This window comes from Bacillus sp. FDAARGOS_235, assembly GCF_002073415.2.
Classification (GTDB): Bacteria; Bacillota; Bacilli; order Bacillales; family Bacillaceae_G; genus Bacillus_A; species Bacillus_A toyonensis.
The window spans coordinates 4,989,459-5,047,129 of the sequence record NZ_CP020437.2 but is presented as its reverse complement, the minus strand read 5'-3'; the positions used below and the strand labels follow the sequence as shown (position 1 = coordinate 5,047,129).

Annotated in this window: 58 protein-coding genes, 3 pseudogenes, 1 riboswitch and 1 other annotated feature (1 of these 63 only partly in view); of the genes and pseudogenes, 23 read left to right on the top strand and 38 right to left on the bottom strand. The window is 34.8% G+C overall.

From position 1 onward, the window contains the following. Window positions 1-107: 107 nt before the first annotated feature. Window positions 108-701, top strand: coding sequence for a hypothetical protein (locus tag A6J74_RS28440; protein WP_000914493.1), 594 nt, complete (start codon window positions 108-110; stop codon window positions 699-701). Between the two features lie 253 nt (window positions 702-954). On the opposite strand, the gene A6J74_RS28435 is transcribed toward A6J74_RS28440, so the two are convergent. After that, window positions 955-1,335, bottom strand: coding sequence for a winged helix-turn-helix transcriptional regulator (locus A6J74_RS28435; RefSeq protein ID WP_000340651.1), 381 nt, complete (start codon window positions 1,333-1,335; stop codon window positions 955-957). A gap of 110 nt (window positions 1,336-1,445) precedes the next feature. On the opposite strand from A6J74_RS28435, the gene A6J74_RS28430 reads away from it, so the two are divergent. Both A6J74_RS28430 and A6J74_RS28425 read left to right on the top strand, forming a co-directional pair. Beyond that, window positions 1,446-2,144: an NAD(P)H-dependent oxidoreductase gene (locus A6J74_RS28430; protein ID WP_073990651.1), complete on the top strand. Its 699-nt coding sequence runs from the start codon at window positions 1,446-1,448 to the stop codon at window positions 2,142-2,144. A 157-nt stretch (window positions 2,145-2,301) separates the two neighbouring features. Continuing rightward, entirely contained in the window at window positions 2,302-2,586 is a 285-nt protein-coding gene (locus tag A6J74_RS28425; RefSeq protein WP_002039126.1) for a DUF1292 domain-containing protein, read from the top strand. Window positions 2,587-2,659: 73 nt separating this feature from the next. Here the strand turns inward: A6J74_RS28425 and A6J74_RS28420 are convergent, their stop codons facing one another. Beyond that, window positions 2,660-3,712: a pyruvate kinase gene (locus tag A6J74_RS28420; RefSeq protein ID WP_098155443.1), complete on the bottom strand. Its 1,053-nt coding sequence runs from the start codon at window positions 3,710-3,712 to the stop codon at window positions 2,660-2,662. A gap of 507 nt (window positions 3,713-4,219) precedes the next feature. Between A6J74_RS28420 and A6J74_RS28410 the strand changes: the two genes are divergently transcribed. Together A6J74_RS28410 and A6J74_RS28405 are read left to right on the top strand one after the other, a co-directional pair. Further along, complete coding sequence (locus A6J74_RS28410; RefSeq protein ID WP_001056341.1) at window positions 4,220-4,696, top strand: hypothetical protein; 477 nt, start codon at window positions 4,220-4,222, stop codon at window positions 4,694-4,696. A gap of 71 nt (window positions 4,697-4,767) precedes the next feature. Beyond that, a complete protein-coding gene (locus A6J74_RS28405; RefSeq protein WP_000790516.1) occupies window positions 4,768-5,703 on the top strand; it encodes a hypothetical protein in 936 nt (311 codons plus the stop codon). 67 nt (window positions 5,704-5,770) lie between these two features. Here the strand turns inward: A6J74_RS28405 and A6J74_RS28400 are convergent, their stop codons facing one another. From A6J74_RS28400 to A6J74_RS28375, 5 genes are all read right to left on the bottom strand, one after another. Then, window positions 5,771-6,472: a hypothetical protein gene (locus tag A6J74_RS28400; RefSeq protein WP_000782529.1), complete on the bottom strand. Its 702-nt coding sequence runs from the start codon at window positions 6,470-6,472 to the stop codon at window positions 5,771-5,773. A 337-nt stretch (window positions 6,473-6,809) separates the two neighbouring features. Then, a complete protein-coding gene (locus tag A6J74_RS28390; protein WP_000716978.1) occupies window positions 6,810-7,568 on the bottom strand; it encodes an SDR family oxidoreductase in 759 nt (252 codons plus the stop codon). Window positions 7,569-7,624: 56 nt separating this feature from the next. After that, window positions 7,625-9,283 carry a putative ABC transporter permease subunit gene (locus A6J74_RS28385; protein ID WP_000036865.1) on the bottom strand — a complete coding sequence of 553 codons (1,659 nt, stop codon included), beginning with the start codon at window positions 9,281-9,283 and terminating at the stop codon, window positions 7,625-7,627. After that, complete coding sequence (locus A6J74_RS28380; RefSeq protein WP_000570205.1) at window positions 9,276-10,001, bottom strand: ABC transporter ATP-binding protein; 726 nt, start codon at window positions 9,999-10,001, stop codon at window positions 9,276-9,278. Before A6J74_RS28380 ends, A6J74_RS28385 begins: the two co-directional genes overlap by 8 nt. 88 nt (window positions 10,002-10,089) lie before the next feature. Beyond that, window positions 10,090-10,284 (bottom strand): hypothetical protein, encoded by a 195-nt coding sequence (locus tag A6J74_RS28375; protein ID WP_000958861.1) that lies wholly within the window; start codon window positions 10,282-10,284, stop codon window positions 10,090-10,092. Between the two features lie 180 nt (window positions 10,285-10,464). On the opposite strand from A6J74_RS28375, the gene A6J74_RS28370 reads away from it, so the two are divergent. After that, complete coding sequence (locus A6J74_RS28370; protein ID WP_000859216.1) at window positions 10,465-10,824, top strand: DUF3796 domain-containing protein; 360 nt, start codon at window positions 10,465-10,467, stop codon at window positions 10,822-10,824. Beyond that, window positions 10,812-11,012, top strand: coding sequence for a helix-turn-helix transcriptional regulator (locus tag A6J74_RS28365; protein WP_000896311.1), 201 nt, complete (start codon window positions 10,812-10,814; stop codon window positions 11,010-11,012). Before A6J74_RS28370 ends, A6J74_RS28365 begins: the two co-directional genes overlap by 13 nt. 79 nt (window positions 11,013-11,091) lie before the next feature. On the opposite strand, the gene A6J74_RS28360 is transcribed toward A6J74_RS28365, so the two are convergent. From A6J74_RS28360 to A6J74_RS28340, 5 genes are all read right to left on the bottom strand, one after another. After that, window positions 11,092-12,054 (bottom strand): tubby C-terminal domain-like protein, encoded by a 963-nt coding sequence (locus A6J74_RS28360; RefSeq protein WP_000955129.1) that lies wholly within the window; start codon window positions 12,052-12,054, stop codon window positions 11,092-11,094. A 328-nt stretch (window positions 12,055-12,382) separates the two neighbouring features. Continuing rightward, on the bottom strand, window positions 12,383-13,093 hold the full coding sequence (locus tag A6J74_RS28355) for a YjjG family noncanonical pyrimidine nucleotidase (protein WP_000876835.1): 711 nt from the start codon (window positions 13,091-13,093) through the stop codon (window positions 12,383-12,385). A gap of 48 nt (window positions 13,094-13,141) precedes the next feature. After that, the gene (locus A6J74_RS28350; RefSeq protein ID WP_000831898.1) at window positions 13,142-14,086 is read right to left on the bottom strand and encodes a phosphotransferase family protein; all 945 of its coding nucleotides are present in this window, start codon (window positions 14,084-14,086) and stop codon (window positions 13,142-13,144) included. Between the two features lie 90 nt (window positions 14,087-14,176). Beyond that, a complete protein-coding gene (locus A6J74_RS28345) occupies window positions 14,177-15,199 on the bottom strand; it encodes a tyrosine-protein phosphatase (RefSeq protein ID WP_000437654.1) in 1,023 nt (340 codons plus the stop codon). A gap of 179 nt (window positions 15,200-15,378) precedes the next feature. After that, entirely contained in the window at window positions 15,379-16,101 is a 723-nt protein-coding gene (locus A6J74_RS28340; protein WP_000207397.1) for a hypothetical protein, read from the bottom strand. Between the two features lie 123 nt (window positions 16,102-16,224). Here A6J74_RS28340 and A6J74_RS28335 point away from each other — a divergent pair, with 123 nt between their 5' ends. Further along, window positions 16,225-17,064: a DUF2785 domain-containing protein gene (locus A6J74_RS28335; RefSeq protein WP_000355436.1), complete on the top strand. Its 840-nt coding sequence runs from the start codon at window positions 16,225-16,227 to the stop codon at window positions 17,062-17,064. Between the two features lie 17 nt (window positions 17,065-17,081). Next, a complete protein-coding gene (locus A6J74_RS28330) occupies window positions 17,082-17,531 on the top strand; it encodes an NUDIX hydrolase (protein WP_000540494.1) in 450 nt (149 codons plus the stop codon). A 132-nt stretch (window positions 17,532-17,663) separates the two neighbouring features. Here A6J74_RS28330 and A6J74_RS28325 read toward each other — a convergent pair whose 3' ends face one another. The 6 genes and pseudogenes from A6J74_RS28325 to A6J74_RS28300 form a co-directional block, all read right to left on the bottom strand. Further along, window positions 17,664-17,918 carry a YbeF family protein gene (locus A6J74_RS28325; RefSeq protein WP_000004285.1) on the bottom strand — a complete coding sequence of 85 codons (255 nt, stop codon included), beginning with the start codon at window positions 17,916-17,918 and terminating at the stop codon, window positions 17,664-17,666. 99 nt (window positions 17,919-18,017) lie between these two features. After that, window positions 18,018-18,398 carry a VOC family protein gene (locus tag A6J74_RS28320; protein WP_001217527.1) on the bottom strand — a complete coding sequence of 127 codons (381 nt, stop codon included), beginning with the start codon at window positions 18,396-18,398 and terminating at the stop codon, window positions 18,018-18,020. A 46-nt stretch (window positions 18,399-18,444) separates the two neighbouring features. Further along, window positions 18,445-19,485 carry an ROK family transcriptional regulator gene (locus A6J74_RS28315; protein WP_000003042.1) on the bottom strand — a complete coding sequence of 347 codons (1,041 nt, stop codon included), beginning with the start codon at window positions 19,483-19,485 and terminating at the stop codon, window positions 18,445-18,447. 122 nt (window positions 19,486-19,607) lie between these two features. Beyond that, window positions 19,608-20,800: pseudogene (locus tag A6J74_RS28310) on the bottom strand (MFS transporter). Between the two features lie 69 nt (window positions 20,801-20,869). After that, window positions 20,870-21,433: a maltose O-acetyltransferase gene (locus A6J74_RS28305; protein WP_000845607.1), complete on the bottom strand. Its 564-nt coding sequence runs from the start codon at window positions 21,431-21,433 to the stop codon at window positions 20,870-20,872. Window positions 21,434-21,654: 221 nt separating this feature from the next. Further along, window positions 21,655-22,653 carry a tryptophan--tRNA ligase gene (locus tag A6J74_RS28300; protein WP_001290873.1) on the bottom strand — a complete coding sequence of 333 codons (999 nt, stop codon included), beginning with the start codon at window positions 22,651-22,653 and terminating at the stop codon, window positions 21,655-21,657. A gap of 50 nt (window positions 22,654-22,703) precedes the next feature. Next, window positions 22,704-22,911: a binding site (T-box leader), on the bottom strand. Between the two features lie 135 nt (window positions 22,912-23,046). Here A6J74_RS28300 and A6J74_RS28295 point away from each other — a divergent pair. Beyond that, on the top strand, window positions 23,047-24,204 hold the full coding sequence (locus tag A6J74_RS28295; protein ID WP_000241778.1) for a 1-deoxy-D-xylulose-5-phosphate reductoisomerase: 1,158 nt from the start codon (window positions 23,047-23,049) through the stop codon (window positions 24,202-24,204). 28 nt (window positions 24,205-24,232) lie between these two features. Here A6J74_RS28295 and A6J74_RS28290 read toward each other — a convergent pair whose 3' ends face one another. Beyond that, window positions 24,233-25,354, bottom strand: a complete 1,122-nt coding sequence (locus tag A6J74_RS28290) for an AI-2E family transporter (protein ID WP_000416922.1) — start codon at window positions 25,352-25,354, stop codon at window positions 24,233-24,235. Between the two features lie 63 nt (window positions 25,355-25,417). Beyond that, on the bottom strand, window positions 25,418-25,666 hold the full coding sequence (locus A6J74_RS28285) for a GlsB/YeaQ/YmgE family stress response membrane protein (RefSeq protein WP_000539733.1): 249 nt from the start codon (window positions 25,664-25,666) through the stop codon (window positions 25,418-25,420). A gap of 231 nt (window positions 25,667-25,897) precedes the next feature. Here A6J74_RS28285 and A6J74_RS28280 point away from each other — a divergent pair, with 231 nt between their 5' ends. Both A6J74_RS28280 and A6J74_RS30160 read left to right on the top strand, forming a co-directional pair. Continuing rightward, entirely contained in the window at window positions 25,898-26,353 is a 456-nt protein-coding gene (locus tag A6J74_RS28280) for a GNAT family N-acetyltransferase (protein ID WP_000604100.1), read from the top strand. A 43-nt stretch (window positions 26,354-26,396) separates the two neighbouring features. After that, a riboswitch (cyclic di-AMP (ydaO/yuaA leader) is annotated at window positions 26,397-26,539 on the top strand. Window positions 26,540-26,638: 99 nt separating this feature from the next. Next, window positions 26,639-26,782, top strand: coding sequence for a hypothetical protein (locus A6J74_RS30160; RefSeq protein WP_000945246.1), 144 nt, complete (start codon window positions 26,639-26,641; stop codon window positions 26,780-26,782). Window positions 26,783-26,956: 174 nt separating this feature from the next. On the opposite strand, the gene A6J74_RS28270 is transcribed toward A6J74_RS30160, so the two are convergent. Next, complete coding sequence (locus tag A6J74_RS28270; RefSeq protein WP_002109373.1) at window positions 26,957-27,499, bottom strand: CGNR zinc finger domain-containing protein; 543 nt, start codon at window positions 27,497-27,499, stop codon at window positions 26,957-26,959. A gap of 112 nt (window positions 27,500-27,611) precedes the next feature. Between A6J74_RS28270 and A6J74_RS28265 the strand changes: the two genes are divergently transcribed. Continuing rightward, complete coding sequence (locus tag A6J74_RS28265; RefSeq protein ID WP_000834837.1) at window positions 27,612-28,808, top strand: MDR family MFS transporter; 1,197 nt, start codon at window positions 27,612-27,614, stop codon at window positions 28,806-28,808. 82 nt (window positions 28,809-28,890) lie between these two features. Here A6J74_RS28265 and A6J74_RS28260 read toward each other — a convergent pair. After that, window positions 28,891-29,805: pseudogene (locus A6J74_RS28260) on the bottom strand (tetratricopeptide repeat protein). A gap of 372 nt (window positions 29,806-30,177) precedes the next feature. On the opposite strand from A6J74_RS28260, the gene A6J74_RS28255 reads away from it, so the two are divergent. After that, window positions 30,178-30,558: a hypothetical protein gene (locus A6J74_RS28255; protein ID WP_000727885.1), complete on the top strand. Its 381-nt coding sequence runs from the start codon at window positions 30,178-30,180 to the stop codon at window positions 30,556-30,558. Window positions 30,559-30,634: 76 nt separating this feature from the next. Next, window positions 30,635-30,874, top strand: a complete 240-nt coding sequence (locus A6J74_RS28250) for a DUF3923 family protein (protein ID WP_000747675.1) — start codon at window positions 30,635-30,637, stop codon at window positions 30,872-30,874. A 112-nt stretch (window positions 30,875-30,986) separates the two neighbouring features. On the opposite strand, the gene A6J74_RS28245 is transcribed toward A6J74_RS28250, so the two are convergent. The 4 genes from A6J74_RS28245 to A6J74_RS28230 all read right to left on the bottom strand — a co-directional run bounded on the left by A6J74_RS28245 (window position 30,987) and on the right by A6J74_RS28230 (window position 34,039). Beyond that, window positions 30,987-31,538 carry a DUF2179 domain-containing protein gene (locus tag A6J74_RS28245; protein ID WP_000938448.1) on the bottom strand — a complete coding sequence of 184 codons (552 nt, stop codon included), beginning with the start codon at window positions 31,536-31,538 and terminating at the stop codon, window positions 30,987-30,989. Window positions 31,539-31,738: 200 nt separating this feature from the next. Beyond that, window positions 31,739-32,152, bottom strand: a complete 414-nt coding sequence (locus A6J74_RS28240; RefSeq protein WP_000613866.1) for an ATP synthase subunit I — start codon at window positions 32,150-32,152, stop codon at window positions 31,739-31,741. Window positions 32,153-32,204: 52 nt separating this feature from the next. After that, entirely contained in the window at window positions 32,205-33,539 is a 1,335-nt protein-coding gene (locus tag A6J74_RS28235) for a hemolysin family protein (RefSeq protein ID WP_000402263.1), read from the bottom strand. Window positions 33,540-33,658: 119 nt separating this feature from the next. Further along, complete coding sequence (locus A6J74_RS28230; RefSeq protein WP_002039109.1) at window positions 33,659-34,039, bottom strand: MerR family transcriptional regulator; 381 nt, start codon at window positions 34,037-34,039, stop codon at window positions 33,659-33,661. A gap of 343 nt (window positions 34,040-34,382) precedes the next feature. On the opposite strand from A6J74_RS28230, the gene A6J74_RS28225 reads away from it, so the two are divergent. From A6J74_RS28225 to A6J74_RS28205, 5 genes are all read left to right on the top strand, one after another. Further along, on the top strand, window positions 34,383-35,096 hold the full coding sequence (locus tag A6J74_RS28225) for a hypothetical protein (RefSeq protein WP_000546527.1): 714 nt from the start codon (window positions 34,383-34,385) through the stop codon (window positions 35,094-35,096). A gap of 115 nt (window positions 35,097-35,211) precedes the next feature. Continuing rightward, window positions 35,212-35,979, top strand: coding sequence for a glucose-1-phosphate cytidylyltransferase (rfbF, locus tag A6J74_RS28220; protein ID WP_000648794.1), 768 nt, complete (start codon window positions 35,212-35,214; stop codon window positions 35,977-35,979). Between the two features lies 1 nt (window position 35,980). Beyond that, a complete protein-coding gene (gene rfbG, locus A6J74_RS28215) occupies window positions 35,981-37,036 on the top strand; it encodes a CDP-glucose 4,6-dehydratase (protein ID WP_000204569.1) in 1,056 nt (351 codons plus the stop codon). Window positions 37,037-37,048: 12 nt separating this feature from the next. Beyond that, window positions 37,049-38,272, top strand: a complete 1,224-nt coding sequence (locus A6J74_RS28210; protein ID WP_000435756.1) for a class I SAM-dependent methyltransferase — start codon at window positions 37,049-37,051, stop codon at window positions 38,270-38,272. Continuing rightward, entirely contained in the window at window positions 38,269-39,192 is a 924-nt protein-coding gene (locus A6J74_RS28205; protein WP_000723097.1) for an NAD-dependent epimerase/dehydratase family protein, read from the top strand. Before A6J74_RS28210 ends, A6J74_RS28205 begins: the two co-directional genes overlap by 4 nt. Here the strand turns inward: A6J74_RS28205 and A6J74_RS28200 are convergent. Further along, on the bottom strand, window positions 39,161-39,949 hold the full coding sequence (locus tag A6J74_RS28200; RefSeq protein ID WP_000570312.1) for a glycosyltransferase family 2 protein: 789 nt from the start codon (window positions 39,947-39,949) through the stop codon (window positions 39,161-39,163). The two genes, A6J74_RS28205 and A6J74_RS28200, sit on opposite strands and share 32 nt — an antisense overlap. 348 nt (window positions 39,950-40,297) lie before the next feature. On the opposite strand from A6J74_RS28200, the gene A6J74_RS28195 reads away from it, so the two are divergent. Then, a complete protein-coding gene (locus tag A6J74_RS28195; RefSeq protein ID WP_000814754.1) occupies window positions 40,298-41,182 on the top strand; it encodes a DMT family transporter in 885 nt (294 codons plus the stop codon). 50 nt (window positions 41,183-41,232) lie between these two features. On the opposite strand, the gene A6J74_RS28190 is transcribed toward A6J74_RS28195, so the two are convergent. Continuing rightward, on the bottom strand, window positions 41,233-42,054 hold the full coding sequence (locus tag A6J74_RS28190; protein WP_000181437.1) for a pentapeptide repeat-containing protein: 822 nt from the start codon (window positions 42,052-42,054) through the stop codon (window positions 41,233-41,235). A gap of 195 nt (window positions 42,055-42,249) precedes the next feature. Here A6J74_RS28190 and A6J74_RS28185 point away from each other — a divergent pair, with 195 nt between their 5' ends. After that, on the top strand, window positions 42,250-42,426 hold the full coding sequence (locus A6J74_RS28185; RefSeq protein WP_001162784.1) for a DUF1272 domain-containing protein: 177 nt from the start codon (window positions 42,250-42,252) through the stop codon (window positions 42,424-42,426). An 85-nt stretch (window positions 42,427-42,511) separates the two neighbouring features. Here A6J74_RS28185 and A6J74_RS28180 read toward each other — a convergent pair whose 3' ends face one another. From A6J74_RS28180 to A6J74_RS28140, 8 genes and pseudogenes are all read right to left on the bottom strand, one after another. Next, window positions 42,512-43,579 (bottom strand): lactonase family protein, encoded by a 1,068-nt coding sequence (locus A6J74_RS28180; protein WP_000782234.1) that lies wholly within the window; start codon window positions 43,577-43,579, stop codon window positions 42,512-42,514. A 120-nt stretch (window positions 43,580-43,699) separates the two neighbouring features. Further along, window positions 43,700-45,240 (bottom strand): annotated as a pseudogene (gene gntK / locus A6J74_RS28175) (gluconokinase). Window positions 45,241-45,349: 109 nt separating this feature from the next. Beyond that, window positions 45,350-46,675 (bottom strand): gluconate permease GntP, encoded by a 1,326-nt coding sequence (gntP, locus tag A6J74_RS28170; RefSeq protein ID WP_080609747.1) that lies wholly within the window; start codon window positions 46,673-46,675, stop codon window positions 45,350-45,352. A 361-nt stretch (window positions 46,676-47,036) separates the two neighbouring features. Beyond that, complete coding sequence (gene fsa / locus A6J74_RS28165; protein ID WP_000667695.1) at window positions 47,037-47,705, bottom strand: fructose-6-phosphate aldolase; 669 nt, start codon at window positions 47,703-47,705, stop codon at window positions 47,037-47,039. 189 nt (window positions 47,706-47,894) lie between these two features. Further along, window positions 47,895-48,788, bottom strand: a complete 894-nt coding sequence (gene gnd / locus A6J74_RS28155; protein WP_001263675.1) for a phosphogluconate dehydrogenase (NAD(+)-dependent, decarboxylating) — start codon at window positions 48,786-48,788, stop codon at window positions 47,895-47,897. Between the two features lie 112 nt (window positions 48,789-48,900). Next, window positions 48,901-50,895 carry a transketolase gene (gene tkt / locus A6J74_RS28150; protein WP_000193006.1) on the bottom strand — a complete coding sequence of 665 codons (1,995 nt, stop codon included), beginning with the start codon at window positions 50,893-50,895 and terminating at the stop codon, window positions 48,901-48,903. Window positions 50,896-50,934: 39 nt separating this feature from the next. Then, on the bottom strand, window positions 50,935-52,419 hold the full coding sequence (zwf, locus tag A6J74_RS28145) for a glucose-6-phosphate dehydrogenase (RefSeq protein WP_000445326.1): 1,485 nt from the start codon (window positions 52,417-52,419) through the stop codon (window positions 50,935-50,937). A gap of 349 nt (window positions 52,420-52,768) precedes the next feature. Beyond that, entirely contained in the window at window positions 52,769-53,260 is a 492-nt protein-coding gene (locus tag A6J74_RS28140) for a glucose-6-phosphate dehydrogenase (protein WP_073990656.1), read from the bottom strand. Between the two features lie 358 nt (window positions 53,261-53,618). Between A6J74_RS28140 and A6J74_RS28135 the strand changes: the two genes are divergently transcribed. Continuing rightward, the gene (locus tag A6J74_RS28135; RefSeq protein ID WP_080609744.1) at window positions 53,619-54,614 is read left to right on the top strand and encodes a zinc-dependent alcohol dehydrogenase family protein; all 996 of its coding nucleotides are present in this window, start codon (window positions 53,619-53,621) and stop codon (window positions 54,612-54,614) included. 183 nt (window positions 54,615-54,797) lie between these two features. Here the strand turns inward: A6J74_RS28135 and A6J74_RS28130 are convergent, their stop codons facing one another. Continuing rightward, window positions 54,798-56,495, bottom strand: coding sequence for a M4 family metallopeptidase (locus tag A6J74_RS28130; RefSeq protein ID WP_001058945.1), 1,698 nt, complete (start codon window positions 56,493-56,495; stop codon window positions 54,798-54,800). A 149-nt stretch (window positions 56,496-56,644) separates the two neighbouring features. Continuing rightward, window positions 56,645-57,671, bottom strand: partial view of a putative mucin/carbohydrate-binding domain-containing protein gene (locus A6J74_RS28125; protein ID WP_000826218.1) — the 3' portion only. Its footprint extends 1,202 nt past the window's final position; 1,027 of the gene's 2,229 nt are visible here — the last part of the coding sequence; its start codon lies beyond the right edge, outside the window; it ends in the stop codon at window positions 56,645-56,647.

The window sequence follows — 57,671 nt, the reverse complement described above, 5'->3', positions numbered from 1 at the left end:
AAGAATATTCCGATTTATTTTTATAAAATTCTAAATATTTACAATAAACTCAAATTAACATACATTTTAGTTACACAAAAAAATCTAAGTTTAAAGGAGATGAATTCATGCTTAAAAAGTTGGTAGTAGGTGCAATGTTAGCTGCTTCATCATTAACTGTAGGATTGGGATCAGTATTAGCTAGTACCGAAAAGGATTATACGATTGCCTCTTTCGAATATGTAACTGTGGATGAAAAGGCTGTAGATTCGTTTCACAAATTGGGTGCTCCATCAAAGGAAGACGTAAAAATAACTTTAGTTCTACCGAAACAAAATCAAAATGGAGACTGGTTATCTTATGGATTTTCGAACAAAGAAAGTTTAGAGTCTTTTATTGAAAAAGATAAACAAAGGTTGAATCATACAATCACTCCCCTTGGTGTTGGAGGGAGCGGACCTGGTAGTACAGACTTCTATAAACGTACAGGTAGCGAGTATTTTTCTCTAAGTAGCGGTTATAAAAACTTGTCTCCTAGTTGGCAAAATCAAATTGTTTCTGTACGTACAGCAGCTCCTACTGCTAGCTATTCAACAACGCTATGGGAACGTACTTCAACTGAAGGATATGGAAAAGGTGTTGTTTTTAGACACGCTGATTGGTATGGTAAAACTGCAAACTTGAGTGACTTTTTAACTTCAGCAGTTGAAGTTAAAAAGTAAAAAAGTAAAAAACATAGAAATAAAGTGAAACTTTAATCAGTGGGGGGGTTGTTGATCCCCCACTGATTATTAGCCTTCACCAATCGGGCTTTTACGGGCAGCCCGATCCCCACCTAACTTCTTTGCTTCCACTGAATTTTGAGGTGGGGGGTCTTACTGCCCGTTAATGCGGGATAAAAGGTGTTTCCACATATGGAAACACCTTTTATTTCTACAACTATTTCACATATCTCTCCTATATCCATTTCAACTCTTAACTTTTATTTTGTGTATTTCTACTTTCCAAAACTTTCTCCATATTATGAGTTGCCCATTCCATCATTAATAGAATCATTGGACGAAGTGATTCACCAAGATCAGTTAACGAATATTCTACTTTTGGAGGTACTTCGCGGTACACTTCGCGATGTATGATGCCATCTGCTTCAAGTTCTCTAAGCTGCAGTGTTAACATTCTTTGTGTGATATTAGGTTTTAATCTTTTTAATTCATTAAACCTCTTTGTACCATCTAATAAATGATACAAAATAACCCCTTTCCATTTCCCTCCAATGACCTCAACCATCGCTTCCACTGGACAAGAATATTTATTTAAAAATGGGTAATTTATATTATTTTCGTTTGAACAATCCATAATAAATCCCTTCCCTTAACATTAGTATCTTTTTTGATACTATACCACATAAATGTGCGTACTTGTTTCTATGTTACTTTAAAAATATAATTTGGTTACAAAATAAATTAATGAAAAGAGGAACTTTTATGACAAATATAAAAGAAATTACAAAAGAAAAAATTATGGAGGCTTTTCATTTCAGACATGCATGTAAAGCGTTCGATCCTATGCAAAAAATTTCAGAAGAGGATTTTAATTTCATTTTAGAAACAGGCAGATTATCTCCTTCTTCTTTTGGATATGAACCTTGGAAATTTGTTATCGTACAAAATAAAGAAGTAAGAGAAAAACTACAACCATATTCATGGGGTGCTGGTGGGCAACTTGCAACAGCTAGTCACTTTGTTATTGTTCTTTCAAGAAACATTAAAGATATGCATTATGATGCAGATTATATTAAATATATGATGAACGATATTATTGGATTGCCTGAAGACACTCAAAAAATTAGATATGAATTCTTCAAAAAGTTCCAGGAATCAGATTTTAACTTATTACAATCCGACCGTGCTGTATTTGATTGGGCATCAAAACAATCTTATATCGCTTTAGGTAATATGATGACGAGTGCAGCTCAAATTGGTATTGACTCTTGTCCAATAGAAGGATTTGATAAAGAGAAAGTAGATTCTTTACTTCGTCAAGAAGGCATTGTAAAAGACGATAATTTTGAAGTATCTGTTATGGTTGCCTTTGGTTACCGTAAAGAAGAGCCAAAGCGTGATAAAACAAGACAGACTACGGATATAATTGTTGAATGGATTTAGTAACATAGCACGCAAAAAATAATGCTCCTTATAGCTGTATACTCATACTAAAGAAGAATCAGTTGTTTTCTTACGTATGAATTTGTTTTTTCATGGAAAGATATGTTAGTATGTATACAGTTTGAGTACTCTATTTTTAGAGTCGAACAGGAGGAGAATGAATATGTCTGATATTGAAGTTGGCGAAGTGTTTACTCTTAGTGATGAGAATAATGAGGATCAGGAAGTAGAAGTACTTGGAGCGATGGATGTCGAAGGTGCAGAATATATTGCAGTTGCCTTCGTAGAAGACATTCAAACAGAAACTGAGGAAGACATTGATATCTTCTTTTTAAAAGTAGAAGAAGATAATGAGTTTTCATACATCGAAAATGACGAAGAGTTTGACAAAGTATCGGCTGCTTTTGATAAGATTTTGGATGAGCAAGAAGAGCAAGAGTAATATTCGTTAAAAACTCGAGGGGGATGCATATCCGCCCTCTTTTTTTTATTCATCACTTACCAAGCTACATGTATTAAAGAGACTTATGCAGCCATTCCAGTACATCTTTCATCGCAAAAAGACCATCTTTTTTAACTTGCTCCGCAAATTCCGAAACGAGACGTAGTGTTCTCACACTTTCGATTGGATGCTCTCCTGATGCACTTTCAGCAGAAAGCATCACTGCATTCGTCCCGTCTAGTACAGCTTGAAAAACATCGGTGACCTCTGCCCTTGTAGGAATAGAATGATCTACCATAGATTGAAGCATTTGTGTTGCTGTAATAACATATATATTCGTTCGATTACATTCACGAATCATCATTTTTTGTAAAAGCGGAATAATTTGATACGGCAATTCCACTCCTAAATCCCCCCTTGCAATCATAATTCCATCTGCTTCTTTACATATATCTTGAAAATTCTCGATTGCTTCCATCGTTTCTATTTTTGCAATTAAACTTGGGGACGTTTCTTTATGCTCTTGTATAAAATTTCGTATTTCCTTTATATGACTAGGTTTTCGTACGAAAGAACACGCAATAAAATTAACATCCTCTTCTAAAAGAAATTGAATGTCTTTTTTATCTTTCTCTGTAATAGCCGGTAAACTAACTGTCGCACCCGGTAAATTCACCCCCTTATGAGATGAGATATTACCACCTGTTTTGATCTTTGTTTCTATTTTTTCCTTACTTACCTTTTCAACAATTAATTCAACCTCTCCATCATTAATCAAAATTCTACTGTCTACTTTCACATCATTCGCAATACCTACATAATCCACACTTGCTTCTGTATTACTCCCTATGACTGGTTGCGTATGTAAAAGAAAAGAATCCCCGGCCTTAAGTGTAATTTGATCTTCCTTCATTTCACCTAATCTTATTTTAGGACCTTGCACATCACCTAAAATTTTAATAGAATCATCTAAAGATTTCACTAAACGAATGATGTCTTTATGACTTTCATGCGTGCCATGTGATAAATTTAGCCGAACAATTTTCATACCATTCTTTATTAACTGCACTAACGTTTCTTTATTATTACTTGCTGGTCCTATTGTACATACTCGATCAATTGTCATTCTTGCCACCATCCTTTTTCAGATAGGTTTCCCACAAAAATTTAAAAATAACATAGGGAATACAATAACAGCTTTAAACTTTACAAACGAAGTAATCCTACATACAAACGTAGAATTGCTTCGTACATGATTGATTTATACCGTGTTTCGTTTTTACCGTTAATACTCTCCTTTACTATCTTTTCTTTTTCCGCCGCTACAATTAATGAATACATAATCCGATTGTTTTGTATTACATTCTTCTAACTCTCTTTCATTACCACCCTACTTTTCATTCATGTGCTCTTCTATAAGTGTAAATCTACATTTACATGAATTTCATATTGGTAACCCTATTTCCATGTTCGCTAAGCAGTTAAAGCTATATTCAAATTATTAAAATGAAGATATGTTAAATCAAAAGTAAAAGAAAAGTTAAGTATCGGATAGGTTGTTGAGAGTTTCGAATTTTTCGTATATTGTATGAGTTGAGTTCGAACTCAAAAATTAAAAAAGGTGGGAAAATTAGTGAATATGAAAAAATCTTTAGCGGTGACAACTTTAGGGTTAGCGGTTTTAGGTTTTGGTTTTACTAATAACGCAAGTGCCTCAGAGGTGGGTGCTGCAGACAAGCAGCCTGTTTTAGTTGACTTTGATACAATTCAATCAGCAAAAACATCCAATGTTTCTAGTTTGACTGTTGCAGCTGCACCTAAGAATGATTCTAACATTAGCGTCTATACTCCCTTTTTTGGTAACCCATATGCAGTTGCTAAATCGAAATCAACTACGACCGAAGACTATATTTATGCAAAAGCAAGGACTTTCAATGGCGATGGCTCATTAGTGAATACGAAAAGTAATAATGCAAAAAAATCATCTTATGTAAGTGCTACAGCGACCAACACAAGCGTTTATTATGGAGATGATTACGCTATTGGTAATCATACCTATAAATTAAATGGTTATAATGATGTGAATCACGAAACAAAAGCTTCCTGGTAAGAAAGAGAAAAAAGATATGCATCTTGCATATCTTTTTTCTCTTATATTTTAAATATATTGAGGTGTTATTTATGAAAAATATATATATCATTATCGGTTTTTTACTTATTTCTTTCTTTACAATGTATGTTTTGTTCCATGCTTCAATTATACAACCTTATACACCTTCCAAAGAAAATAAGAGAGAGAAACAAACCAATACTATTTCATACGGCTTGAAGGATAATCAAGGCCAACATATTAACAACGGTAGTGAAATTACTAGTGAGAATAATACAATTAACGTATCGTTATCCTTTATACATAATATTGACGAAGACCGAAAGTATGGATTAATTGTTCTAGAAGATTACGTACAAAAACCTTTCAAAATAGAAAATACTGTAAATGAACTATCACACTACTCTTTCGATATGAAACCAAATAGTTCGATTACTACGAAAATCTCTTTACACACTTCTCCTAACGCAAGCGAATTAGCCTTTTTAATTATTAAAAAACCTGAATATAAGTTAAAAGATAATGACTTACATAAAGCGTCTATACTAGAAGAGATTTTAAGTATGCGATATTCAATACATCATCCTCATAAAGAAAGTGAAACATTAAAGTTTACCCCTATACAGCCACATACTATTTTAAAAGATGGTCTTTATGAGCCATTATTTGTTACGAGCAATGAAGAGAAATTACAAACGGTATTTTCTGAAAAGGAAGGTGAAACATTAACTTTATCGAACGGAAATGAAACAAAAGATGAAATAGCTTATGCAATCGTGGCCTTTAAAGATTGGGAACAAGTTGAATTATTCCATAATAAAAACGTCGCTTATACTACAGTGGCACCAGAAACGAGACAAACTTTTACTTTCACACTACCTACAGTGGAACAGGAAAGTAATTTTCAACTAGTCGCATTCCCATTTCCTTATAAAGTTAGTGAAGATCATTATGTCAGTCAACAAGCATACGGTTCATTTCGTATCGTAATTGAAAATAAAAAATAAATATGTTCCCACTTTATACAATTACAACAACGTAAAAAGCCTACTCACACAAGTAGGCTTTTTCATACTACGATAACTTCGTCAATAACTGATTTAAATCTTTTTTCGTTTTCGACGTTAACGACTTCATTTTCGTAATATCGATCTTTTCTTTTTCCGCGCCTACAATTAACGGATACATACTTTGACCGATTGTTTTAGAATCCGTCGGATGTGATGCTTCCAACTCTTTTTCAATGACATCCCACTTCTCATTAATTTGTTTTCCAAGTTTATTTACTGTTTCTAATTTAGGGTTAGCAGCTAATTGCTTGTCTAAGCTTTCAATTAATGCCACAACTTCTTTTACATTTGTTTTCACAGCTACACTTTTCTTCGGATCTTTAGTAGTCTTTCCACTTGTCGTTTGGTCTGTCGTTTTCCCGCTAGTAGTTTGATCGGTTGCTTTGCCACTTGTAGTTTGCTCATTCGTTTTTCCTGTCGTTTCTTTTTCTTTTGTCGTTTTGCCGTTATTTTCTGTTCCAGATGATTCTTTTGTATTTTTTGCATCCTTATCTGTTTTTTCATTTGAAGAAGTATTTGTTTCTTTTTCAGTATCTTTCGTTGTTTTTGACGCTTCATCTGTACTTGTCGTTTTTGTTTCTCCTTCATTTTGTGCTGTTACTTGCTCTTTCTTTTCTGCCTCTTTATCTGCTGATGGACTACAAGCTGCCATAGTAAGCATTGTACCAATTGTTATCGATGCGATAGCGACCTTTTTCATTTTCATATAAATCCCCCTATGTTTACTTAATTTATCCTCCCCTTTACGATTCTATTTCCCCTTAAAAAATCCCTTTTCATACGAATCACCATCTTTCCGACAGTAATCTTCATAATAATACGTACAAAAACTGATAAACCGATTTGAATATTCGAGTTTCTTCTACTTCATTTTTCCTCTCTGCTGTAAAAGAAAAAGAGTATATTGTCACATCAAGAATTACTATCCTCATATGACGATATACTCTCCTATCAAATTTTTCTCTTTCTTGACATTTTATTTATACAAAAAAATATAAATATCTTAATTTTTTTGTTTCTCAACTATTGTTAACATAATATTTTTATGAGAAACCACCATTCGAATGAATGACTTGCCCAGTAATCCACTTCGCTTCTTCACTTACTAAAAAAGATATTAGGCGCGCAGCATCCAATGATTCTCCAACTCTACCTTGCGGGAATTTCCATACTAAATAATGTTCTAATTCCTCTGTAATCCACCCCGTATTCGTCGGTCCTGGATCAACGGCATTAACGGTAATCCCCTTCTCCATCGCAACTGGTGCTACTGATTTTGTAAATGCTTCAATTGCCCCCTTCGTTGCCACATATGCTAGTTCATCTGGCATTGGATCTAATGACTGCCCTGAAGTAAGATTAATAATACTTCCACTCTTCTTGTATGCATAATGTTTTATAAATAATGAACTTAATAACATAGTTGCCCGAACATTCACTGTATAATGTTTATCTAACTGTTCTACATTTAATTCCTCAATTCTCGTATGAGTAGCATACGCTGCATTATTAATTAAAATAGATGGATCACCTAATCGTTCTGATACCATATAAAACAAACGATTTGGTGAATAAGACTGTGATAAATTGATTTCTGCCATTTCACATCGAACACCGTAACTTTCAATCTCCTTCTTCAACAAAAAGGGCTCTTGATCATTCATTCCCCATGGCATCGCTTTATCATACTGAGACCAGTATGTGAAAAAAATGTCTATCCCTTTTTGAGCAAGCACCTTGCATACAGCTGCACCAATTCCATTCAGACGAGTTGCCCCTGTTACAATTGCTATTTTCTTCACCTTTTCTCCTCCATCTATGGATAAATCCCCTGCACGAATACAGAGGATCTACCTTCTTAATTAATATTTGACAATATACGTTCTGCACCTAATTTTAAAATTTTAATAAAGATATAATTTACAATCGTAAACATTGCAAATAAAACGATAAACATAACCCAAAGTCCGACTTGAAGGAAGAAGTATAATACACTTACTCCGGCTACAATAATTAAAGCTATTAAAATATTAGCTAAAAAATTCCACAAAGTTGTATATCGACTTTTAAATAATTTCTGCTCTGTATCCCAATGAATATCTGCAGTTTGTGCGTCCCAGCGTGTTCCAATTAAATTAATTAATAACAACCCGTTCGCACTTAGTAAAAACCACAGTATCATGAAGACTGGAGAAATTCCAGCTACAACTGCCATCGTAATACCAAATACTGCTAAAATAATCACATTAATTAACCAAGCAGTGATCGCTTTCGCAAAAAAGATATCCGAAGCTTTTACTGGTAAATATCGATTCACAAACCATGAGTTTCCATCACGTGAAAATGACGTCGTTGCAATGACGTTACTACCCATCAAAAATAACGATGCACAAAGACCAACACCGATTGCAAACCCCGTTGTCTCTGGATTGTTAATATACTCTGTAATAAACTTTAAATTCCCATCTTGTACAAATAAAATAAAGAACAACATAATCGGCATAACGAAAGTTTGTACGATACAATTTAAGAAAAATTGTGGTGTACGGAATAACGTTTTAAATTCTTTTTTCACATACGCTTTCAAATGTGAACTTTGTACGGTTGATTTCTGTAAACCTTCTGCTGAAATGACCTCTTTTTTTGCTGTACTCGTTGAAAGTCCAATAACCCCTTTTAAATATGTACGCTCTGCAATGTAATAAAACAACACAAAGAAGACAAATGAAATAAGGGCAAAGATCATTACATATAAAGGTCCCTTCCAATTTGCACTTTCTACTAATGCCACTGCTCCAAAATATGTAGTTGGAAAATAATTTGTCATTTGTACTATAAGAGAAGATTGATTATTTACAAGATATTCCGCAGCCCCATCTCCAGAAAACGCACTTTTATTTCTCCACTGCATAAATACGTTAATTCCTACAATAAATAGTATACTTACGATTCCAATAAATATATTTCCTCGATCTTTATTTTTTGCTATATTTGTATACCTCATGATTACTGTCATCAGTAACGAAGCTAATACTAACGGAACGATCGGGAAAAGTAAATAAATAAAAATCATATATATGTAATATGTAATAAATGCGCCACTTTTTAAACCGTACGTAATGAAGATTGGTAATAAAATGAATGAACTCATTACGTATTGTGTAATTAATACCGTTAAAAATTTTGCCGAAATAATTTGCGCTGGTTTTAATGGTAACGGCAGTAACATTTCAATATCATTGCTGTAGTAAAATACAGTTAAAATGTTCGTAATACTCATTAAAAATACCCATATACTCGCAATCGCAAGTCCCATTGCGATAATCATTCCTGGGTCTTGCCCTAATTGTTTCATACCTTCATACATTCCGTGCGTCATCGAACCAAATATTAAAAAACCAACAAATAAAATAGCTGCAAATGAAAATACATATGCCCATCGCTTCTTCTTATCTGTTATGAAATCTGCATAATTTAATTTCAATAATACTTTCGTTAACGTCCAAATTTTACTCATTGCCCGTCATCTCCAAGAACATTTTTTCAAGTGATTCATTGGATTTAAAATGATCTCTCATTTCATTTAAATTTCCTTTAAACTGCAAATTCCCCTTATTAATAATAGCAACCCGGTCACATATTTTTTCCGCGACTTCTAATACGTGTGTAGAGAAAAATACAATCTTTCCTTTATCCGCATGCTCTCTCATCATTTCTTTTAAAATATAGGCAGATTTCGGATCAAGCCCTGTTAACGGTTCATCTAAAATCCATACATCTGGCTCATGCACGAGCACACCAATAATAACAATCTTTTGTCTCATACCGTGTGAATAACTTTGAATTTGATCAGATAAAGCATTATAAAGGTCAAATTTCTTCGCTAAAGACTCTATTCGTTCTTGGCGTACTTCTTTCGGCACTTCATACATATCTGCCATAAAATTTAAATATTCAATTCCCTTTAATCGTAAAAACATATCTGGGCTATCTGGAACATAACCAAACGTCTTCTTCGCTTCCATCGGCTCTTCCATAATATTTTTGCCGTTAATCGTAATAGTCCCTTTGTCCACCCCATGAATACCAGTAATCATCTTAATTGTCGTTGATTTACCAGCACCATTCGGTCCTAAAAACCCAAAGATTTCTCCGCTAGGCACAGATAAACTTAAATCTTTTACTGCATAGGTAGACCCATTATAACTTTTTGACACATTCGTAATTTCAATCATTACATCCAATCCTTTCCTTAATTACCAAATAACTATATTGATATTATAGCATACTTCTATTTTAAGATTTTTACATTTTTCAGTTTATTTAACCTTTAAAATAAATGTACACCCCTAATCCAACAATTAAAACGACGGCTAATATAATATAAATCATCGTAAGACGTTTAATATTTCCTTTTGTCGCTTTACTATAATTCGCATCACCATTTCTCCCGATTAACACCGTCGCAATTACAGTAATCACTACAAGTAATACAACAATCATGATCCAAGTTAGCATTCCTTCCTCCCCCTCCTTACAATCATTTTACAATATTATCCTCTTTATTACGCAGTATATTTCCTCTTTTTACTATTATTATGAAAAGAATTGGAAAACTATTATAACCATACATCTCTACACGTGATATATTTATAATATAATGTGATTTATTTCTAACATAATAAGGAGGATGTATTTATGAAAACAACTTGGATTAAATATTTAGGATTCCTCGGTTTCTTCGGTTTTCTCGGATTTTTTTATGAAAAAGGATTGTTTACTATGTTCTGTTTCTTCTCCTTCTTCACATCGTATAGAACGGTTCAACACGATGAACTGTTTGAACAAATTGTCAATAAGTCGTGCCGCAATGCATTTATCGTTACATTACTAACTACCGCTATCATTATGTTTATTGAAATGTTATTTCCAAACCCTGCTTTACAAGAGATTGATATTGCTGTTATTTTCGCTACACTCATTCTTACGTTCGGTTTCTCTATGTTCTTTTACGATAAACCAGTTGATGAAATGGAAGATGCACCATGGCGTTCGTAACGAAAATAAAAGAATACCGCGCCAAATCGAATATGACACAAGAAGATTTAGCAAAGAGCGTTGGTGTACGCCGTGAAACAATTAGCCATCTTGAAAAAGGAAAGTACAACCCTTCCTTACAACTTGCTCACGATATAGCGAAGGCACTACATAGTACGATTGATGAGATTTTTATTTTTGAGGATTGATTAAAGGCATCCTGTCACCAGAATCACATAAAAAAATACCATCATTCTTTCCAAAAAGAATGACGGTATTTCTCATTGATTATCCATATAAAACTGCATGAAATACGCCTAACAGTAAGTATTGATCCTCTTTATAATCATCATCATACACATTCATCTCGATGTAATACATATCTTCCTCAAGACGAATATTCCAATCTGCGATTACATAGCCCTTTCGTAATAACTTTCCAAGCCCAATTGAAGTTTTGTGAACAACATATTCTTCTCTCTTATATGTAAAGGTAAATAAGAAATTTGCGTCTAATAACTTTCCGTCACATACAAGTATTTCATGCTCTGCATCATTATTATCTTTGTACGTTACTAAAATCTTTCTTTGGCGCTGCCTACTTACATCCTTTGCAATGACGCGAATATTATCCTTACTATCCTTTATTTCATAAATGATATTACTACCGATTTTTGGAATGAAGTCTAGTACTCTCATCAACGTATTTTTATAGTAGCCCCGTACTACGCCTACTTGTTTGCTTTCATTATAAACTTCTATTGATATTGTATCCGCTTTACTATCACACGGTCGTTTGTAAGAAAGCTGCATCATTCGCTCTCCTCTTAAGTACTGATCAAACGTCACAGGATATTCTATCGCACGCAGTTCCTTATTTAGCTCATATAAACAACGCCCAACGCTCTCTATTAATGCTGTAGTAGATATACGTTCCTGAAGTTCAAATTGTTGCCAACTGGAATAAATTCTCCACTGATTTTCCTCTTCATAGGAAAAACCAAGAATTATCTCATCACGGTCAGCCGTTTCATAATTCATATGTACGTTCTGCCCGTATTGAACTTGTTCCATCCACTGTCCTAAATAAATGCCGAGCTCTGCAACCTTCATGCATGACTTTTGAAAAAGTACTCTTTCACTCGCGCAAATCGTTACATCTCCTTCGATAAAGCCCTTTGAATAAGCATCATACCGTGACTCATCCTTCTGCGGGAGACTTTTGTCTAACTCAAATAAAAACGTTAACATCCTTTATTCACCTCTAGTTGTTACACTAATCATACATGACATCGCATTACTCTGAGAAACTATTTATATACGTATATTTAATTCACGCATTATAACACGTGAATGACCTTGTATAGTAGCGCTATTTTTTATTCTATATCTTAGTATATGAACTTATATGAGCGATTTTTCTAATATATCTATCGTAACTTACAATATATCAACGATTTTTTCAATATATCTATCGCAACTTACAATATATCAACGATTTTTCTAATATATCTATCACAACTTACAATATATCAACGATTTTTTCAATATATCGATTTTTCGACAAATATCAGCACAATTAAAATGAAGCTACCTTTTCTTCCGCCACTTCCCCAATTTCTAAAATTTGTAGCAGACTCTCCACTTCATAAGTCGGCTTAACACCCGTCATATTTTCTTTCAAACTCGGATTATACCAACACGTATCAATGCCGTAATCTTCTCCGCCTTTCATATCAGAAGTTAGCGAATCTCCAACCATTAGTACACTTGATTTATCCGTAATCCCAAACTTTTCAAACGCATAATCAAAAATCTCACGTGCTGGTTTTTGATGCCCCACTTCTTCAGAAATAATAATATGTTCAAAGAAGTTACGTAAAGGCGAATTTCCAATTCTCGATTGTTGCACCTTCGTATATCCATTCGTAATAATACCTAGCTTGCAATCTTGTAGATTTTCACATAATTGCACTGCACCTTCAATAAGATGTATTTCTTTCCCTAAGTTTTCAAGGTATACATCACTAAATTGCTGCGCATCTACTTCTATATGATGAAGTGCAAATAATTGTCTAAATCGATCTACCGCTAATTCACTTAGCGTAATCATTTTATTCTCTAAATCTCTCCATAACCCATTACTAATCTCTTTATAACTTGCAAGATAATCATTATACCCTGTAGGCATGCCGAACTGTACAAACGCGTTATGTAATGCGTTTCTTTCCGTTTCAGGGAAATCTAATAATGTATCGTCTACGTCGAATAATATAACGTTGTATTTCATGATGTTCTCCTCAATTCCTATTTTCAAAACTTCATTTTCATAGCTTCATTATAAACTTTTATATATTTCATTATAAAGTGCTTTGACTCGCTCTTTATAGAATACACCTTTATCCTTTATTTTCAAATGTGCTATAAATAAGTTTGCTAGCATGACCGCTGTATCTAGTCTATAAAATAAATTAACAATATGAGGGGTAGCATTAAAGATACTATCATTCTTATATCCATCTTTAAATTCATCCCAACTAACCTCATTTGTTTCAGCTATTCTCATAAGCTCCAATAACGGATGACCAATTAAAGCGTTATCCCAATCAACTATTGCTTTAACTTCTCCATTATACCCAATTAAATTGGCTGGTCGAATGTCCATATGTAATAAACACTTTACATGATTAGCTGTACTAAGAATATGTTCAATTGTTTGTGCATCTGGAAGTTTAATACCACAATTCGTAATTGTATTAAAACCTTCTACTCGTTTCACAATGCGTTCCGCTATATACTTACTAATTGGCTCTTTAATATTCTGCTCGTAATGTAAACCTTCAATTGGCATACTATGAAGCTTGCTGACTAACTTCCCTATTTCGTATGCCGAAATTGGCATATGATCCGTAGCCACATAATCCGATATTAAAAAATCAAGTTCGGTAGAAAGATGCAATCTGTGTATACTTGGTACTGGAATACTTTTTGAATGACAATACTTAGAAAGCTCTGCTTCCTTTTGCAACGAAATCCGACTATTAAATAAATCTTCATTTATATTTTCTACTTCTCTTTCCCACGGCACTCGAAATGCTAAAGGTCCCTTTCCTGAATCTCCGCGAAAAACAATATTTTGCACTCCCGTTCCAATCACCTTTAAATCCTGCACAGCTAATTCCTTATATTCTTGACTTAATATTGTTGTTAAACTTTCCCTTAACTCCTCTGCTTTTAAACGTGTATGGATCATTTTATCCCCCGATTCGTAAGTTCTTTTCATCCATTTTCTCCTCGGTGCACAACATCCTCATAAACAAAATTATAGCAATAATAATAAAAGGAGGCTAATCCAAATCAGCCTCCCTTCTTCTTATTTTTCTTCTAACAATAACATTTTCATTTCCTCTAACGACTCTTTCGTAAAGCCAAGAGCTTTTTCAGCGTATGCTTCAACTGATCCGTATTGCTTATGGATTCCATCAATCGCAGCTTGTAAATATTCGGCGCGTGCTTCAAACATTGCACCTAATATCGCTCTACTCTCATCGTTTTGTAGTTTTGCACCTAAAAAGGCCATCATTTTTTCATTTAATTTTTCACGGAAACCGTTACTTAGTAAATAATCTTCCATTACTGTTTTTTCTGGCACACCTAATAGAAGTAGTAATAATGCTGATCCAAATCCAGTACGGTCTTTTCCAGCTGTACAGTGGTTTACTAATGGTAAGTTTTCCGGATTTTGTGCAAGTTGTAAGAAGCTCACGAACGCCTCGTTACCACTTACGAAATCTTGGTTCATTTTCACAAGATATTCACCTGGTTTCCCCAACAGAGAAAGGTCACCAACTTGGAAAAACTCATTTATATTTAAGTCTTTCGCCAAGTCTTGCATAACTGGTAAGCACACTTGACGAGCACCTGTAATCTCTGGATTTGGCTTATGCTTCACTTCAAAGTCTGTACGATAATCACAGATTAACTTTAATCCAGACTTCTGTAAATACGCAATATCCCACTCTGTTAGTCCCGCTAATTCTTCAGAACGGTACAATTTGCCCCATTTTACTTTACGGCCTTCTGTCGTTTCATATCCTCCCATATCACGGAAGTTAAACGCTCCTTGTAGTGGCAATCTACGCTCAGCTACTGTCACTGCTTGTCCATTATTTCCTACTAGTCTAAAATATGGGCGTTCATTTTCACTCGGGTTTTCAATAGTGCATGATGATTCCCCGTTTACAGTTACAAGTAATTCTCCATTTTCTTCAATATAATCTGGTGAAGTACTCCAATAAATGCGTACTTCTTCTATATTATTTTCCCACTTTATATGTAACATATTATCTTCATTTCGTTCTACAGTTGCTTGTAGCCAATTTTCTTGCTGCTCCATTCTTTCACCAACGCTTTCTCTTATAATCGAATCTTTCTCTATTGTATTATAGGAATATCTACTTTGTCGTTCTCATTTTTCTTTTTATCTTACAAACAGGCAAAAAGTTCTTTTACTTGTTCATAATTTGTACACGGATTGCCTCGAAATGAGTTCGAGAGAGTACATCATTCATCCTCCTAAAACTTCCTCACATATCGCTCAGTAGAACTAAGCAGCTGACATCCATTCTTCCCAAAAACATCCTTCATCCACTCATTTTGTACATTTGTCTCGCCAATATAATAAGATGCACCTATTTCCTTTAAGACAAACATTGCACCTGTAAAGAATGCTGCTTCGTACCCTTTATTTCGCATATTTGGAGCCATTACGAAATACATAAGTTTCCCTTCTTCTAACGTACCTTTCTCAATATGCGGGATTACAATTCCTATTGGCTCTTCGCTTGCAACTGCTGTTAAACAATGTTCTTTCCATTGCTCACCAATTTCTTGTTTCATCATATGTACAAATTGATTATAGTCGACTTGTTCTTTCGTCATTTCGTTCCAAAAAGAATAAAAAGTATCCTCTCCTACTTCTTCAATCAGCTTAAAATCAATTTCACTTTCTACATCTTCTACTTCATATATATCCTTAAATACAATCATGTTTTCAGTAACATATTCAAATGAATACGTTTCAAAACATTTCTTATACACATCATAATTTGGACTTTTTGAAGAGATCTCAAAATGTAATTTTTCTACCCCCTCTTTTTCAGCCTCAGCAACGCAATATTGCATGATCTCTTTTAATTGCTCTTCTGTAAAAGCCTCTGCATTATTTTCTTTTATCATGATAGAAGAAGCACTTCTTCTTATTTTAAAATGTTTTTCTAACTGTTCTATTGTCGTCATATTCTTCCCTCATCTATGTCATACTCGAATTTCTAATGGTTCTCCTTGCATGAGCAGGATTGTCCTTGAATATATAGAATACTAGAAAAGATCGCATCTTTAAAGTGCGGAGGAGGTTCTCCATTGGATATTACAGCATTGCAACAACAGTTAGAGCTTATACAACAAAATGACTATACGCAACTGCATCATATAAATGTAAATGAGTTAACTTTGAACATGCTTCAGTACATCGGAACGACTGATAGTTACGTTCGTTACCAACTTATATATAAATGTTTTGCGCATTTCATTCATCATGAATTCCTTATGGACGATCAGCTGAAATTACTGTTACAAACATGTTTAAGTGATGAGTATTTATATTGTGACATTTACTCCCCACATACAGATGGGGTTTTCACACGTTCTTACACTGTTTCTTTAATTGCGTTAATACTTCAATTCGCTAACTCTCACTACTTTTTTACAGAAGAGGATATTGAAGAGATAAAAAATAAACTCATTACATATACAAACTTAGAAATGGACTTTCGAGGATATATCGAAAATAAAGGATGGGCTCATTGTATCGCCCACGTATCTGATGCTTTCACTGAAATTGTTCATAATTCACATACGACTTTTGAGTGGTATGAAGAGCTCATTCATTGTTTATTAAATAAAATCTTCATTCCATCTGATATTTTTCATAATAACGAAGATGAGCGTATTGTTACGCCATTAATATCCATGCTGTATCATGACTTCCAGCAAGATGAGTTAATTTCAATTATTTATAAAAAAATAAAAAGGCTTCCTCAAATTAGAAAACGCCTTTCGCTTAATGAGTATTGTATTTTATGTGCCAACATTAAAACCTTTTTACGTACATTATTTTTTAGAACAAAAGATGATCATAACTTAGCCTATACAGCACGTAAAACAGAAAAAATGTTAAAAGAACTTCCAAACTATTATTAAATACAAGGAGAAAAATTATGGGTTATATTGAAGACGTAAGAAATCTAGTAGGAAATCATCCACTTATATTAATAGGCTCACACGCCATTATATTAAATGAGAAAAATGAAGTATTACTACAGCTCCGAACAGACTTTAACCGTTGGGGTATTATTGGTGGTGCCTTAGAATATAACGAGACGTTAGAAGATGCTTTAAAACGAGAAGTATTTGAAGAAACTGGGCTTATCATTAAAAATCCAGAACTGTTCCGTACATACTCAGGACCAGATTTTTTTCAAATCTATCCAAACGGCGATCAAGTACACGGTGTACTCGTTATTTATATTTGCCGAGAATTCCACGGTGAACTTATATGTGATCAAGCTGAGTCAAAAGAATTACGCTTTTTTCCGCTTGATAGGTTGCCTATTACTCTTCATCCAGTCATTGAGCGGATTATTAAAGAGTTTCAGCACTCTAATTAAAAAACATTACAAAATAAGTACCTTATATTTTATATAAAAATATAACAACCTCATTTCTCGTCATTACAACGTGAAATGAGGTTGTTATCGTTCACCGTAAATCCCTATTTCCCCAAAAAATAATTAGATGATTTAACGTTCTTTTTCTACAGCTTTATATCCCTTTACAAATAAAATAGTTATATAAGAAATAATGAATGAAAAAACAGTATACATGCCCACCCAAAAGAAAAATGATGGATCGTACAATGTAACATTGAACATAAGAAAAATAAGAAATGTTACCATTGGCATCGCGTAAAATGTACCTATTTTATATGTCACAGCTATTGAAAACATACAAATAAGCAATGGATATATACAGAAAATAAAAATTGACTCACTCAATGTTATGTCCCCCTTTCTGAAGAAATAATAGCTTTCTCTTAAACATTTTGGGGAACAACAAAGTTTTATATTTTTTATTCGTTATTAGTAAATAAAATGTTAGATTGTTATCTCGATCTGATTTCCTTCAGGATCACTTACTACACTTTCATAATAACCATCTCCTGTAGTGCGTGGGCCATTTAACAGAGGATATCCTGCTTCTCTTAACCTATCCGTTAATTGGTCTACTTTTTCTTTGCTACCTACAGAAAATGCCATATGGGCATATCCTACTGTTTGTTTTTTTATTACATCGTCTATCCCTACCTGTCTCATAAGTTCTAGACGCGCACCACCTTCAAAAGTTATAAAGTAAGATTCAAACTTTTTTTTCGGATTGTGATACAATACATTCGCTTCACCATTGAAGTACTGTTTATAGAAATCACGCATGCCTTCTAAATCATTCACCCAAATTGCTACATGTTCAATTCTCATAATCGACACCTTTTCTTTTTATGGTATTCAACCAACAATTTGATATTTAATTTTCTTTGCTTGTTCTTGTAATCATAAGATCAAGTCCAAGGCTTTTTAATCCATATAAATAATCTTCTTCCCAATCGCTTACTGTTATTTTCGGAATATGTTCCGCCGGAATGTACTGTGGACAACTTTTTACAATTTGATCTATTACAAATTGATTCACTTCATCATCACAGAAAATAAACGCATGTGGATTAATAATAGCTATACATGTAGAAATTAATCGAGTAATAGCATCTATATTATATTCCTCTGGATTATTCGAATCTCTCACTTCATCTCCACTTCTCAAAGCTTGTAAGAAATTTTTATTATCATACTGCGGAACAAAAGATATCTCTCCCGAGAAAAATGTACTTCCTCGGACTACATCCCCATTTATCATAATACCCGCACCTGGACCATTTTGACCTGAATACAAATATACAAGAGAGGAATTGTCATGGTTTCCAGTGTTTTTATAATAACCAAGCACTGCGGCATTCATATCGTTCTCTATTACTACAGGTATAGAGAACAGATCCTCCAAATGACTTTTTAAATTAAAATTTTGGAACTTTTCATAACCAGGTATATAAAAAATACGACCATTATCTACCGAACCGGGCACACCAATTGATATAGAGCTTATTTTCGGGAATGTAGCGATAAGACTTTCAATATGTTTAGATAATAGGTTTACGCCAGTATCAATTAATGCACTTGAAGTACTTCCTTTTTCTTTTACTTCCCCTAAACAGTTAAAAATCGTATAGTTTGTCTCATTTTTTTCTAAAAATATCGCTAAACCTAACATATATTCCGGATTATAAGCATATCGTTTCGCTCTTCTTCCACCACTTGAATCATCTAAACCGACTAAAGTGACTTCACCGTCTTGTTTCATATTTTCTATAAATTTACTTATCGTTGGAAAACTGATTTCTAATGTATTACTAAGTTCAACTTTCGTTGCACTACCTCGCTCTAAAAGAGCTGTACGAATGCCGCGAAGGATCGTCTCTTTAATCGATTTTTGAGTAACAAATTGTTCACTCAAATCGCTCACCACCTTAATCAACATACTTATTAAACACTTTTAATAAGTTGCGTTGACAATATATCACACATCATTTTCTAAAGCAATAGAGATGATATATTTCCACTGCATGCACTCCTTGTTTAGCTCGATTTATTCTCTCTCGTAACAGACGATACAATTCCAGATAAGAGAACAAATAATAAAACAGCTAGCAAGGCATTACGTATTCCGAACGATTCCCCTAGTATACCTAAAAATGGTGGTCCGACTAAAAAAGCTGTATAACCGATGATAGAAACTGCAGCAACATTAGAAGTCGCATTTTCACGATCATCTCCAGCAGCAGAAAGACCAATTGGGAAACCTAGCGCCGCACCAATCCCCCACAGCACTACACCAACTGCTAGAAAATACGAGTTACTCCCAAATATTACGATTAAAATTCCTATAATCGCCACCATAATAGTAGCACGTACGACAGCGACACGACTGAATCGATCAAGGAAATAACTACTACACATACGAGCTAACGTCATTGCCAATACAAAAATTGTGTACATAATAGAACCTGTCACTACACTTTGCTGATGTCCATCTACCATCACGATAGGCAGCCAATCATTTGCACTTCCTTCTGCAAATGCCATTCCAAGCACAAAAAGACCAATTAAAAGCACCTTTTTTTCCATACGTAAGGAAGTACGCTTCGCTCGCTTTTTGTTCTGCGATTTCTCTTTCTTTCCTGTTCCGTGCGGAAGAAAACGATACACCATACATACAAGTAATAAAAACACGGCCGAAATCGCAAGAAACTGATACAGGATTGGGATGTGAAGCGAGGCGGCGACAGTGCCACTGAGCGCGCCTACTAAAGTTCCTACGCTAAAAAACCGTGGAATTTCGGTAGAAGTGCCATTCCTAATTTCTGCTCTATTGAAGAGCCTTCTACATTCAATGAGACTTCTGCCAACCCATATCCTACTCCAAATACTAGCAAGCTACCAAAAGCCCCTATGCTAGAAACAAAATAAATATTAATACTTAAACAAAGTAATCCAACAATTATTAAAAACATACTGCCTATAATAACGTCTCTAGCTCCCTTACAGTCAATAAAATGACTTGCACTCAGTAAACCAATTATTGAACCGACAGATAAACCGAACAAAATCCAGCCCATTTCTGCATTTGAAACTGCTAAAATATCTCGCGCCGCTGCTGTTCTAGAAATCCATGTAGCAAACGCGACACCTGGCAAAGCAAATAAGAGAAAAAGAGCGTTTCGAGAGGCAAGTAATGTCTTTGTATGATTGTCCGCACTATTTTTCTTCATATGAAACACCTTTAACATTGTCTATACAATACGACACCAGTTTATTCAATCATCCGTGAAAAACGATTTCTATAAGTCTATCATTTTCATAACTTTGGCTGGGTTACCACCAACAACTACATTACTAGGTACATCTTTTGTCACAACTGCTCCTGAAGCAATTACAGCATTGTCTCCAATTGAAATACCAGGGTTAATTATAGCTCCCCCGCCAACCCAAACATTGTTACCAATCTTTACAGGTTTCCCATATTCTTTGCCAGAATTCCGTTCTACTGGATGCAACGGATGCGTAGCAGTGTAAATGTGAACACCAGGTGCAAACATACAATTATCACCGATTCGAACTTCACAAACATCTAAAATCACACAATTAAAATTTGCGAAAAAGCTCTTTCCAACATGGATATTGTAACCATAATCACAACGAAAATCAGGATTAATGTGGGTTTTCCCATCAGCTGAAGAACCTAAAAGCTGATTTAATAACGTAAAACGTTGTTCATCTCCTGTCTCCATTGCCTCGTTATAAAGGCGTGTTAAACGTTTTGCCTCCACCCTATCAGCCACTAATTCTTCGTCATCTGCAATATACATTTCTCCCGCCAACATCTTTTCTTTTTCCGTTTTCATAGAATCATCTCCTTTGTAATCAAATGAGTCCTACTTATTAAACCTCTTTAATAAGCGACTTTAATTACACTTATTAAACACTTTTAATAAGCATCCCTATATTAACATACTTTTTAAAATGTGCAATTAATAAATTTAGAAAGACGATGCGAATTCCTCATTTTGCATGTAGATATAACGAATAAATAATTAAAATTCATATAGAAAAAACAAGGGAACGCTCAGCGTTCCCTCTCAAATCCAATCCGTTTTTTAATTTCCACCAAATTCACCTTCGCAATAGTCCCTGCCCTCTCAGCACCTTTTTCTAACGCTTCATATAGTAAATGCGGTTCATTCATATACGTTGCGTATTTTTCCCGAGGTCCTGCTAACTCACGATCTACAACGCGAAATAACTCTTTTTTTACATCGCCCCATCCGATTCCAGTTTCATATTTTTCACGCATTGACTGAATTTCATCTTTTGTCGCAAATTCTTTATAGATTGTAAATAACGTTTCTAGTTCTTTCGGTTCATTTGGAAGTGAAGAATCTGTTTTTATTTTTAAAATAAGCTTTCGTAGTTTTTCTCGCTCTGCAAATAACGGGATAACATTCCCATAACTTTTACTCATTTTTCTTCCATCAAGACCAGGTAAAATTGCCCCTTCTTCTTGCACTACATACTCTGGAAGCGTAAATGTCATGCCAAATGTATGATTAAAATACGTCGCAATATCACGAGCAATTTCAATATGCTGAATTTGATCTTTTCCAACAGGTACATGAGTAGCTTGAAATAATAATATATCAGCCGCCATTAAAATCGGGTACGTATATAACCCCATATTCACACCTGCATCAATTTCTAATCCCGCTTCTTTATTTTGCTCTACCTTCGCTTTATATGCATGGGCACGATTCATAAGCCCTTTCGGAGTTAGACAAGCTAATATCCAAGCTAATTCCAAAATCTCTGGCACTTCTGTTTGTCGATAGAAAATAACATCTTCTCCAAGTCCGAGTGATAACCATGTAGCTGCTACCTCTTTTGTATAACTACTGAACTTCTCTGGATCATGCACTGCATTTAACGCATGATAATCAGCTATAAAGTACAATGCTTTTCCTTCATTATTTTTTGACATTTGCAATGCAGGTTTAATTGCACCAATATAATTTCCTAAATGCGGATAACCCGTTGGTTTAATTCCTGTTAACATTATTTTTTCGCTCATACTAACTCCTCCTTTCTCAAAATAAAAAACAAAAAGAGTCTCTCATCCTTAAAAAGGACGAGAGACTCCCGCGGTACCACCTTTATTAGCTATCATTAGCTCACTTCATACTTCGATAACGTGAAGTAACCGTCTTTACCTACTCATTTCAGTTAGAAGCTCCAGAGCCCATTCCATATTCATCCCTTACTGATTCCCACCACATATCAGCTCTCTGAAAAGTTTTGAACATGTACTCTTCTCTTTCATTGCTTTTTCGTTTTTTACAGTTTATCACATTCCCTTTCCAATTAAACCCTAATTTTCTGTTTTATATAGCAGGAATTTCCACCTTAATTGTCTAATAATATATAGGTTTGCAGAAGTAATCGAAACAACTTTGGAGGTTTTTTCATGGTAAAATATATATCCATTTTAGGTTCAACAGGATCCATTGGCACATCTGCATTAGATGTCGTTTCCGCTCATCCTGAACATTTTAAAATCGTCGGTTTAACCGCAAATTATAATATCGATCTTCTCGAAAAACAAATTGAATCGTTTCAGCCTCGTATTGTAAGCGTAGCGACAAAAGAATTAGCGGACACATTACGTTCTCGTATTTCAACAAATACAAAAATTACATATGGAACTGATGGTTTAAATGAAGTATCTACCCATCCTGATACAAATCTTGTATTAAGTTCAGTTGTCGGTGTTTCAGGTTTACTCCCAACAATTGAAGCATTAAAGGCGAAGAAAGATATCGCCATCGCTAACAAAGAAACTTTAGTTGCCGCTGGTCATATCGTAACTGAACTAGCGAAACAAAACGGATGCCGCCTAATTCCAGTCGATAGTGAGCATTCAGCTATTTTCCAATGTTTAAACGGAGAAAATAATAAAGAGATTGAGAAGTTAATTGTCACAGCTTCTGGCGGCGCTTTTCGTGATAAAACACGTGAAGAAATGAAAACATTACAAGCGAAAGATGCTTTAAAACACCCAAACTGGTTAATGGGAGCAAAACTAACGATAGATTCTGCCACGTTAATGAATAAAGGGTTTGAAGTGATGGAAGCTAAATGGCTGTTCAATATTCCTTATGAAAAAATTGATGTTATGATTCATAAAGAAAGTATCATTCACTCCTTAGTGGAATTTATTGATGGATCAGTCATGGCACAGCTCGGTGCTCCTGATATGAGAATGCCGATTCAATATGCGTTTCACTACCCTACTCGACTACCTTCATCCTATGAAAAATTAAATTTATTAGAAATTGGTAGTTTGCATTTTGAAAAACCAAATTTAGAGAAGTTCCCCTGTCTACAATACGCATTTGAATGTGGCAAAATTGGCGGTACAACTCCAGCCGTATTAAATGCAGCGAACGAAATTGCAAATGCACTATTTCTTAAAAATGAAATTGCATTTTTTGATATCGAAAAAACAATTTACAATACAGTTGAAGCTCATCATAACGTAAAAGATCCTTCACTCGATGCTATATTAGAAGCTGATCAATGGGCACGCCAATACGCAAATCAATTATTAATAAAAAAGAGCTAAAACAGTTTTCTCTGTTTTAGCTCTTTTTTTACGTATTCAATTTTACAAATCTATAACCATGTGTAACTAACACTTTTAATATCGCATATCCTGGAATTGCTAAAACTATCCCCATAATACCGAATAAATTACCAGCAGTTAAAATGATAAAGATTATTGTAATCGGATGGATATCTAGCTTTTTCCCCATTACTTGCGGGGAGATAAACTTACCTTCTGCTAATTGCACAACCATCATAACGATAATTACCTTTAAAACCATTCCTGGCGAGTCAATAAATGCGATAATTAACGCTGGAGTTATTGCAATAACTGGACCTACGTACGGAACGATATTTACAATCATCGCTAAAATAGCAAGTAATACCGCATATTTAATACCAATAATAAGATAGCCAATTAATAGCATGATACCGATAAACAAGCTAACGATAATTTGCCCTCTTATATACGAACTAATCGCATAATGCATATCATCTAGTATTCTCATTGCTGCCGGTTGTCTTTGCTCTGAAATAAACTTCAAAAAGTGATTCGGTAATTGTTCACCATCTTTTAATAGATAGAACAATATAAACGGAACCATGACAAATGTTAAAACAACTTCTGTAAGTGTACTTAAAAATCCAGTTACATTTCCAGTTACTGATGATAATGACTTTGTAAAATCAACTGTATAGTCTTTTACTATATTCGCTACATCAATATTTAAATTCTCCTGAATTTTACCAAGTAAATTACTTTCCCCAAATCTACGTGCTGCTCGTTCGATTTCATGACCGAAATACGGTAAGTTATCTATTAATGCATCAATTTGATCTTTAATAATAGGGATAACCGTTACAACTAAAAACACAAATAATCCTAGTACTATTAAATATATCGAGGCTATCGATACGATTCTTGAAACACCTTTCTTTTCTAAAAGTGAAACGAATGGGTGCAAGATATAAAATAGCACTCCGGCTAATAATACCGGGAAGAATATTGTTTTTAAAAAGACGATAAACGGAGTAAAAACGAAAGAAATTTTTGTTAGCAATAATATGTTAATGAACAATAATGCAAATCCAAGTAACACTGCTAAATAATTTTGTTCCCTAAAAAACTTTTTTAACTTGTCTCTTTTTCTTATATTTACTTTTTCCAATGAAACCACCTCTTTGAATGATGAAAAGCCCTTACTCAGGGCTTTTCATCATTATCTATATCTTTATTTCCTTGCAGCTTTCACTACAAATGATACAATAAGAATTAATACGATTGCTCCTAATAATGCTGGCACGACATGAATTCCACCAAATGATGGCCCAAAAGATCCAAATAATCTACCACCTAACGAAGCACCTAATAAACCTGCGATAATATTTCCGAACATACCACCTGGGAAATTTTTACCTGTTATAGAACTAGCAATTGCACCTATAATAGCACCAACTATTAATGTGATAATCCATCCCATTTTTAGTCCTCCATTTCTATTATAGTTTGTATGATCAAATACAAGAGTAACAAAACTCTCATATAAGATTACTAATTCATTTACACTAACCATATTCTGCTATAAAAATAAACGCAAGGACATTATATGTATGGAGATACATATATTATATGCAAAAAAGAAAATCATTGTCAAACTTACCCGAAAATCAATTATATTAATATACCATATTCAAAGGAGGCTTCATTATCTATGATTCTTACTTTAAATGCCACTTCTTTTGAAGTTGCATCATCCATTTTACAAGTTCAAATTCCATCTTATAAAGTTGAAGCAGATTATTTAAACAGTACTGCAATCCCCCGTTTATATGATACTGTAAACGATATTCAAAATTGCGGTGAAACATTCTATGGATATTTTTCTGAAAATAAACTTGTCGGCTTTATTTCTTTTATGCAAGAAGAACAGCTAATTGATATTCACCGACTAGTTGTATCGCCTGATTTTTTTCAAAAAGGAATTGCAACGAAACTCTTAAGTTATATATTTAACATGTTCCCTTCTTCCATGGCATATATTGTACAAACAGGTAAAGCGAATACCCCTGCTATTGCATTATATAAAAAACACGGCTTCATTGAAGTAACCGATATAACAATTACCGATCGTATGATTCTTACACAACTGAAGAGACGGAAAACATAAAATAGTTTGACTTATTAGTTTATTTATGTTATCTTTTACTTTATAATACCTTTTGCTGAGTCCAAATTTTGGAGCGGGGGAACCATTTTTGTAGCAATGCTACTTGGGGCGAATCTTTTTTAAGTAGGGATACTCTCACTTCCCGAGTCCGACAGCTAACCTCGTAAGCGTAATGGGAGAGGAAGGTGCTTTTTGCCTATGTTACACAGTATACCTCCTTAACTATAAAATCTGGAATCGATATCATTTTAGAGACCTATATTTATAGAAAAGGAGAGATGTATTATGTTACGTTTATCTGATCACGCAATAAAAATGATGGAGCAAAGACTTCGACTCGAACAACACCGCACATATCAAGCAAATAAAGTTGTAGATAACTTACATCACAAATACTTTTTCCAACATATTTTTCAACCAAAAAGATAAGTACTGACCTTTAACAAAATACAGCGCACACTAAAAAAGCGTGCGCTGTATTTTTCATTTTCTTGCCTTCACAATAAAAGTAGTCGGCACCATTCTAGCTTTATATAAAGAATAATATTTGCGTACCTTTCATATTCTACATTCCCCCATCCATTTTGCTTTCTCTAATATTAATTACATATCATAACCAGATCGCCCTTTTCTCTTCGCCCGGTAGTTTTTCACTTTCGCAATCGTACCGCATGCTCTTCCTCCTTCTTCTCCAACATACATACCGCACCATCTTTTACTTCCATTTCGCGAATGATCATAAAATACCCAGCGACAATCCGGACATGCTTTTAACCTTCCCCACACATTTTCTTGAATTGACATTAACACAATGTTTAATACTTTTGTATACACATTCTCTTCATATACTGGTTCATATGTAATACCTTTCATATCTTCCTTTATATGTACATGAAATGGGTATTTTTCTAACCATTTTTGCAATGATCCTTCGCCTTCAATTGTCATCCGAATATCTTCTCGAAAACCTCTTAATTCCTCTATCGTATGAAACGGAAACTCTTCATGAAAATATTTATTCATAAATTGCTTTATATTATCTTCTGTTTGCAGCAAATCAATTGCTTCTCTCGTATCATTTGGTATTCTCCATGTATTTAAAAATTCTCGAATATATTCTAATTCATGTGGTGCGTTCTGATTCAATTCCATTCACCTTCTTCTTAAAATTTACTTTTTTCTGACTTTATGTATAATTATAATATAAAATAGTTAACCATTAAATGATTTTACCGGTTACAATATTAGGAGGAGTTTTATGAAAAGTTTCTCAATACCGATACGTTTCATGCTTATTTCTTCATTCTTTATGTCTTTTGGGTATTTTGCAGTATACGCATTTTTAGCTATTTATCTATTAACTTTTCTTCATTTTTCTGCTGTCCAAGTAGGAACAGTATTGACGGTTATGACCATCACATCACGAGTTATCCCATTATTCTCAGGGTTAATTGCTGACAAAATAGGCTATATCATCATGATGATAGCCGGATTATTTTTAAGAGGAATCGGATTTATCGCTTTAGGAATATGCTCTGATTTCTATACAATTTCTATTTCTTCTGCACTTATTGGCTTCGGAACCGCATTTTACGAACCTGCTGCTCGTGCCATATTCGGCTCACAACCAGCTCATATGAGAAAAAATTTATTTACATATTTAAACCTGAGTTTTAATTGCGGTGCAATAATTGGACCAATTGCAGGAGGATTCTTACTCTTACTCGATTCCATCTATGCTTTCTTTCTAACAGGATCACTTATGCTGTTATTCGCTTTTATCTTTTACTTACTTAAAAATCACTTCCAAGTCACTACTGAAAACACATCTATTACATTAGGAATACAGGCTATCTTACAAAACAAGCCTTTTCTTCTGTTTTCATTTATCATGATTTTCTTCTATATTATGTTTACTCAGCTTACTGTCGCACTTCCACTTCATATGAAAAACATTAGTAATAGCAACCAGCTTGCTACACTCGTTATTACGATAAATGCAATAACAGGCGTTATATTTATGGTGTTATTTCGAAAACTATTTCACAAATACAACACGCTGTCGATTATTAAATACGGTATTTTATTAATGGGCATTTCCTTTTTACTCATCCCTTTATTCCAGCACCCCTATTGGTTATTTATTTGTGTAATTTTATTTACAATTGGTGAAACACTCGTATTACCTAACGCTGATATCGCTATTGCAAATTACAGTAACGAATCATATACAGCTACTTACTTCGGATTCTATCAACTATCACTCGCATTTGGTTTTATCATCGGTAATTATACCGGTACATCTTTTACATCCAACTTAAACGGAATGTATACACCATGGCTTATTTTCAGCGGAATAGGACTTATTGGTTTTATTTCACTACATATTTTAAATATAAAAAAAGGATTACCTAAGGAGGATATATACCTATGTAATGATACGAAACATCTTTAACAAATTTCAGTCGAGATGGTACCTTTAGACAAGCAACCTATAATAAAAAAATTCGACCGTCATGTTTGACAGTCGAATCTCTTTATTCTTCATATTCAAGACGATTATGTCTTTTACAACCAAATAAATAGCACCCCCCTATATGACAAGTTTCAAATTCTAACCCTGGAACATATCCAGATTTGATACGTTCTATCATTGTTTTATAACAATTATTCTCTTCTGTATATTCCTCAATTAACTCTTTCTTATCTTTTTCTGTCCAGTTTTCTTCTACTTCTTCAGTCTGAACATCTTCTATTTCTGCTGTTTTCGCTTCGATAGATTCCCGTATCACTTCATTTATACGCGTGAAATTATTAGCTTTATATAGAGCATAAACAAATCTACCAATCCAATTGGGGCTTTTCCAAACTTCTTTGTATCCCCTTTCGAACCATTCAATTGCTTCTTTATAGCAATTCAACTCAACATATAAATCTGCTACATGAATTTCTCCTATAAGATCATCAGATTCCCTGTTAAAAGTATCTAACTTCTCTTTCGCTTCTGTCGTTCTCCCTAAATCAATTAAACATTTTACATAGCTATACATGATATAGTCCGAATCCCCTGCAACTCGCAAGAAAAATTCCGAAGCTTTTTCCAGCTCTCCAAGGTTATAATGAGCTACAGCTACATTGTGATATGCTTCATTGGATGGTTGAATGGAAATAGACTTTTGTAATATTTCTTTCGCTTCTTCCCACTTTTTTTATTTTATGTAAATTTCCCCTAAGATGTTATAAGGAAAGTATGAGGAAGGATTCAACTTAACAACTTCTTTTATTAATTCAAGAGCTTTAGCATCATCCTCTTCCTCATAAAAGTACATCCAAGCAAGATTATTGAGAGATTGCACACCTCTAGATTCATGTACCGCTCGTTGAAATAGTTCCATTGCTTTCTCATATTCATTTTGTTCAAACATTTCAATTGCCTTCTCGTTAATGTTCAAGTAACTACCTCCGAAGTGAATGAATTCATCTATTCCATATTATTATTTTAAAATGTAACAATTTTAATTTCCATAAAAAATAAGTTCACTTCGTATTAAGTTCTTTCTCCTATCTACATTTCATCATATATTTGGATATCCAATTCGTAATGATTTTAACAACACCGCTTTCGAAAGAAAATATATATCTACTGTAAAAATACTGATTTACAACAATAAGTAAACTTTTCAATCTCTCTTAAACTGGATATACACCCTGTTACATTTTACATATTATGGTACAATTGAAATGAGTACTAGCTAAACATTTACGCTCCACACTAGCAGTTTAGCAATGCCAAAATCAAAAATCACTTGAAATTGGGGGATGTTATGAAAAAGAAATTAATTGTTCTTCTATTCATCGGAATCATATTATCAGGATGTTCAACTATAGCAGAAAATTCTTTAGAAACCGGAAACGGAAGTATGGAATTATTAACACCAACGATTACAACAAAAGATAATGAATTAGAAATTAAGACGGAAGGTATTGATGAAAATAAAGTAACTTTTATTTATGTCGCTAATAAAAAAGTATTGGAACAAAAAATAAAGAATAGTGAATCCTACAAACTTGATATTACAGGTATCAATGATGCTCATAGGACAGACTATAAGCCAAAAGTTCAACTTTTGCAGACTAAGGATGATAATAAAGATGGAGAGATGATAACTTTTAAGCAAGTTAGATATACAGTTAAAAAAAATTAATTTTAGAGTTATTTCATTATAAATGTAACGTATGAAAATATACTTTTAACAGAGGGTAAATGTAAGGGGTGCTAACATGAAAAAACGATGGATTTCTTGGTGGATTGGTAACATATTTTGGATTATCCTTTTTGGAGTGTGGGCAGCTATTATTTGGCTACGAGATGTCGATGGTGCTGGTGTTACTCAAACATCCGAAATTAAATCAATATCACTTATTGTTTTATTAATCGCGTTTATCATACCGATATTTATTCAAGTTATATGGCTAATCATTAATTTGAGGGTTAGTAGAAAAAACAATTATACGATTTAGTTTTTTAAATTAACAGATACATACTTTTTATAAAAAAGAGAGGAATCTAATTCGATTCCTCTCTTTTACATATGTGATTATGCCGTGCTTTTAAAGCGGCACTATTCCCTTTTTACGATGCATGATCGTCTTTCTTCTTCTTCAACAACGCTCTCTTCTTCATCGCCTTCGTTAAATATCCGCCTTTAAACGAACGGATTTCATAAGAAGACATAAACGCTTTCGGTGCAATTTCATTAATAATTTCTAAAAGTTCTTTCTCTCTAGAGCGCTTTGCAACGATATCTAAGCGATAACGTATAGAATTAATTCCTTCACCTTCAAATACTGTAACGCCAAATCCACAGTGACGTAATTCATCTACTAATTCATTACAACGGTCTAGTAAACTAACTTGATACGTAATATATCCAATTGCTAATTTATTCTCTATATAACCGCCTAATAATAGTCCCGCACTAAAGCCGATGACATAGGCAACGATGTTCATCCAATTTGATAAATCTTGAAACACAATCCCTAAACTGACAATGTAAATAGCTCCTTCTAACAATCCTACACCAGCAGCGGATCTTGTTTGATTCTTTACAAGCAAAATCGTTCGGATTGTTAATACTGGAACATATATAATTTGAAGCACAAAAATAAGTAACGCTTGTAACATTGGTATCCACCTCTTTCAAAAAGTCTTTTGTCATGATAACATACATAAGCTTTAGAAATCGATGGGTTTTTAAATTTTTTAAAATTATTTTTCGTACTATTGAAAAACCGAAAAAAGAAGCGTATTATATTTGTCGTGAATTTGATTCCTGTCATTCACTCGCTTAAATAAAAAAAGGAACCCCCATTAGGCCCCTTTTATTATAGCTCTATGTTATTAGAAGCCTTTTCTCTTCGCTTCTCTTCTTCTTTTACTAACTGTATATTTGCATAAGCTAAATTCGCAATCATTAAAAAGTGACCACCTAAAATACCTGTACCAAATGCCCACATTTCCATTTCATGCTCAATTTCATACATAATGATAGCTCCTAAAATTGCAGCTGCAAATCGGTTTAAAACCCCTAATCCAGGAGCCTTTTCTTTCATTACAATACTTCTTCCTAGTTTCTCCACCCTGCGAGCTAATAACCAAAGACAGTATGCACTTACAGCTAATCCAATACCGAATCCTGTCACTTGTTTTCCAAACGGAGTAATCGTCCACATAAGTAGTAAACCACTAAAGATCGCATACAATTGTAATCGATATACACGTAAGGCTTCTTGAATCAAAATATCCGCTCCTAATTCCTCATTTTTTATGCTTTAGAAGAAAAGCAGCAACTTACACAGTTGCTGCTTTCTCTTCTTCTTGTTCTTGTTCTTGTTCCATTTTACGAATTTCAACACGTTTAATTTGGTAAGCGTCTTTTTCTAACACTTTAAATTCATAACCTTCTGCTTCAACATGTTGTCCTTCTTCAATTTCATGATTTTGCATCATAATCCATCCACCGATTGTATCCACATCTTCTTCTTCAATGTGTAATCCAAACAGATCTTTTACTTCTGAAATAAGCACTTTTCCATCAACAATTTTATGGTACTCGTTCACATGTTGAATTGGTGGTGCTTCATCTTCATCATATTCGTCACGAATTTCGCCGACGATTTCCTCCAAAATGTCTTCAAGCGTTACAATTCCAGCTGTTCCTCCGTACTCATCATATAAAACAGCCATCGGAATTCGCTTCTTCTGCATTTGCAGTAATAAATCGTGAATTGGAGTTGTTTCCATCACTTCAATAATCGGACGCATATACGAGCGAATTGACGATAAATCTTTTTGATCCTCGGTCATATATCGAATAAAGAAATCTTTTACATTGACCATACCGATAATATCATCTTTATCTTCTCCAAAAATCGGATAACGTGTATATCGCTCATTTTGGATTACTTTCATGTGTTGTTCTACTGAATCTTCAAGGTAGAAACCAACGATTTCTGTTCGCGGTACCATAATCTCTTTTGCAATGCGATTATCAAATTCAAATATATTATTTACATACTTGTATTCAGCTTGATTAATTTCGCCACTTTCATAGCTATCTGAAAGAATAAGACGCAATTCTTCTTCTGTATGAGCTACTTCATGTTCAGAAGCTGGTTTCAAACCGAATAAACCAGTTATAATACGAGCTGAACCGTTCAATACCCAAATAAATGGATACATGATTTTATAGAACATCATTAACGGCGTTGCCAATAACAACGTTACTTTTTCAGCCTTTTGAATTGCCAACGTTTTCGGAGCTAACTCCCCAACTACAACGTGTAAATATGTCATTAGCATAAAAGCAAGACCAAAAGTTAATACTGATGAGATAGAAGGGTTTATGTTCCATTTCTCAAATAACGGGTGTAATAACTTTTCGATTGTCGGTTCACCTAACCAACCTAATCCCATAGCTGTAACTGTAATACCTAATTGACAAGCAGATAAATATTCATCTAAATTTGTTGTTACCTTTTTCGCTGCTAAAGCACCGCGTTTCCCTTCCGCAACAAGCTGATCAATACGACTTGAACGTACTTTTACAATCGCAAACTCTGCTGCTACGAAAAATCCAGTAAATGCGATTAAAATCGCAACCATGACTAAATTAAATATTTCCAATGAATCCCCTTAGTTAAAAAACTAAGGTGTCCACCTCCTGTATACTATAATGTTTTCTTATTTGTTCGTTAGAAAACATAGCCCGATACAAAAATTAAAGAGGTCGGATTTCACTTATTCTATAATAATAGAGCAAGTGTCTGTATTAAAGCTGTCGTTTGACATGATAAAGATTTCGATATTTTTTCACGTTGTGAATCAGTCAATCCATCTAAAAGCGGCTTTAACTCTGTTAACTCTGCTTCTAATCGATGAATATGGTCTGTCACTTCATTCACTTGTTTCGAAACGTGTTCATTGATACCGAGCAGCTTCTTGTTCTCCTCGATTTTCTCTTTAATCTCACAAAGCGGCATATGCATTTCTTTGCACTTCTCAATAAATTGTAATGTCTCAAATGCTGTTTCGTCGTAATAGCGATAATTAGATTGAGATCGCTCCGCTTTCAAGATACCTAGATTCGTATAATAATCAATCGTTCGTTTCGACACGTGAGCCATGAGAGCCAACTGTCCGATTCGATACACCTTCCCAACGATCTTCCCCCCTTGTTTATATTACTACCATCATACAACACATAAACTGTACAGTCAAACGTGATGGTTTGTTGTTCACAATTTATACAAACTTACAAGATCAACCTACTATTACACCCGTAATTTACGGCTATACAATAAAATTACTAAACTATTACCTAATCAATATATAGCCCACACCTTTTAACCTTTCTTATTTAAAAGCATATCCTAGTAATAACGATTGCCTGTATAGGAGGAGATTGACATAAAAAGGACTATCATTTCTCATTTTTATAACGAAGAGTATTTACTCCCATGGTGGCTTATGCATCACACAAAAATATTCGATCACGGTATTTTAATTAATAGAGGTTCTACTGATCGTTCCGTAGAGATTTATAAACTACTCGCACCCCACTGGGAAGTGCGAGACTCCAGATTTCTTGAGTTTGATCCAACTAATACTGATATTGAAGTGATGGAAATTGAAAGAGAAGTTTCAGGTTGGAAAATCGTTTTAAATACTACAGAGTTCTTTTGTTGTAATAATAAAGAAGAGTTTTTCTCATCTCTTCATACACTAGGACAAAACATGTATGCGATTAGAATGATTTTAATGATAGATAGTCATATTTACAATTATTCAAAGCCAAGATATTCTATCCCATTAGTAGAACAACGATACCACGGTGTCTTCCCTTATAACCCAAAACTCGGGTGTGCTTGGAGATTTATTCATAATCATCTAGATGGTGCATATTTACCTGGTAGACATTATTCACGGCACGGGAATATAGTTTATGACTACCCTTCATTTATTTTAAAATTTTATTTTAGCCCTTGGAATGAACAGTCCAAGGCAAGAAAATTACAAATTACACCTACCCTTTCAAAAATGGGTATTCAAATGGGACTTCAAACACATTACGGTCAATCTCCTGAAGAATTGGAAACCCGTTTTTTAGAACTTAGTAACGTAACACAAGACCTCCGTAATAATCCTGAATATCAAGAATTATTTCCAAAGTTCAAACCTTAATGTTTTCTGCCTTGCCATCACCTCACACAATTTCATCCGTTTAATCAAAAACAATCTCATTTGCATAAAATATGAATACTGTATATATAATAAATTTTTATTTTAGGAGGAAAAAATGAAAGCTGTTATTCTTGCTGGTGGGTACGGTACAAGAATTGGGGAAGAAACACATTTAAAACCAAAACCTATGATTGAAATTGGAACGAAACCTATTCTATGGCACATTATGAGTTTGTATAGTCATTACGGGATTACTGAGTTTATTATTTGCTTAGGCTATAAAGGATATGCAATTAAAGAGTTCTTTCTAAATTACAACTTACACATGTCCGATTTCACAATACATTTAAGCGATAACACAATTACTAGCCACTCTCATCGTGTAGAACCATGGAAAGTTACATTAATCGATACTGGTCTTAATACCGAAACGGGTGGACGAGTGAAAAAGATTCAAAACTATGTCGGAGATGAACCTTTCTGCCTCACTTATGGCGATGGATTAAGTAATGTAAATATAAAAGAACTGATTGCATTTCATAAAAAACATGGAAAAATGGCTACTGTTACTGCCGTACAACCTCCTGGTAGATTTGGTTCTCTCATATTAGATAAACAGTCTGTAACATCTTTTCAAGAGAAACCACTAGGTGATGGTGGATGGGTTAACGGTGGGTTTTTTGTTTTAAATCATGATATTTTCAATTACATTAGTGGAGATAAGTCTGTTTTTGAAACCGAAACTTTAGTTCAGTTAGTCAACAAAAATGAACTGGCAGCATTTCAACATACTGGTTTTTGGCATCCAATGGATACATTACGTGATAAGAATAAATTAGTCGAGCTATGGGAAAATAATAACGCTCCATGGAAGGTCTGGTAATATGACTTCATCATCTTTTTGGAATAAGAAAAAAGTATTTATTACAGGACATACTGGCTTTAAAGGCTCATGGCTCACCCTTTTTTTAACTTCTTTAGGCGCAGAAGTAATCGGCTATTCTTCTCATCCTCCATCCATCCCTAACCTTTTTGAACAATGTAACGTAGCGAAAGAGTGCACAACAATGAAAGGAGATATTACAGATTACAATTCTTTATTACATGCCATTGGGCAACATAAACCCGACATTATATTTCATTTAGCAGCTCAACCAATCGTCACCACTTCATACAAAGATCCTATTGAAACATTTAAAACGAATGTTTTAGGTACTGTTCACGTACTAGAAGTAGCAAAGTACGTCGAAAGCGTACGTCTCATTATTAATGTGACAAGCGATAAATGTTATGAGAATGATGGGAGCGGTAATCAAGCATTTGTAGAATCCGACCGTTTAGGGGGCTATGATCCATACAGTGCTAGTAAAGCTTGTGCTGAATTAGTTGCAACATCGTATCAAAAATCTTTTTTTCACACGAACACCCTTTCACTCGCCTCAGTAAGGGCAGGCAATGTCATCGGTGGTGGTGATTGGGCAGAAAATCGCTTATTCCCAGATATCATTCGTGCATATTTACAAGACCATCCTTTAAGTATTCGAAACAAAAATGCTATCCGACCGTGGCAACATGTTTTGGATCCTTTACATGGATATATCCTTTTAGCTGAGAAACTTTGGAAGCATAAAGAGTATGCAGAAGCATGGAATTTCGGACCAATTAACGAGGCTAACAGAACCGTCCATGATGTCATTCAATCTGTAATAAAATTATGGAATAAACCATTAACAATACTTTCTCCCACTATAAATACTCCTTATGAATCACCTATTTTAACACTCGATAGTACAAAAGCAGTAAATAAACTAGGCTGGACTCCTAAGCTATCAACAGAAACTGCTATCGCTTGGACCGTTGAATGGTACGAAAAACATGCATCCGGTGAAAATATAGAATCGTTCACACGACAACAAATCGAAGCATTCAAAAATTTATAAGGGGGCTATAAAATGGAACAGAAAAAATGCCGTTTTTGCCACTCATTACTAACAAATTCGTTTTTAGATTTAGGCGTCTCCCCTCTCGCCAACTCATTCATAGCTCCAAAAAACTCATATAAAATGGAACCTTTTTATCCGCTGCACACATTTGTTTGTAATTCTTGTTTACTTGTGCAATTAGATGAATTTGAATCACCTAATAATATTTTCCATGATTATTTATACTTCAGTTCTTATTCCTCAAGTTGGCTACAGCATGCCAAACAATACGTAGAAATGGCAATTGAGCGATTCCATTTAACGAAAAATTCGCAGGTAATTGAAATCGCAAGTAACGATGGGTATTTATTGCAATACTTTCTTAAAGAAAACATCAATACGTTAGGAATTGAGCCAGCAAAAAATGTAGCAGAAATCGCAATTCAAAAAGGAATTCCTACTGAAGTGAATTTTTTCAGTAACGACTTAGCAAACAATCTTCCACAAGCGGATTTAATCATTGCAAATAACGTATTAGCACACGTTCCGAACTTGCATGATTTTGTCGCTGGCCTAAAAACATTATTAAAACGAGATGGTACGATAACAATTGAATTCCCCCACCTATTAAACCTTATATCTTGTAAGCAGTTCGATACTATCTATCATGAGCACTTTTCCTACTTCTCACTTATAAGCCTTCAAAAAATTTTAGCTCATCATCATTTACAAATTGTTGATGTAGAAGAACTTTCAACTCACGGTGGTTCATTGCGTATTTTCATAAAACATCTAAGCGCCCAATCAACTATCCATTCCAATGTTACAAATTTAATCCAAAAAGAAATAGATCACGGGCTAGATACATTAGATTGCTATCTCCTTTTTTCTAAACGAGTGGAACAATTGAAAATAAATATTTTAAAGTTTTTTATTGAAGCGAAAGCTTTAAACAAACAAATTATCGGCTACGGCGCTCCAGCTAAAGGAAACACCCTTTTGAATTATTGCGGGATAGGTAAAGAATTTCTAGCATATACAGTAGATAAAAATCCTCACAAACAAAATCTCCTTTTACCAGGAACTCGTATTCCAATAAAGTCTCCAGAAGAAATTAAACGTACAAAACCAGATTACATTCTCATACTTCCTTGGAATTTGAAAGACGAAATTATGAAGGAATGCTCTTTCATTCGTGAATGGGGTGGCAAATTTTTAGTAACTGTTCCAGAAGTTGAGGTGATTGAACCATGAAGAAGATCCTTGTAACAGGTGGTAGTGGATGGATAGGTAAATATGTTGTACATTCCCTTATACAAAAAGGGTATGAAGTTCACGCCACATACAATAGAAATAAACCGTCTCACCTTTCCTGCCATTGGCATAAAGTAAACTTGCTTTGTGATGACGAAGTAAAACAATTTATTTCAGACATTAAGCCTAGCGACCTCATTCATTTAGCTTGGGAAGCGGTTCCTCCTGCATGCTACGTATCCATTAATAATTTCTATTGGCTAAAGTCCAGTATCTCATTGATTCAACACTTTACAGCATGCGGTGGAAAACGTATCGTTGTAGCAGGTACTGGCGCAGAGTACGAGTGGTTTAACGGTATTCTATTTGAAGATTCTCCGCTCCTTTCCTATAAAACCCCGTATTCATTATGTAAAAATGCACTACACTCCTGGTTACAGTCGTATGCACAACAAACCAGCCTCAGCGTATGTTGGGGACGAATTTTTCATATGTATGGCCCTCATGAGCACGGCAATCGACTCATTTCTAACATTATCACTTCTTTATTAAAAAACGAGGAAGCTCTATGTACACATGGAAAACAATCAAGAGATTTCCTCCATGTGGGTGACGTCGCTAATGCTCTTGTCACATTATTAAACTGCAACGTTACAGGCACAATCAATATCGCTTCTGGTCACTCTGTACAAATTAAAGAATTAGCTTCTATCATTGCTAAAAAAATAGGAAAAGAAAATTTAATTAAACTAGGCGCTATCCCTTTTCCTAAAGATGAACCTTTATTCGTCGGCGTGAATGTGGAACGTTTAACAACTGAAGTAAACTGGAAACCAACATACGATTTAAATACAGGAATTGAAGAAACAATTTTATGGTGGGAATCATCTATACAAAAACATACCAATATGCAGCACTAAAACGTAAATCTTGCGCTCCTCTCGCTAAATCCTTATACCATTCTTCTAATTTTTCCGGCGTAATAATATGGTGCGTACCCATTCCTCCATGCTTACTAGCTTCAGAAAGCGTCGGACCAATTTGTAACTTTCTCTTTCTCATCGCATCGTTCCACGGACTAAACCCAAACCATAATATACAAGCAAGAGGCGGATAGATCATAGATTCATGCGCTGATAAATGTCTTCCAACCGTATAACTTCCGTGTTCATGATTATGAATAAATCTACCTCTTCTCCATAACGGCCAATCTTCTGGTAAATAACCGTGAAATCGCTGTTTCATTAAAGGGATTCCAAAGTTAAGGTCCGGATAATTATAGTTAGGATCATCAACCATAATAAGCCCTTCCAGCCAATACATCCTCCCTCCCAATTCATTTAGCGATTTCCAAAACTGATTTTTATCTTGCACACAAAGAAACTCAGTCGTATTTAAAATCATTTTCCATCCTTTTACTTCTTGTTCTACCCTCATCACTTCATGATCTGTCGCAAATGCATCAAACTCTGGATTTACAGAATCTCGTACTTCCCAATGCGGTGCGAACTTCTTACAAATTTCGACTGAACGATCTGTAGAACCTTTATTAATTAAAATGCCATGATCAAACAGTTTCGTATGATGAATAAGCCACCATGGTAATAAATACTCTTCATTATAAAAATGAGAGATAACGGTTGTAGTAATGTAAATCTCCTCCTCTTTCTCTATCAATCTATTTTTTCATACTACTCTTAATATACTTACCAGTTATGTAATTGGTTTCTTTTATTTTAAAAATATGTTTTTCTACCATATACTATGCTTTCTTAGACAACCACCGTTTCCATTCTCTAAAGATTCCACTCCGTACAACAATAAACATCCAAATAAACTGAAAATTAAGTTATAATATCATTATAAAATATGAAGGAGGAATGCACTCATGTACTACAACACTTCATTCGAAAACGATCAACCTGTAGGCCGTCTATAAACTAAGACGGGCATTCATTTAACACATACACTTTGCCTCGTCTTAGGGAACTCATAATACCCTAAAAATAGACGGAGGTACTTCAAATGAAACAAACAATTTTAGGAGCTATATGCTTATCACTAGCAGCAAGTATATGGGGCGGTATGTATGTTGTTAGCAAATACGTACTCGATTATATCCCACCGCTTACACTCGTTTGGCTACGCTTTATTATCGCTTTTGTTGTTTTGTATGGCATTTTGAAAATAGCAGAGAAAAAACAAAAGAAAAAAGTAACCATTCGCAAAAAAGATTGGCTATTATTCGCTTGGATTGGATTTATCGGATATTTCATTTCAATCACATGTCAATTCATCGGAACAAAATTATCCGACGCCCATACAGGCTCTTTAGTAACATCCGCAACACCTGCATTTATGGTTATATTTGCAGCAATTATTTTAAAAGAAAAGCTAACCGCTCGTAGACTTTTATCTACTATAATAGCGACAATCGGTGTCATTATCGTAATCGGATGGGATATTGAAATTGGCTCCTATTTTATCGGTACCATCATATTAGTGGGAGCCGCTATTACGTGGGCTTTACTATCCATTTATGTAAAAATTGCTTCAGCTCGGTTTTCATCTTTAGTTATTACAACGTACGCCATATTCTTTTCACTCTTTTTTATTACACCTTTTATGATATGGGAACTACAAGTAGCCTCTATCGGAACCGTAAATACGTACGTAATACTAGGCGTATTATATTTAGGAGTCATATCAACGGCAGGTGCCTTTTTCCTTTGGAATAAAGGATTAGAACTAATGGATGCAAGCATCGGTTCCTTATTTTTCTTCTTCCAACCTATCGTCGGATCATTACTTGGCTGGCTCTTATTAAATGAGACATTAAATAGTAACTTTTTTATTGGTGGTATTCTTATTATATGTAGCGTTTTAATTACTACTTTTGAAAAGAAATAAAAAAACAGGCAGAGATTCTTAGTCTCTGCCTGTTCGTATAAACTCACTGTTTACGCACTCCAATGCGCGGGACGGGATAACAATTCCGGCAATTTCGTATGTTTATCCCCTTTCGCCGCATTAATTTGAACTTGCGTAAGAAAAATACTATTTGTAAAGTCTGCACCGCGAATATCTGCATCTCTTAAATCTGCTCCGATGAGATCTGCTCCTCTTAAGTCTGCACCATTTAAGTTCGCTGCAATTAAATAAGCACCCCTTAAATTCGCGCCTTGTAAATTTTTCTTTTTCAGGTTTGCTCCCATAAGATCTGCTCCGCGGTGAATGATTCGTTTCTTACGCGTCGCATTCATTTCCTTCCAAACTAGCTCACTCGTTTCTAAAAGTAAAACATTTACTTCTGCACGGTGTAATGGAATATTTACTTTCATTAACTCGTCCGCATTTAAATTCGAAAGTCGCTCTGTCTCTTCAATCGCTTTACTTAGTTCTTTATGAATTGGCTGCGTCGCCTTTAATAGAATCGCCTCATTCAAATACCAAAGCATTTCATGGAGCTGATGCATAACCGGAAAAGCATCATACATTTTTCTCGCATGCTTAGCATCTTTCCGCCAATCAATCCCTTTAAAGATAACTTGAGAAATCTTCTGCCCAGCACCGAAACATTCAAATACTGTACAACCTTTATAACCTTTTCCTCTAAGATTTTTATGTATACTACATTTAAAATCTGATTGTAAATTGGAACATGGTTTACCACCATCTTTATTCACTGCAAAATCTACCGATGCTGCGAACGGTAACGCCACGCAACATAGACCGAAGCATTTTTCGCAGTTTGCTTTTAAATGATCGTTATGATTAGTCAAAATGTATACCCCCTGTTGTCTTTTGACTATTTCATAATATTCCAACTGCACAAAATAATCAATTTTAAAATAAATTGGCATCTTTCATTTCAAATCACAACTTTATCATTCGATTTCCTTTCAATTGAAAAAGACTAATTCTATCTAATGAATTATAATTAAATTATAAATTTTCAAACAAAAAGGAGAATTACTATGGCACTAGAAATGAAAACAAACTGTCAAATTTGTGATCAATTGCTGGAGCAAGATTCTGAAGCTTACATTTGCGTGTATGAATGTACGTTTTGTGCACCATGTACAGAAGAAAGACATAACGTTTGTCCAAATTGCGGCGGCGAGTTAGTACGTAGACCGAAAAAGAAACAGTAAAAAGCAAAGCGATATAGCTTTGCTTTTTTTATTTTCTTGATATATAAAATTATATCAGCGATTTTTCAAATATATCGAACATAACTTAAACATTTAAAAATTTAACACAAACAGGCTCTGGCACAACAGCATCAGATTGTAAAAGAGTTAACTTTCCTGTAGATTCATTTCTTGAAAATAACACAAGATTATGCGACTTTTCATTTGTAGCAACAAGGAACTTTTCAGTAGGATCTAATACAAAGTCTCTTGGCCAATTTCCTTCTGTAGATGTATGTTCAACAAATGTAAGCTCACCTGAATTTTGATCCACACTGAAAACAGCAATACTATTATGACCACGATTACCTGCATATACAAAGCTGCCGTCAGAAGAAATATGAATCGCACTTCCTTGACTATTTTCATCAAACTCTGCTGGAATAGTAGAAATATACTGTAATTCTGTAAAGGTCCCTTCTTCCGTATTATATGTTAATACGATAACCTCTGAACTCAGCTCAGTCATCACATACGCATACTTTCCATTCGGATGAAAAGTAATATGTCTCGGCCCACTTCCTGGATTTACAGATAAGCTATTCACTTCTGTTAATGCACTACCTTTTATTTCATACGTAATTATTTTATCTATCCCTAAATCAACGCCCACTACATATTTTTCATCAGGAGTATATCCCGCGTAATGTGCATGTGGTTTTTCTTGTCTTTCTTTATTCGGACCTGAACCTTCATGCGCCATAATAGATGAAGCAGGATTTACAGTTCCATTTTCTTCATTTATTTCAAAAGACTCAATCGTTCCTTTATGGTAATTTGCTGTAACTACCGTATGATTCCCACTATCAACGCTCACATGACAAGGAGAAGCCCCTTCTACTACTTGTCTGTTTTCTGCCTTTAACTCTCCAGTTTTACTATCAATTGAATAAGCAGCTACACCACCAGATTCTCCTTCCTTAACAACGGAATAGAGATATTCATTATTTCGGTTAATCGTTACATATGTAGGGTTATCCAGCTTAGCCGCAAGTGTTACATTACTAATTTTTTTTGCTTCTGTGTCTAAAGTAAACTTATATATTCCCTCACTATTTTCTTTCGTATAAGTTCCAACATATCCAATAAACTCTTTGTTATCCTTCATTTTCATAACCCTCTCTCCCTATATTTTTCGTTCATCATACTTCTTAAAATATTTTATGTTGAAAGAGTATCCTAAAAAATCGGAGTATCTCTTTATACGTTACCATATTTTCTTAGTAAATAGCTTTTAAACCCACTTTTTTTGATACGCTGCTATACTTTCATATTCTTCTTCCAAGTGACGGGACAGACGAATATAGATTGGTGTTAAATCTTTATATTTTTCCACACTTTCAATGTTTGGTTCATGGTGGAAATTCGCACCTACCATTTCAGAAACTACATGTAACGTATCTACTTCACCTAAACTATATAAACCGAGGATTGCAGCTCCTAAGCAAGAGCTTTCAAAACTTTCAGGAACATATACGTCTTGATGAAAAATATCCGCCATCATCTGTCTCCAAAGTTCTGACCTTGCAAAACCGCCTGTTGCTTGAATTTTTTTCGGTTCGCCAATTAGCTCTTTTAAAGCGAGAAGAACGGTATATAAGTTATAAATTACTCCTTCTAATACAGCACGAATAAGATGTTCTTTCTTATGATGTAATCCGAGTCCAAAAAAAGATCCTCGCGCATTCGCATTCCATAAAGGAGCTCTTTCCCCTGCTAAATACGGATGAAATAATAAACCGTCAGATCCAGGATTTACTTTTGCTGCTATTTCAGTAAGCACTTCATATGGATCTTTCCCTAAACGCTTCGCAAGTTCAATCTCTGAAGTGCCTAATTGGTCACGAGCCCACCTAAAAATCATACCACCGTTATTAACTGGTCCACCGATTACCCAATGGTCTTCAGTTAAGGCATAACAAAAATTCTACCTTTTGGATCTGTCACAGGACAATTTGTTACAGCACGTATCGCACCGCTTGTACCAATTGTAACAGCCACAACCCCAGGATCTATTGCATTTACGCCTAAATTCGATAGCACTCCATCACTCGCTCCTACTACAAAGGGCGTAGAAACAAGTACATTCATCTCTTTTGCAAGTTCTTCATCTAATCCTATTAAGCTGTGCGTCGTTGGAACAAGTTTAGAAAGCTTTTCATCTGAAATCCCTGCAACACGAAGAGCTTCCTCATCCCATTTTAAAGATTTCAAATTGAACATTCCTGTTGCTGATGCTATAGAATAATCAATTACATATTCTTTATATAACTTATAAAACACATATTCTTTAATAGAAATGAATTTATAACTTTTTGCAAACAATTCTGCCTGCTCATTCTGTAACCAAACTAATTTCGAAAGTGGTGACATCGGATGAATTGGTGTTCCAGTACGCAAATAAATTTCATGACCATTCATATCACTCTTTATTTTCTCTGCCCAGCTTGCACTTCTATTATCTGCCCAAGTGATACATCTCGTTAACGGTTTTCCCTTCTCATCTACAGCAATGATACTATGCATTGCCGAACTAAAAGAGACACAAAGAATATCATTTGGCTGTACACTACTTGATCGTACAGTTTCTTTAATCGTATTTATTACTGCATGAAAAATTTCTTCTGGGTCTTGTTCTGCTATTTCAGGCGTAGGAGAATATAAAGGATATTCAATTCCATGACTTGCAATAACAGATCCATCAGTAGAAAATAGAACTGATTTTGTACTAGTTGTCCCAATGTCTACACCAATCATATATTTTGAGCTCACCATTTCTTCCTCCTAACAAAAAATTGCGACAGTATCCCACCATAAAAATACATTCCTTTTATCTACTGATAACGTTGTATGCCACAATTATCTAAATAGAAACATCTTTATTTTAAACAAACATATCGAGTAGTAAAACGCCTCCAAAAGCGATAAATGAAAGTAACGTTTCTAATACCGTCCATGTTTTAAATGTTTCTTTCACTGTTAAACCTAGGTATTCTTTTACCATCCAGAACCCAGCATCGTTTACGTGTGAAAACATGAGTGCTCCTGCACCTGTTGCAATGACGAGTAACTCTAAATTTACACCTGTCGTATTTTCAACGATTGGCGAGACTATGCCCGCTGCTGTTGTTAAGGCGACTGTCGCTGACCCTGTCGCAATTCGAATTAATCCAGCTACTATAAATGCTAATACAATTGGAGATAGAGCTAAATGTTCAGACATTTGAGCAATAGCATTCCCTACGCCACTATCGATAAGAATTTGCTTAAATCCGCCGCCAGCACCAATAATCGCAACAATAGAACCGATTGGTAATAAGCTATCTTCTGTTACCTTCTTAATAGCCTTTTTATCGATACCTTGACGAAATCCAAGAAAATAGAAAGCTGCAAAACATGCAATCAAAAGCGCAATGATAGGACTACCGATTAATGTGACAATCTTCATTAGAGTATTAGAAAGCGGAACATAAGGAGCTGCTGCTGCTAACACCATTAACATAACGGGTAACAATATAACTAAAAATGAAACTCCTATTCCTGGTAATTTCGTTGATTTTGTATTTACACGTATCAATTCTGGTTCATTTTCAGGAATCACACGTTTGTGAATCCATTTAGCGAATATAGGACCTGCAATAATCGCTGCAAAAAATGTAATAATGAGTGAATAAAGAAGTACCTTCCCAAGGTTCGCTTTATAAATACCAATTGCAACGATTGCCCCTGGATGCGGAGGAACAAGGCCGTGTACGACAGATAACCCAGCAATTGCTGGTAATGCTATCAATAAAATATTTTGTCTCGTTGTTTTATGAATAGAAATTACTAACGGCAATAATATTAAAATGCCTACTTCAAAAAACACCGGAATTCCAATAATAAAACCTGCAATTAACATCGCCCATGGTAAGTTTTTTATTCCAAAGGATTTAATAAAGAACTCTGCCACCTGCATTCCAGCACCTGACTCTGCCATCATTTTCCCTAGAATTGTACCTAATACTAAAATACCTACTAAATACCCGAGAACACTTCCGACTCCCGTTTCATAAGCGCTCACTATTTTATCCATTGGCATTCCAGACATAATTGCTAAAAACAAACTTGCAATCGTTAAACTAATAAACGCATGCCATCTCCACCACGATACTCCTAAAATAACAATTACAATTGATAATAATGTAATCATTAAAAGGTACATATTCATACTCAGTTCCACCCTTTTATGTAAACCCTTTCAAAATTACTATACAATTAAGAGAACTTATATAGTTCTTTCTTGAGTAAGAGATATTTTCACATAATAATGATTTATATAAAAAGAATCTCCCTTATCAGAGATACACGTTAACTACTCTCTCTAATAAGGGGATTTCTCTTTAATAATTATAATGTTATTATGATAAACGCTTCGTGCGAGCAATTTGTCCTTTTTTTAAAGTGCATGACGCTTTCTTCTCTTGCTGTATTCACGTAGTAAGACTCCAAAAAGTTAAACGATGAAGTTACCTAGGAATCTGTCCTCTCATGAAAAGTAATTTTCGGAAAGTCTCCTCCACTTTCATATATTATAATTTAGGCGCTTTCGCCCAATCTGCAGCAAACTTTTCCATACCTTGATCTGTTAATGGATGCATAGCAAGTTGTTCAATTACTTTATAAGGGATTGTAGCAATGTGAGCACCTGCCATCGCTACACGAGTTACATGATCTGGGTGTCTGACAGAAGCTGCAATAATTTGTGTATCTAATTGATGAATATCGAATAGCTCAGCAATTTTCGCAACTAAGAGCACACCATCTTCAGAAATATCATCTAAACGTCCTAAAAATGGAGAAACGTACGTTGCACCTGCTCGAGCAGCTAAAAGTGCTTGGTTCACCGTGAAGATAAGTGTAACGTTCGTTTTCACACCTTTTTCAGTAAGATAGCGACAAGCTTCTAATCCTGCTAGCGTCATTGGAAGTTTTATCGTGACGTTTTTATCGCCACCGTTAATTTTAATTAATTCTTCTGCTTGAGCAATCATTTCTTCAGCTGTAACAGCATCTGGCGTTACTTCTGCCGAAACAGACTCAACTTTAGGTACTGTCTGACAAATTTCTGCGATACGGTCTTCAAACTTAACACCCTCTTTTGCTACTAAAGAAGGATTCGTTGTAACACCAGCTAAAACTCCAAGTTTATATGCTTTTTTTATGTCCTCAAGATTTGCAGTATCAATAAAAAATTTCATGATCAATTCCCTCCAGTTTTTAAACGTTGATGAGTTACATGTTTATCCCGCTATTTGCCGGGCAGTAAGACCCCACCTCAACATTCAGCGAAGCAAAGAAGTTAAGTTGGGGGGCGTGCTTCCCGTAAAAGCCCGATTGGTAAAGGCTAATGTGGAGGATGAAGAACCCCCACTAATTAAAGTTTCACTTTATTTCTTTTCTACTGCATGTCCGCCAAATTCATTACGCAGAGCTGCTACAACTTTTCCTGTAAATGTATCATTGTCTAATGAGCGGTAGCGCATTAATAGAGACATTGCGATAACAGGAGTTGCTGTTTGAAGGTCTAATGCTGTTTCTACTGTCCATTTTCCTTCACCAGAAGAATGCATTACTCCCTTAATTTCATCTAGTTTCGCATCTTTAGAAAATGCATTTTCAGTTAATTCCATTAACCAAGAGCGAATGACTGAACCGTTATTCCATACTCTTGATACTTTTTCATAATCGTAGTCAAATTCACTTTTCTCTAGAATCTCAAATCCTTCACCAATAGCAGCCATCATACCGTATTCAATTCCGTTGTGAACCATTTTTAAGAAGTGACCACTACCAGCTTTTCCGGCATATAAGAATCCATTTTCTACAGCTGTATCCCGGAAGATAGGTTCAACGATGTCCCAAGCTTCTGGATCTCCTCCGATCATGTAACAAGCACCATTACGAGCGCCTTCCATTCCGCCAGAAGTTCCTGCATCCATAAAGTGAATGCCATCTTTCTTTAGTTGCTCATATCGGCGAATAGACTCTTTATAATGTGAATTACCAGCTTCAATTAAAATATCTCCTTTTGAAAGCAATGGCGTAACCTCATCAATAACAGAATCAACAACAGCGTGTGGCACCATAACCCAAAGAATTCTTGGTGATTGTAATGACTGAACAAGATCACTTAAACTAGATACACCTGTAGCCCCGTACTCTTTCATTTCTTCCACTGCGCTCGTATTTAAATCAAATGCTACTACTTCATGTTTATGATCCATTAAATTTTTCCCTAAATTTAATCCCATTTTACCTAAACCAATTAATCCTACTCGCATAATATAATTCCTCCTCAAATCATCTTTTATTAAAAATCCATATCACTAGAATCTGGAATACCTTTCAGCACCGATAAATTAGTATGTACAGAAAGGTATTCACAGTCATAACTTAAGAATTCAACACATTTTTTGTAATTTGAACAACGTTTTCTGTCGTAAATCCAAATAGATTCATGACTTCAGCTCCAGTTCCTGAAGCTCCAAATGTTTCAATTGATAGTACTTTTCCTTCTTGTCCTACATAACGTTCCCAACCGAGAGATACACCCATCTCAAGCGATACTCGTTTCGTTACAGAAGACGGAAGAACCGATTCTTTATATTCTTTCGATTGGCGATCGAATAATTCCCAGCTCGGCATTGCAACGATGCGAACAGAAACATGATCCTCTTCTAATTTTGCTTTCGCACTAGCAGCTAAGGATACTTCAGAACCTGTCGCAATTAAAATCACATCCGGATTTTCATTTGTTTGCGTTAATACGTAAGCTCCTTTAGAAAGATTCTCTATGTTCGCTTTCGTTTCCTCAAATACCGGTAAATTTTGACGACTAAGTACTAAAACGACTGGACCATCCGCTTGCTGTAAAGCATAAGCCCATGCACTCGCTGTTTCATTCGCATCTGACGGGCGGATAACTGTTAAACCAGGAATTGCCCGAAGAGCTGCTAAATGTTCAACTGGTTCATGCGTTGGACCATCTTCTCCTACAGCGATCGAATCATGCGTAAATACGTAAGTAACTGGTAACTTTTGCAATGCAGCCAGTCGAATAGATGGACGAAGGTAATCATTAAATACAAAGAATGTACTAACGAAAGGTTTTACTCCTCCATGAAGTGCCAGTCCATTCGCTGCGGCGCCCATTGCATGTTCACGTACACCGAAGTATATATTTCGGCCAGCATACGATTCTACTGCATACACTGCTTCACCTTTTATATCTGTCATCGTAGAATGAGAAAGATCTGCACTTCCACCGAAAATAGAAGAAATCGATTTCACATAATGGTTAATAGCTTCCCCACTTGCAACACGAGTTGAAATCGTTTTTTCAGTATCGAAGGATAAAATGTCTTTCTCTTCGATTAAAACTTCACCTGTAATCGCTTTTTCTAATTCATCTGCTAGTGCAGGGTTTGACTCTCTGTATAAGTTGAACTGCTCATTCCAGCCATGTTCTTTTTCAATACCTTTTTGTTTCAGTTCATTAAAATGAGCTGTTACTTCTTCAGGTACAAAAAAGTCTTCTTCATAATGCCAACCATACACTTGTTTTGTCGCTGTCGCTTCTTCTAATCCAAGCGGGTTACCATGTGCTTTGTTCGTTCCAGCAACTTTTGGACTTCCGTAACCTATAATGGTTCTAATTTCTATAAGAGTAGGTTGGTCCGTATTGTCTTTCGCTAATTGAATCGCTTTTGTAATCGCATCAACATCGTTTCCATCTTCAACTCTTACATATTGCCAATGTGCAGATTCTACCCTTTTCTGCATATCTTCAGAGAAAGCAATGTTTAATTCACCATCAAGTGAAATTTCATTTGAATCATACAGCACAATTAACTTGCCAAGTTTCATGTGCCCTGCCATTGACATCGCTTCATAAGCGACACCCTCCATTAAATCACCGTCTCCAACTAAAGCATACGTATTGTGATCTATAATAGAGTGACCATCCTTATTAAACTTCGCTGCTAAATGCGCTTCTGCCATTGCCATTCCAACAGCATTGGCAATCCCTTGCCCTAACGGTCCTGTAGTTGCTTCAACTCCTGAAGTGTGACCAAACTCAGGATGTCCTGGCGTTTCACTATTTAATTTTCTGAAGTTTTTCAAGTCATCAATTGAAACGTCATATCCGGCTAAATGAAGTAGGCTATATAATAAGCTAGATCCATGTCCCGCCGATAAAACGAATCGATCACGGTTAAACCATTTTGGATGATTAGGATTATGATTTAAATGATTCGCCCATAATGCATAAGCCATTGGCGCTGCTCCCATCGGAAGACCTGGATGACCTGAATTTGCCGCATTAATAGCATCAATTGATAACGTACGAATTGTATTCACTGCTAATTGATTTATGTTTTGTGTCATAGTAATCGTCCCCCTAAATGCTTTCATGAAAGAAAGTACCTATTTTTTCGTTTCTTGATCTAACCACCATTTAAATTCACTTTCTTGCAATAGTTCATTAGACGCATCTGGACCATATGAACCCGACTCATATTCATGAAGTGGTAATAAGTTTTCTTCGAATGCTTCAAGAATTGGTTGTACCCATTCCCATGACAATTCAACTTCTCTCCAATGTGCAAAGAATGTAGCGTCTCCACTCACAGCATCATGAATGAGTCTTTCATACGCTTCAGGTACTCCCACATCCGCTTGCTCACAAGTAAAGTTAATACGCATCGGTTCAATTTCTCCATTTTTCAATGGATTTTTACTATTTAACTGTAATGAAACGTTCTCACCTGGGCTAATTTCAATTATTAACAAGTTAGGTGCTGCATTTGGATTACTATCTTGATATTGCTGTTTTAACGTATTTTTAAATTCGATTACAATACGAGTAGACTTTTCTTTCATTCGTTTGCCTGTTCGTATATAAAAGGGAACGCCAGTCCAAAATGGATTATCGATCCACAAGCGAGCAGCAACAAATGTGTCTATGTTAGAAGAAGGATTTACTCCTGGCTCCTCTTTATATGCTACAACTTGCCCGCCTTTTATCTCTCCTGCAGCGTATTGTCCGCGAATGATATGATTGTGAACGTCTTCTTTTTTCACTTTACGAAGCGTTTCCATTACCTTTCGCTTTTCCTCTCGAATTTCACATGCGTTAATTTTTTCCGGCAGATTCATAGCAGTCATCATTAATATTTGTAACATATGATTTTGAACCATATCACGAATGGCTCCTGCCTGATCATAATATCCTGCTCTTTCTTCAACCCCAACTGTTTCACTCGCTGTAATTTGCACATTCGCTATATGTTCTTTATTCCAAATCGATTGGAGAACAGGATTTGCAAATTCTAGTGCTTCAAGATTTTGAATCATCGGCTTACCTAAATAATGATCTATACGGTATATCTCGTCTTCTTCAAACGTTCGACTAAGCTTGTCATTCAGCTCACGCGCAGATGTAAGATCGTGCCCGAACGGTTTCTCAATCATCAGACGTTTCCATCCATCCGTTTTATCAAGTCCGCTTTCCTTAATATTTAAAGCAATTGTCTCGAAAAATTCAGGAGCCACTGAAAGATAGAACATTCTATTTCCTTTTATATGTAGTTCTTCTTCCCTTTCACGAACGACTTGTAATAATCTCTCATAGTCTTCCGGCTTACTCACATCTAATGGACAATAACGAAAATTATCTAAAAAACCTTCGAGTTCTGGAGTACCTTCTTCTCTATGACGGGAAAACGTCTCTATTGATTCTTTTATTCTTTTTTGAAAATCTATATGAGATACTTCACGTCTTCCAAGCCCAATAACGGATATTTGCTTTGGAAGCTTTTGATCTCTATATAAGTTATATAGTGCGGGGTAAATTTTGCGTTTCGCTAAGTCCCCTGTCGCTCCAAATAAAACAAAGGTCATTGATTCCAATTTTAGTCCCCCTCTTGTTGTATAATCCTGGTCAATATATTCAAAATGAATTGTACAGAAGCTCATGTTTTATAAAAAACAAAGAGTTATCAAATTCCAATTCTTTTTATACCTTTCGCTTTCTAATTGTCCCCAATATTAATAGTGGCAATTCAAAGCATTTCTACCACAACTTACTTATTTATCGAATTTAACGAAATAATGTATATTTGATTACTTTTAGTAATTAAATAATCTTACGTTTAGTATATTAACCACATAAATTATTATCGTCAATAAAAATGTCTTGGATTAAATACTATTTATTTCGTAATACTTTTCTAAGTGTATTCCTAGTTACCATCCATTTTCAAAGATAATGATCAATATAATAAATATCAGTTTCATCAAAATCTTCAATTAATTTTCTATTAAACTTGCGAGCAGACGTTACACTATAATCAAAAGGCTTCTCTATAATAAGACGGTTTAACCCTTTTGTAACCCACAATCCACTCTCTTTAATATTCAAAGCAACGATATCAAACACTTCTGGTATAACAGATAGGTAAAACATACGGTTTTCAGAAATGTTTAATTCTGTTTCACGCCTCTTTACAAGACGCAACAAACCTTGATAGTCCTCTATATTCGCTGTATTTACTTGACAATAACGAAATGTGCTAATAAATTCTTCTACTCCTGATTTGTCATCAGTAGATATTCTAGAAAATGTAGCAAGGGATTGTTCTACCTTTGTTTGAAATTCCACATCTGACATTACCCTTCTGCCAATACCGATAATCGAAATAGATTGCGGTATATGTTGATTACTAAATAGTTTGTATAAAGCAGGGTAAATTTTGCGTTTCGCTAAATCCCCTGTCGCTCCGAATAAAGTGAAACTTTAATCAGCCCTCACCAATCGGGCTTTTACGAGCAGCCCAACTCCCACCTAACTTCTTTGCTTTCGCTGAATTTTGAGGTGGGGGTCTTACTGCCTGTGAATGCGAGATAAACGTAATGAATAAATCATGCTGTAAAAATAACATCTACCCTTTCTTCAAAAAGCTTTACAGTAGTTTTTAGAAGTACGTTACATTATTTCATTTCATGCACTTTCCTCTTCTTTATATAAAATTCTCACTAACCAAATTCAAAATATTATACTTATTTTTCGTACTTTGCTATGCTATAACCACAAACAGGAGGTATAAACTATGAAAGCACAAATTATCCATTCTTTTGGGGATTCATCTGTATTTCAATTAGAAGAAGTTTCAAAACCAAAACTTTTACCAGGTCATGTTCTAATCGATGTAAAAGCAACAAGTGTAAATCCAATCGATACAAAAATGCGTAGTGGTGCCGTTTCAGCAGTCGCTCCTGAGTTTCCAGCTATATTACACGGCGATGTAGCTGGTATTGTTATTGAAGTAGGAGAAGGTGTTTCGAAATTCAAATCAGGGGATGAAGTATACGGATGTGCCGGAGGTTTTAAAGAAACTGGAGGTGCACTTGCAGAATTTATGCTTGCTGATGCACGATTAATTGCTCACAAACCTAACAATTTAACAATGGAAGAAGCTGCTGCTCTACCATTAGTTGCAATTACAGCTTGGGAATCTTTATTTGATCGTGCAAATATTAAACCTGGTCAAAATGTTCTCATTCATGGAGCTACTGGTGGCGTAGGACACGTAGCCATTCAACTAGCTAAATGGGCAGGCGTTAAAATTTTCACAACCGCTTCTCAGCAGAGCAAAATGGAAATAGCCCATCGTCTAGGAGCCGATATAGCTATTAATTATAAAGAAGTATCTGTTCAAGAATATGTGCAAAAACATACGAATGGAAACGGATTTGAAGTTATATTTGATACAGTAGGTGGCAAGAATCTTGATCATTCTTTTGAAGCTGCTGCGGTCAATGGCACTGTCGTAACAATTGCAGCTCGTTCAACCCATGACCTCTCTCCTTTACACGCAAAAGGACTCTCTCTGCACGTTACTTTTATGGCATTAAAAATATTACATACTGATAAGCGTAATGATTGCGGAGAAATCTTAACGCAAATAACGCAAATTGTAGAAGAAGGAAAACTTCGCCCATTGCTAGATTCGAAAACTTTCACGTTTGATGAAGTTGCCCAAGCACATGAATATTTGGAATCGAATAAAGCAATAGGAAAAATAGTGTTAAAAAACGTTTGGTAATTTTGACTCGATAAAAACAACTTATTAGTTATCCTAATTACCAATTAACATGAGATAATGATACATAAAATAAAATGCCATGCGTAACAAAAACCTTGCAGAGAAATTCTACAAGGTTTTTGTCTATATATTTAAATAAAGAATCATATTAAAATAAAAGGTTTACAATTCATCATAGTAGTCTTAAATATAAGCTGCTTTAAAGGCTTGTTGGACAGCTTGTACTTCTAATGAGTCTTTACCATATAAGTTCGTTGCTACACGAATACAAGCTTCTTTTAATTCTTTAAAGTCAGAAGTCATATTTAATTCATCCGTATTTGCATAATAGAAAATATCAAACATTTTATCTTCTCCAATGCCATGTACGTTTACTCCATTATGGTTTCCACCACTAGCAATCAAGTAAGCTACTTTATTAATAATGCTAGAGTTCGTGTGTACACCACCATGATCGTGGTCAGCATCAATAGGTAAGTTATTATAATGTCTATAGTCCTCCGGATATCTAGAAGAGATAGATGATGGGTTTTTCATATCTCTAAAAATACGACCTGATTGTTCTCCCATTGTCCAATTGAACTTTCCGTTATTGGCATACTTTTCAACTGCTACTCCTAAAATATCAGATAGGGCCTCATTAATTGCACCAGCTTCTCCTGCATACTCAAGTCCAGACTCATTTCTTGTAACCGCGTGTGTAAATTCATGTCCTGCCACATCAAATGCTCTAACAATTGGATCTCCGTATACTAGCATAGCTCCATTACTAAATGCATTAAACCACTGCTCAGGATTTCCTTTATTCGTACCATTTGTGTTCCAACCATGAACGACAGAAATTACTTTTTGTCCGTTATTATCAAAGCTGTTACGGCCATATTTTTCTTGATAAAAATCATATACTTTCGTTGCTAAATAATGGGCACTAACTGCTTTAGGATCAGTAAAATTTGTAGAATTACTTGTTACTAAATCATCGAGATAACCCCATACATTTCTTCTATAATTATTATAATCTTTATAATTAGCAGTATATGTTTCAATTCCCTTACCACGAGAATAATCTGCAAGCATGTACGTTCCATCACTTCGCTGCGTAATTCCAAACGTACGATTAATACCTAAGTCATCTTTTCCTGTACCTGTTAATTTCGAAGGATCTTGTGATTTATTTGCTGTCGCAGATTGGACAATACTACTATCTACTTGTATACCCAATTTTTGAACGAGTTCTTTTAATAGATTACCCCCAAAAGCATCAATTAATACCGTACCAGATACATATTCAGGTGTAGATGCACTAAAAGTAATTTGATATGCGTTTGTAGCTTTATTTGTATTTTCATCTACATATACCACTTGTTTAATTTCTGGTTCTTCAATAAATATAAGATCATTTCCATAGATGTTGAAAAGCTGTTTCTTTGCATCCTCTTCTGATAAAGTAATAGGTTGTTTCAAATCTTCCTGTTGTTGTAGATCTTGGGCACTATCCCCCGAAACGCTCGCAAGTACACCATCATCATTTATATGTGCTGTTAGTTGATATCCGTATACATCACGTCCTTCATACGTTTGTTGAAGACGTACCAATGTAGTACCATCATAAGATTTACGACTTTGCGTAACATTATAATTAACTTTGGATTCCGTATTAACTTGCTTTGATGATAATGCTTGTTCTGTTTTTCCTTTTAGTGCATCCTTTGCTACATTTTCTGCCGAATTTTGAGAAGGTGCTGTTAAATTACCTGTTCGGAACGTATCTTCCTTTGTTTCCACTTTTAAATCTTCTGTTTCCGCATGCACTCCTCCATAGGGCATAATCGCCGATAACACCACTCCTGTAGTTAAACCTACCTTTACGAAATTATTCATATTCTTACTCCTTTATAATCTTATTATTAAGTTAAATAAATGTTTTTTCAGAATTGGAAACATAGATATTTCAAACTATCTATGTTTATCTACTGTTTATAAATTGTGCTTCCTCATAATATGGATAGATTCCATTCATTTCTCAAAAATTACTCATTATATAAACTATCTTTATATTTATTCATATACAGTATTTTTTGTGGTTCTGATAACATATTTATTGCCATCCACACATTCTTTTTCATTTCTAATTTTTGCATTGGTATCTCTTTTAAAACAGGATTACTTATAATTGCTTCCATTTCTTCATCAATTCTTTGCATAAGATTTTCTTCCGGATTATTTTGCAAATAAGTATTTTTCAATCCCCATTTTGTCATTATAAATTCATTTGTTTTATTCATAGGATTCATAATAGTAGCTTTACTAGTTAATCGTTTTTTAATTTCATCATGATAGATTTTAATTCTATATCCTTCTTTTAGTGGAACTGTATCTTTTACAATCGTTACATTTGTTCCTTCCATTTCCTTCGTATAAATTTTTTCCCCCTTATTATTAAACACCTCTATTGATGCGTATTTTTCACCTGCATAATAGCTATGAGGCGTTTTAGTAGTAACCGTAAAAACAGCTTGATCTTGCTCTAAGTCTGTATTTAATTCGGCAAACTGGTCATCTCCTAATCCTAGGAATTGAATCGTTTCATTTACCAACTTACTCACTTTCATTTCGTTAATATCAATGGTTAGACTATTATCTTTTTCCTTTATATAGGTATAATACGAACTGAAATGGTACATACTATCCGTTTTTCCACCTGAAATCTCAACTGTATAAACTCCATTTGGTACGTCTTGTAAATTGATATCTGTTGTTTCAATTGTTTTCTCTTGAATAACTTTATTCCCTTCTTTTAATTTAATTTTTCCTCCTTTCAATGTATCTATTTCATTTGTATTTAAATGGATATGCAAATTCCCTTTTAGCCCAAGTGAAGCAATTTGCTGATTTGTAACTATTTCAAAGTTGGAGTTTATCGGAATCTCAGGATCAACTAGTGCTCTTGCTTTAACTAATTGTGATTCAGGCACTATATAAGCTAAAGAAGTAACAGCCGGATAACCTTTCGCCCTATTAATCTCTATTTGTTTATTATTAAGTTTAAAGCCCCAT

Bases quoted from the DNA above. Each gene is read 5' to 3' on its own strand.
- A6J74_RS28440 (WP_000914493.1), top strand. From the start codon at position 108: ATGCTTAAAAAGTTGGTAGTAGGTGCAATGTTAGCTGCTTCATCATTA.
- A6J74_RS28435 (WP_000340651.1), bottom strand. From the start codon at position 1,335: ATGGATTGTTCAAACGAAAATAATATAAATTACCCATTTTTAAATAAA.
- A6J74_RS28430 (WP_073990651.1), top strand. From the start codon at position 1,446: ATGAAAAGAGGAACTTTTATGACAAATATAAAAGAAATTACAAAAGAA.
- A6J74_RS28425 (WP_002039126.1), top strand. From the start codon at position 2,302: ATGAATATGTCTGATATTGAAGTTGGCGAAGTGTTTACTCTTAGTGAT.
- A6J74_RS28420 (WP_098155443.1), bottom strand. From the start codon at position 3,712: ATGACAATTGATCGAGTATGTACAATAGGACCAGCAAGTAATAATAAA.
- A6J74_RS28405 (WP_000790516.1), top strand. From the start codon at position 4,768: ATGAAAAATATATATATCATTATCGGTTTTTTACTTATTTCTTTCTTT.
- A6J74_RS28400 (WP_000782529.1), bottom strand. From the start codon at position 6,472: ATGAAAATGAAAAAGGTCGCTATCGCATCGATAACAATTGGTACAATG.
- A6J74_RS28385 (WP_000036865.1), bottom strand. From the start codon at position 9,283: ATGAGTAAAATTTGGACGTTAACGAAAGTATTATTGAAATTAAATTAT.
- A6J74_RS28380 (WP_000570205.1), bottom strand. From the start codon at position 10,001: ATGATTGAAATTACGAATGTGTCAAAAAGTTATAATGGGTCTACCTAT.
- A6J74_RS28375 (WP_000958861.1), bottom strand. From the start codon at position 10,284: ATGCTAACTTGGATCATGATTGTTGTATTACTTGTAGTGATTACTGTA.
- A6J74_RS28370 (WP_000859216.1), top strand. From the start codon at position 10,465: ATGAAAACAACTTGGATTAAATATTTAGGATTCCTCGGTTTCTTCGGT.
- A6J74_RS28365 (WP_000896311.1), top strand. From the start codon at position 10,812: ATGGCGTTCGTAACGAAAATAAAAGAATACCGCGCCAAATCGAATATG.
- A6J74_RS28360 (WP_000955129.1), bottom strand. From the start codon at position 12,054: ATGTTAACGTTTTTATTTGAGTTAGACAAAAGTCTCCCGCAGAAGGAT.
- A6J74_RS28355 (WP_000876835.1), bottom strand. From the start codon at position 13,093: ATGAAATACAACGTTATATTATTCGACGTAGACGATACATTATTAGAT.
- A6J74_RS28350 (WP_000831898.1), bottom strand. From the start codon at position 14,086: ATGAAAAGAACTTACGAATCGGGGGATAAAATGATCCATACACGTTTA.
- A6J74_RS28345 (WP_000437654.1), bottom strand. From the start codon at position 15,199: ATGGAGCAGCAAGAAAATTGGCTACAAGCAACTGTAGAACGAAATGAA.
- A6J74_RS28340 (WP_000207397.1), bottom strand. From the start codon at position 16,101: ATGACGACAATAGAACAGTTAGAAAAACATTTTAAAATAAGAAGAAGT.
- A6J74_RS28330 (WP_000540494.1), top strand. From the start codon at position 17,082: ATGGGTTATATTGAAGACGTAAGAAATCTAGTAGGAAATCATCCACTT.
- A6J74_RS28320 (WP_001217527.1), bottom strand. From the start codon at position 18,398: ATGAGAATTGAACATGTAGCAATTTGGGTGAATGATTTAGAAGGCATG.
- A6J74_RS28305 (WP_000845607.1), bottom strand. From the start codon at position 21,433: ATGAAAACGGAAAAAGAAAAGATGTTGGCGGGAGAAATGTATATTGCA.
- A6J74_RS28300 (WP_001290873.1), bottom strand. From the start codon at position 22,653: ATGAGCGAAAAAATAATGTTAACAGGAATTAAACCAACGGGTTATCCG.
- A6J74_RS28295 (WP_000241778.1), top strand. From the start codon at position 23,047: ATGGTAAAATATATATCCATTTTAGGTTCAACAGGATCCATTGGCACA.
- A6J74_RS28285 (WP_000539733.1), bottom strand. From the start codon at position 25,666: ATGGGATGGATTATCACATTAATAGTTGGTGCTATTATAGGTGCAATT.
- A6J74_RS28280 (WP_000604100.1), top strand. From the start codon at position 25,898: ATGATTCTTACTTTAAATGCCACTTCTTTTGAAGTTGCATCATCCATT.
- A6J74_RS30160 (WP_000945246.1), top strand. From the start codon at position 26,639: ATGTTACGTTTATCTGATCACGCAATAAAAATGATGGAGCAAAGACTT.
- A6J74_RS28265 (WP_000834837.1), top strand. From the start codon at position 27,612: ATGAAAAGTTTCTCAATACCGATACGTTTCATGCTTATTTCTTCATTC.
- A6J74_RS28255 (WP_000727885.1), top strand. From the start codon at position 30,178: ATGAAAAAGAAATTAATTGTTCTTCTATTCATCGGAATCATATTATCA.
- A6J74_RS28250 (WP_000747675.1), top strand. From the start codon at position 30,635: ATGAAAAAACGATGGATTTCTTGGTGGATTGGTAACATATTTTGGATT.
- A6J74_RS28245 (WP_000938448.1), bottom strand. From the start codon at position 31,538: ATGTTACAAGCGTTACTTATTTTTGTGCTTCAAATTATATATGTTCCA.
- A6J74_RS28230 (WP_002039109.1), bottom strand. From the start codon at position 34,039: ATGGCTCACGTGTCGAAACGAACGATTGATTATTATACGAATCTAGGT.
- A6J74_RS28225 (WP_000546527.1), top strand. From the start codon at position 34,383: ATGCATCACACAAAAATATTCGATCACGGTATTTTAATTAATAGAGGT.
- rfbF (WP_000648794.1), top strand. From the start codon at position 35,212: ATGAAAGCTGTTATTCTTGCTGGTGGGTACGGTACAAGAATTGGGGAA.
- rfbG (WP_000204569.1), top strand. From the start codon at position 35,981: ATGACTTCATCATCTTTTTGGAATAAGAAAAAAGTATTTATTACAGGA.
- A6J74_RS28210 (WP_000435756.1), top strand. From the start codon at position 37,049: ATGGAACAGAAAAAATGCCGTTTTTGCCACTCATTACTAACAAATTCG.
- A6J74_RS28205 (WP_000723097.1), top strand. From the start codon at position 38,269: ATGAAGAAGATCCTTGTAACAGGTGGTAGTGGATGGATAGGTAAATAT.
- A6J74_RS28195 (WP_000814754.1), top strand. From the start codon at position 40,298: ATGAAACAAACAATTTTAGGAGCTATATGCTTATCACTAGCAGCAAGT.
- A6J74_RS28185 (WP_001162784.1), top strand. From the start codon at position 42,250: ATGGCACTAGAAATGAAAACAAACTGTCAAATTTGTGATCAATTGCTG.
- A6J74_RS28180 (WP_000782234.1), bottom strand. From the start codon at position 43,579: ATGAAAATGAAGGATAACAAAGAGTTTATTGGATATGTTGGAACTTAT.
- gntP (WP_080609747.1), bottom strand. From the start codon at position 46,675: ATGAATATGTACCTTTTAATGATTACATTATTATCAATTGTAATTGTT.
- fsa (WP_000667695.1), bottom strand. From the start codon at position 47,705: ATGAAATTTTTTATTGATACTGCAAATCTTGAGGACATAAAAAAAGCA.
- gnd (WP_001263675.1), bottom strand. From the start codon at position 48,788: ATGCGAGTAGGATTAATTGGTTTAGGTAAAATGGGATTAAATTTAGGG.
- tkt (WP_000193006.1), bottom strand. From the start codon at position 50,895: ATGACACAAAACATAAATCAATTAGCAGTGAATACAATTCGTACGTTA.
- A6J74_RS28135 (WP_080609744.1), top strand. From the start codon at position 53,619: ATGAAAGCACAAATTATCCATTCTTTTGGGGATTCATCTGTATTTCAA.
- A6J74_RS28130 (WP_001058945.1), bottom strand. From the start codon at position 56,495: ATGAATAATTTCGTAAAGGTAGGTTTAACTACAGGAGTGGTGTTATCG.